Origin of the sequence: Sulfitobacter sp. UBA1132 (genome assembly GCF_002311545.1) — a bacterium.
In the GTDB taxonomy this organism is placed as follows: Bacteria; Pseudomonadota; Alphaproteobacteria; order Rhodobacterales; family Rhodobacteraceae; genus Sulfitobacter; species Sulfitobacter pontiacus.
In genome coordinates, this window is record NZ_DCAN01000020.1 from 57,042 (window position 1) to 112,874 (window position 55,833).

Sequence of the window (55,833 nt, forward strand, 5' to 3'; positions counted from 1 at the left end):
GGTCTTGCACCGCCACGCGGGCAGGCGGATGACGGCGCGGCTGTGATCCGCTTCTGCGTGGACCTCGAAATCGCCGCCGTGCATCTCGACCAGCTTGCGGGTCAGGGGCAGCCCCAGACCCAGCCCGCCCTTGGTCGCGCGGTGGTCCAGCGACCCGCCCACGACAAAGGGTTTGTAAAGTTCGGCCAGTTCGACATGTTCGTCGAAGCTGCCGTTGTCCCGCACCGAAATCTCGATATTCCCGTCCATGTCCTGAAACGTCTCTAGCGTGATGTCGGTCCCGCCGTGCATCACGGCATTCAACACCAAGGCTGTGACGGCAAGCTCGATCTGTTCGGCGTCCACATGCAGCGTATCCAGCATCACAGTATCACGAAGCGTGACCGTTTTGGCCGCCACATCCGTGGTGGGGAACTGCAACCCTGCAACCGCGCTCAGGATCGCGGCAAGGTCGCAGTTTTGTTCGTTCAACCGCAGCTCGCCGGTGCTGGCGTTACTATAGGACAGGATCGTTTCAATCAGTTTCGTCAGGTGATCCACCGACCGACGGGCCGAATGGATCAGCGTGGGGTTAGTACCGGTGCTTGCTGTCGCCTCCAACAGCTTGAGACTGCCGAAAAGCACGGTCAGCGGCGTGCGCAACTCGTGCCCGACCAAGGTCAGGAAGGCTGATTGCGCGGTTTTATCCTGCTGCACTTCGGGGGCTTCGGGTTGGCTCCGCTCTAGTGCGGCAACGACGATACGACCCAGATCGGTGAGCAGGGCAATCTGCTTTTCCGAAGGGTATTCATGGGGCTTCAGGTCCAGCGCGCACAGGCTTCCAAAGCGGTGACCGGAGGACAGGATAAGCGGCACACCGGCGTAATAGCGCGCCTCCGGCCCGCCCTTGGCGACCATCGGGTGCCGTTCAAAGCGGGCGTCCTTGCTGAGATCGGGCACGATCATCGGCGCGTCGGACATAATGGTGTGCGCACAAAAACCGGTGTCCTTGGGCATCGGGTCCAGATGCATGCCAACAACGGATTTATACCACTGGCTGTCCTCTTCGACCACGCTGATATGCGCAATCGGGCAGTCGAGCAGGGTGCGCGCCGCCTCGCATATCGTGTCAAACAACGCTTCGTTTTGTGCGGTCAGTCCCGGAATATCAAAAACGGCGCGCAGGCGGGCTTCTTCGTTAAAGGGAATCGGATAGGTTCTCATGCGGGGCTCCTTGGCTTTGGGGCAACTTGGTTAACAAATTGGGCATTCCTGCGGTCGCTTCGTGTCAGGACGGGGGGATAAGTAAGGTATGTTGACGTCACGGAAGGCGCGGCGGGTCGCCCACACATATGGTGGTTTCCAATCGCGGCGTTCCCTCCTATCGTTGCATCAATACGCAGGGCGAAGGGGGCGGAACGATGACATCCCACGGGCATGATCACAACGGCGATCATTCACATCTGACAGAAACCGAGGCGCGGGTGAGGGCGCTGGAAAGCCTGCTGAGCGCCAAGGGCTATATCGACAGCGCGGCGGTGGACCGGATCATCCAGACTTACGAGACCAAGATCGGCCCGCGCAACGGTGCGCATGTGGTGGCGAAATCATGGGTAGAGCCGGAGTTCGAGGCATGGCTGCGGCGCGATTCCTCTGCAGCGATCCATTCGCTCGGGTATCATTCCCGTCAGGGCGAGCATATCGAAGCGGTGTTCAACTCGGACGAGGTGCATCATCTGGTCGTCTGCACGCTGTGCTCTTGCTACCCGTGGTCGGTGCTAGGGCTGCCGCCGACGTGGTATAAATCGCCTCCCTTCCGGTCGCGGGCGGTGATTGATCCGCGTGGGGTACTGGCGGAGTTCGGCGTGACCCTTGATCCGGCAACGCGGGTCGAGGTGCATGATTCAACCGCCGAGATCCGCTATCTCGTGATCCCGCAGCGCCCGGCGGGAACCGAAGGCTATGCGATGGAACAGTTGGCCGATCTGGTGACCCGCAATGCGATGATCGGGACAGGGCTGGCGCGCGCGCCGCAGGTGGCATCATGAACGGCGGGGCGGACCTTGGCGGGATGATGGGCTTTGGCCCCGTGGTGCAAGAAGAGGACGAACCGCTGTTTCACGCCCCCTGGGAGGCCCGCGCGCTTGGGATCGTTGTGGCGCTTGGGGCCTGCGGGCAGTGGAATATCGATGCTGCGCGATCCGCGCGCGAGGATATGCATCCGGGCGATTATACCCGCACGCCCTATTACGCGATCTGGCTGAAAGCGGCCAAGCGGTTGATGGTGGAAAAGGGGATGCTCACCGAGGCAGAGATCGCGCAATCGGTGCCGCTGACCCCCGCCGCGCCGATCAAACGCAAGCTTGCTGCCGAAGATGTCGACGCCATGTTGGCGGCGGGTGGTCCGGCGGATCGGCCCGCGACTGGGACCCCGGCCTTTGCCGTCGGGGATCAGATCAGAACGATCAACAACCATCCCACAACCCACACCCGCATGGCACGCTATGCCCGCGACAAGATCGGGACAATCACCAAGGTGCACGGGTTTCACGTCTTTCCCGATAGCAATGCGCAAGGGCAGGGCGAGGATCCGCAATGGCTGTATCAGGTGGCCTTTTCGGCGCGCACGCTTTGGGGCGATCAGGCGCGCGCGGATGACAGCGTGACCCTTGATCTGTGGGAACCCTATCTGAGGACCGTATCATGACCCTGCCCGATCTTTCGCTTTTGCCCGATATTACGCTGTCGGATGATGAACCGGTGTTTGACGCGCCGTGGCAGGCGCAGGCGTTTGCGATGGCGGTGTCCCTGCATCAATCGGGGGCCTTCACATGGGCCGAATGGGCACAAGCGTTGACCGCAGAGGTGCATTCAGGGACAGAGCGTGACTACTACCAGCACTGGCTGACCGCGCTGGAAAAGATCGTGGCGCAGAAGCAGTTGACAACGGCGGGCGAGCTGGCGGCATGTAAAGACGCATGGCACGAAGCTGCGGCGCGGACGCCTCACGGGCAAGCTATCACGCTGTGAAGGGCTCCGGCGCAGGAAACCCCGCGCCGGAGGCGATGTCTTAGCGGCCGACCCAATCGGGCAGGAACATCACGATATCGGGCACGGCGATCAACGCCGCGACGATCAGCAGATCAACGATGACGAACCAGAACACGCCCTTGAAGATCGTGGACAGCGACGCGGTATTGCCGACCACACCTTTGATCACGAAGACATTCATCCCCATGGGCGGCGTAATCATCCCGATCTCGAGCAGTTTGACCAGCACCACACCGAACCACAGCAGGCTATAGCCCGTCTCTTCGACGATGGGCAGAACGATAGGCAAGGTCAGCAGCATCGCACCGACGGGCTCCAGCATCATGCCAAGCGCAAGATAGACGCAAACGATGCCGATCATGATCAACAGCGGCGCGGCACCAAAGCCCAGGATCGCATCGGACAGCGCGTCCCCGATCCCCGACAGCGCCAGAAAGCGTGTCAGCAGGCTGGCACCCACGGCGATGATCAGCAAAGCGGCGGTGGTGGTCAGTGTTTCGGTGATCGCCATGCGCAGCGCCTTGAACGTCAGCGTGCGGTACAGCAGGGCGACAATGGTCGACAGCATGGCCCCGATGGCACCCGCTTCGGTCGGGGTGAACGCCCCGCCAAACAGACCCGCGAACACACCGATTACGATCAGCAGCACCGGCCATGTCTGACCCAATGCCTTGATCTTCTCCGCGCGCGTCGCGCTGATCTGGACCGGAGGTGCAAGATCAGGGTTCATCTTCACCCGCACGAGGATCAGCACGATATAGGCGACCAGCGTGATCACCCCGACCACCAGCCCCCCCAGGAACAGGGCACTGACCGACTGGCGCGAGATGATGCCGTAAAGGATCATCAGGATCGATGGCGGGATCAGGGCCCCAATGGTCCCCGCCGCGGCAACGGTGCCCGTCGCCAGTTCGGGGCTGTACCGGTGACGCACCATTTCAGGCACCGCGATTTTACCCATCGCCGCAGAGCAGGCGACCGAGGATCCGGTCACAGCGGCAAAACCCGCGCAGCCAAAGACTGACGCAATCGCAAGTCCGCCCGGCAGGCTCGACAGCCAGATCTGCGCGGCGTTGAACAGCCCCTGCGTCAGCCTTGTGTGATAACAGATGAACCCCATGAACAGGAAGGCGGGGATAGAGCTCAGCACCCATGAATTGGCAAAGCTATAGGGCACGATCCCGAGGCTCCCCCAGGCGATGTTCCAGTTGAACATGGACCAAAGCCCGCCAAAGGACACGGCGATCAGCGAGATGCCAATCGGGATACGCATCAGGATCATCGCCAGCAGGATCGCGATAAAGATGCCTGCGATTTGTAACTCGGTCATTGTGCGTCTCCGCCGGCTAGATAGGGGTCTTCAACCTGCAAGGCGTTCAACCCGTGGGGGCGGCCGGTAAGGTGACAGATGAATTTCCACGCGGCGACGATCGACATCAGGCCAAAGCCCAAGGGCAGCGCCAGATAGGTGGGCCATGTGGTCACCTTGCCGCCTGCCTCGATCGAATAGGAGCCGCCGATAAATTTCGCCAAAGCCTCGTCTCCGGTGCGGATCGCGACGGTGGCGGTCACGATGCAGGTCAGCAACAAGGCCAGCCCCGCGAGAAAGCTTTGTACTTTGGTGGGAAACCTTTCGACCAGCAGTTCAACCGCGATGTGGCTGTCGTTTTGCTCAACAGCGGCGAGAGGCAGAAAGGCAATCGCGACCATATAAAAGGCCGAGACGTAAAGAATAGTAGAGTTCAGCGGCGTATCGAACGCAAAGCGCATGACCACGTCGATGGTGACATGGGCAACCAGCATCAGAACAATGATACCAGCCAGCGAAGCGGTCAACGTGATCACCGCAGAGATCACTGACGCGATAAGTTTCATCGGAGTATCCGTTTGCAAAAGGGGCCGTCGGGGGGCCACGCGCATCGGCGCGGCACCCCGTTGTGATCAGCGGATAGGCGGCTTACTGGGCGTAAGTCGCTGGGTCCACTTTGGAAATCACCTGATCCCAGATCACTTGGTTCAACGCGTCAGCGCTGTCCACGTCGACCACCAGATCGTTCCACTTGGCCAACAGGGGCTCGAAATCGGCGGCGATCTCATCGGCCCGCGCTACGTCATAAGTGTCTTTGAACAGGGCGGAAACGGTCTTGAGGTCCTGACGGCTGAATTCCTTGACCGCTGCCAGCAGCTCTGCGTCGGGTTCGTGGATGTTGATCCCGGCCCCACGCGCATGTTCGATCGCCGCGGCATCATCAGTGTAGAAGTTCCATGTGGTATGCGCCGTCATCTGGCTGCCACCCCACAGCAGGGCTTCGCGCGATGCGTCGTCCATGCCCTTCCAGCGGTCCGCATTCACGTTTGCCGAGGAAACGCCCGCAAAGACACCGCCCGGTACGGCCAGCGTGATGTCGGTGACGACCTCGTGCAGGTTGTAGTTTGTCAGCTCGGGCGCGGACAACATGGCGCAGTCGATGATGCCTTGATCCAGCGCTTCATAGGCTTCGGAAACGGGCAGACGCACGCCTTGGGCGCCGAAAGCTTCGGCGAAGCGCACGAAACCCGCACCACCGGCACGCAGACGCAGACCGTTCAGATCTTCGACGGAGGTGACTTTGACGTCCTTGCACAGCAGGTTGTACAGCGGGGTCACGCCGCCGCCGGTATAGACCTGATTTTGTGCGCTATATTCTTCCAGACACTCGGGGCATTTGGTGAAGGTGTATTCGACCATCGCGCCGGTGAAGGCCAGCGGCTCTTTACCTGTGGGTTTTTCAACAAGGTTCACCAGCAGGTTCATCTCGTGCAGGAAGAGGTTGGTGGAATATTCCGCCGGGTAGTAGGGCGGCAGCACAAAGCCGACATCCGCCAGACCGTCGCGCACACCGGGCGAGGTTTCAGGCAGGCTCAGCAAGGACATCGCGAAACCGGTTACGTCGACTTCACCGTCAGAGCGTTCGGCCACGGCTTCGGCGTAGGCGTCAACCGCCAGACCGATGGCAGAGTTATTCGGATAGCCGTAGGCAAAGTTCAGACGCTCTTTCGCGCTGGCCTGACCGGCGATGGCAACAGCAGCGACCAATGCGGTGACTGCGACGGATGATTTATAAGTCATGTATGTCCTCCCAAACATATATTTCGGGTCACGCAACCGCGCAAAACGCGTGGTTGCCCCTTGATTTTCGGTACTCGGCACACCGTCCATTCCCACGGTCTGATGTGTTGAGCCTGTGTTTTGACGGTCCAACATTCCGAGTAGTATGTTACTCTCGTAACAGGGCGCGCAGGTGTCAATAGCTGTCGGTGATGTAAGTGCGCTAACGGATAATTACGGGGGGTCCGCTGACGCAACGGCTTGTCACAACCGTTTTTTTCGGCTCAGTATTCACGCTACACGGGCAAAACCCCCGTTCTTTACTGCGCACCCGCTGTCAAAGGCTGAACCGAATGGACGAACACATCGATGACGACACGCTGACGGACGCCACCGAGGGGGCCGCGCCCAAGCATGACAGCCGCCGCGAGATCATCGAGGCGGCGGCGCAGTGCTTTATGCTCAAGGGGCTCGACAAGGCGACGATGGACGATATCGCCGATGTTCTGGGCGCGACCAAGGGGCGGGTGTACCACCATTTCCGGTCCAAGAACGCGATCTATTTCGCGGTGTACCGACAGGCGATGCAATATTGTTTTGACGCGGTTACCCCGCTGATATCATTGGATACTTCCAGCATAAGCAAGCTTGAATTGATGGCCCATGCCCATGCGCGGGTGATGATGGATACGCTGCCCTATCAGCGCAGTATCCGCTTGGGCGTAGAGGTCTATTTGCGCGGCTCCACCACCGAAGCCGAGCGCGCCGTGCTGCGCGAGCTGATTACCCTGCGCAACGACTATGAAAATCTCTACCGCGAGGTGCTGCGCGCGGGTGTGGCGCAGGGGGAGTTGGACGTGCCAAACATCGAAATCGCCAGCCGTGCGTTGATGGGTGCATTGAACGGGCTGGTTGACTGGTACCGTATCCGTCCCGATCAATCCGAGGGGGAGCGCGACGCGCTGGCCCGTGCTTTGGCGCATGCCGTGGTGCATGGCACCACGGCATAATCCATTTTCCTAGGCCGGTTTGGCCGCCGCATCCGCGCGGCGCTCTTTCGCGAGATAGGTGTGATATAGCGCCGGCACACCGATCAGCGTCAGAACAGAGGCAAAGCCCAAACCGCCCATAATCGTCACCGCCATCGCGGCAAAGAACGAATCGGCCAGCAGCGGCACCATCCCGAGGATCGTCGTGACCGCCGCCAGAACCACAGGGCGCAAACGGCTGACACTGGCGGTGACAATGGCGTCGTGCTGGTTCAGGCCGTTTTCTTTCTGCACGTCGATCTCTTCGACCAGAACAATGGCGTTCTTGATCAACATCCCCGACAGCGACAGCAGCCCCAGCAGCGCGGTAAAGCTGAACGCCAACCCCGAGAACAACAGCCCCAGTGCCGCCCCGTTGATCGCCATGGGCACGATGGTCCAGATCACCGCCGTCTGACGCAGTTTGCCAAACAGCAGAATGGTGATCAGCAACATGGTCCCGAAGCTCAGCGGCATCTGCTTGCCAAGCGAGGCCTGCGCGTCGCCCGCGTTCTCGAACTCTCCGCCCCATTCAAGGGTATAGCCGACCGGCAGCTCGATCTCTTCGATCAGCGGGCGGATCTGCGGGAAGACGGTGGGCGGGGTGACGCCTTCGATGACGTTGGCCTGTACCGTGATCGTCTGCACGCGGTTGCGCCGTTCGATCACCGCGTTTTCGGCGGTGACCTTGAACCCGTCGATCACTTGGCTCAGCGGCAGGTAGTCCCCAAGCGCGGCAGAATAGACGATCTGGTCGGGCAGCTGCCCGTTGCTCGCGGATTCCGCACGCGGCACCCGCACGATGATGTCGATCAGCCGGTCCCGTTCGCGGTAGGTGCCCGCGGTGATCCCATTGGTCGACAGGGCAATCGCATCCGCCACATCGCTGCGCCCGATGCCCACGGCCTGCGCACGATCCTCCGCATAGACAGGGCGGGTCACAAGCACTTTCTCGCGCCAATCGACATGTTCGGTATGCAGCAGCGGGGTTGCGTCACGCAGGATATCCTCTGCCTGATCGGCCAGATCGCGCAGCACTTCGGGGTCAGGCCCAGAAAAACGCGCCTCGATATCCGACCCGCCACCGGGGCCGAAAATGATCCGCTTGGTCTGCACTTCTGCCCAAGGCAGCGCGTTGATCGCGAACTGGTCAAGCTCGGCGCGCAGGGCGGGGATTGCGTCAGCCGAGGTGGCGCGCACCACCAGCTGCCCGATCGAAGGGTCGCTGTCTCCGGGTGTGTAGGTCAGAACATAGCGCGTCAGGCCGGCACCGATGGTCGTCGTCACCGTGTCCACGTCGTCGCGCGCGAGCAGCCAATCCTCGACCACCGCAAGATCGCGGGAGGTCGACTGGATAGAGCTGCCTTGCTCAGCCTTATATTCAAAGTAGAACAGCGGCGTGTTGGACGCAGGGAAGAACTGCTGTTTGACCTGACCAAAGATCATCACACAGGCCACCGTGGTGCCGATCAAGCCGGCAAACACCAGCCAGCGGAACCGCAGCACCAGCCTGACAAGGTTGCCATAGCTGCGGAAAATCGGGCCGTTATACCCGCTGTCGTCATCTGCCAGCCCGCCGATCTTCAGCATATAGTGCCCCAGCAAAGGCGTCACAGTCACCGCCACGACCCACGACATCAACAACGAGATCGCGATCACCGCAAAAAGCGAGAACATGAATTCGCCCGTGGCATCAGGCGACAGACCGATCCCGGCAAAAGCCATGATCCCAATGACCGTGGCCCCCAGCAGGGGGATCTGCGTATTCTGCGCCGCTGTATCCGCGGCGGCGACCGAGGGCCGCCCCTTGCGCATTTCCTGTTGCATACCCTCGGCGATGACGATGGCGTTATCCACCAGCATCCCCATCGCGATGATCAAGGCCCCAAGGCTGATCCGTTCAACTTTGACGCCGAACAGATACATGAAGAAGAACGTGGCCAGCACGGTCAGCAAAAGCGATACGCCGACAACAACAGAGGCGCGGACCCCCATGAACAGCGCAAGCACCCCGATCACCACGCCCACGGACATGGCAAGAGACAAAAGGAAGCTGTTGTTGGCTTCGTCCACGACGCGGTGTTGTTCGTAGATCGGCGTGATCTCTACCCCGACGGGAAGGAAGGTCTGCAAGGTCTCAAGCTGCGCTTCGACGCGTTTGCCGACCTCGACGATATTTTCCGATTCCAGTCCCGAAACGCCAAGGGTGAAGACCTCTTGCCCGTCTTGACGCAAAAGGTGGTCGGGGGCGTCCACACGGCCCCGCGACACGGTTGCCACGTCCAGTAGGTTCAGCACCTCGCCCTGAAAGCCGAAGGTCAAGGCGCTGATGTCATTGACACTATCATCGCCCGAGGGACCGTCGATCCGCAGGTTGGTATCGCCAGTTTCGACAAAGCCGGTGGGGTTGATCGCTGTGGATTCACTGATCGCGCCGATGATCACGCTGGGATCAATGCCAAGCTGTGACATCTTTTGCGACGCTGGTTCGACAAAAATCGCCTCTTCCGGCAGCCCGTCGATATCGACATTGGCAACACCGTCGACCGTCAGCAGGTCACGCCGGATAAAAGTCGCGATCTCCCAGATCTCGGAATCCGAAAAGCCGGGGGCGGAGACGGCATATAGGATACCGAAAACATCGCCAAAGTCGTCGTTCACCTGTGACGGATAGGCCCCCGAGGGCAGTGAGCTTGCCGCGTCAGACACACGATCCCGCAGATCGTCCCAGACCTGTGGCAGCTCGGTCCCGTCGTATTCATCCTGCATCTCGACTTCGATGACCGACAGCCCGTGGGTATTGCGCGAGGTGACGGTCTTGACCTCGTCCATCTGCTGGATTTCAGCCTCTAGCACCTCAGAGATTTCGGTCGCCACCTCTGCCGCGCTGGCACCGGGATAGGCGGTGGCGACGATGGCGGATTTCAAGGTAAAGCTCGGGTCTTCCAGCTTGCCGACCGACAGGTAGCCAAACACACCCCCAAACAGGGCGAAGAGGATGAAAATCCACGTATAAAGCGGATTTTCAATGGAGAAACGTGCGATTTTCATAGTTTACTCGATGCTCAACCCGTTGAAGGGGCGCACGGTGTCGCCCTCGCGCAGCAGCTGTGTGCCAGCGCCAACAACCAGGGTGCCCGGCTCAAGCCCCGTGGCGATGATATCTGTGCCGGTATTCGAGGACACGTCGACGTTGACCCAGCTGACCTGACCCTGTTCGCCGGTCTCGTCAGGGGTATAGACCATGACCCGCGCCTGATCCTCGGCCATAACCACGGCGGAAGGGGGCAGGGTCGTTGCAGTGTCGTCACCTGCCGCGATCCGCGCGGTGACGCTCATCGATGCGCCGGGGATCAGTTTCGGTGTGACCCGATCAGAGGGGAGCGCCAGCGTCACGCGGTAACTTTGCCCGATGCTTTGCGTTTCGGCGTTGAACTCGCGCAATTCAAGCGGCACACCACCGGCAAATAGCGGCGACGTGCCGGTAAATTCGACGTCAGCCGCATTTGAATACGTCTGGAACATCTGTTCGGGAACGTCGATCTCGACGCGTACTTCCGACATGTCATGCAGTCGCACAATGGCCTGACCCGGAGAGACATTGGCATAATTCGGCGTCAGACGCGAGGCGACCAAGGCGCGAAACGGGGCGATCAGCGTCGCGTGGTCCAGCGCCTCGCGGGCCTCGCTCAACGCGATCCGCGCCAGATCGCGGGCGGTTTCCGTGTCTTGCGCCTGTGCCGTGGACACGGCATTGCTTTTGGCCAGCGTTTGCGAGCGTTCGAAATCCCGTTCGGCTTGGGTCAGCTGTACCTCGGCACGCTGCACCGCGCGTTCAAACGGCACCGGATCCAGCGCTGCGATCTGCACGCCTTCTTGCAGGAACTGCCCTTCTTGCGCGTCGAACATCACCATGCGGCCGCCGACCTCGAACGACAGGTCCACTGTTTCCAGCGCTGCGATCTTGCCGAAAAAGACCCGCTGCACCTGCGACGCGGCACCGCCCGCCTCTATCAATTTGACCGACCTGATCGGCGCGGGCGTGCCCGAGGGGGTCAGGTCTTCTGCGTCTTGTGCAACGAGAGGCGTCGCAAGAGTGGCGCATAAAAGGACGGAAATCAGCTGCTTCATATCAAAGGCCTTTCGAGTACTGGGCGGTACTTACGCGCAGTGACGTACAGTTCAACCCCCCTTGGTACCGTTCAGCACTTTTATTTCACCCATACACGTCCTAGTTCTGCAATATGAATGAAAACGCATCAAAATCGCGAATACTGTCGACAGCGCGCGCCCTGTTCTTCGTCAAAGGCTTTGAAAAAGTCACGACGGACCTTTTGGCGCGCGAGGCTTCTGTGTCCAAGGCGACGATCTACCGCCATTTCGACAATATGTCGGAGATCCTGCAAAATGTGCTCGAGGCCGAGGCAGAGGTTTTTCGCGCCGAGGTGCTGGGAGATATCTCGGACCATCCCGATTTGCGCACCGCGCTGATGTCGTTCGGGCGGAAATTTCTGAGCTTTCTAGGGGAGCAGGATTCGGTCGAGTTTACCTGTCTGATCCACGAGGTCGCCCGCGACTACCCGCAGATCGGGCGCACCTTCTATACCGCCGCCTTCGAGGCGGTTTGCGCCGCCGTTTGCAGTCTGCTGGTGCAAGGGCAGGAAAACGGCGATCTGCGCGACGATTTCGACCCGCGTGATGTCGCCGAAGACCTTATTTCATTGCTCAAGGGCTTTGGCATGGTCCGTGCGCAACTGGGGCTGACGACGCGCCCGTACAAGGATATCGACCAGCATGTCACCCGTGCGGTCGATACCATTCTGGTCGCTTATCGGGCTTCAGACGGGGTCGGGTCGGCGTAATTCGCCACATGCATGATCGCGGCTTGCGTATTGTCGCCGCTGATGTTCAGCTTGGGGCCCAAGGGCAGCGCGCTCATCCCCAGACGGTTCATCCAGCGCTGGAACACGGCAGGCACGATCCCGATCACATGGGTCGCCCCTTGTTCGGTCGCGGCACGCGCCATGCCCCGGATCAGCTTGGTCTGGATCGCCAGCCGCCGGTGCGCGGGCTCGTTTTTTGACAAAAACAGCCGCGTGGCTTCCCAGACGTGGGGCATCACTGGCGCGTCTTCGTAAAGCACATATTCAGGGATATCCGGCAACATCCCGCGCTGTGCGTCTTTCAGCATATATGTATAACAGCCGCATTGCGCCGTGGTGGGCAGTAACCGCACGCCCGCCAGCACCCGGCCGTATTCGTGGATCACGACAGACCGGCTTTGGGGGGTGTCGTACTGGTCAAACTCCATCCCTTCGGTATGGGGCAGATCCCATTCCTTTTGATCGATAAAAACTGATTTGCGTGCTTTTAGAAAATCTGAATAGAGCTGGCCATACCTATACTGGTTGCCGATATGCACCACTGTCTCTTCCAGCCGTGTCGCGTATGAAGGGACATCACTTTCAACGGGTCGTGTCTGAAGAGCGGCCTGAACCGAAGGCTCCAGCTGGATCGTCTCTGCACGCTGGTGCGATTTTGCGTTCTGGATACCCATTGTTCTTTGCCCAAAGCTCCGCTCAAGTAACGAAAAAGTTAACAAAATGCATACAGCCACGGTTCTGCCATGATCGCAACAAATTTTCCACCAATAGTTGAGGTGTATCGTAGTGAAATATCAGCAGATTCGTTTGGCGCTCGATTCCGCGCCAGGCTGACGGAGGAAGCGCAACATGGAAGCAATTGACAATGTTAATTTGCCTCAGGCCCGCCCGGTTCTAAGCCGGCTGCGGGATTATGCGCTTGTGGGCAGCCGTGCGTTTGGCCAGCGGGCGATCATCTATACCGCAGCTATTGCTTTGGCAGGCTATTACTATGAACTGAGGGTCGCGCTGTTTTTCTTTTTCGCGATCGGCCTATGCGAAATCTATGACATCGTCGTGCTGCGCTACATCCTGCGCAACACCCGGTCCAAGACCCTGAAGATCCGCAAATCGCTGTTCCACATCTACATGACCACGGCGCTCAGTGCGACGACGATTGCGATGTTCTGCATCTCGATCGCGATCCAGCAGGGCGTGGGAAACAGCCACTTTCTGCCGCTTTTCCTGTTGATTTCCGCCTCTATCTTCGCGGCGATGAACAACCACCAGTTTTTGTATGTGCTGGGATTTCGGCTGGCGATCTACATCGGGGCGATCCTCTATATCCCGATCCGCGATGTCGTCGTGGCGCGCCCCTCGCTGGACTCTGAAATCTGGCTCGACCTCTTCACCGCGCTGTTTGTTCTGGGCTTCGTGTTCGAACTCGCCCGGACCTTCATCAAAGGGTATTCCGCGCTGATGAAGAACCGCCTCGCGCTTCAGACCGAGAACAAGAATGCCCTCGCCGCAAGCGAGGCCAAGACCCGTTTCCTGTCCACCGTCAGCCACGAATTGCGCACGCCGCTCACGTCGATCCGTGGTGCGCTTGACCTGATCAACGCAGGATCAGCGGGCGAGGTGCCGGACAAAATGTCGCGGCTGCTCGATATCGCGACGCGCAACTCGAACCGTCTGGGGGATCTGGTCGGGGATTTGCTGCTTTTGCAATCAGCGGATGTGGGGAAATTCTCGCTTGATCTGGGTAACGTGGATCTGGCCGAGGTCGTGAACACGGCCGCCCATTCGTTCCAGCCCTATGCCAGCCGCTTTGGCGTCGCGGTAGAGATCAACGTCGCCGCAGACCAGCCCATCGTGCGCGGCGACAAGAAACGGCTCGATCAGGTGATCGTGAACCTGCTGTCCAATGCCGCCAAATTCTCGGAAGCGGGGGGCACCATCCGTGTGGGGCTCAAACGCGAGGACGAGAACCTCGTGATTTCGGTCGCGGATCAGGGCATCGGGATTCCCGAAGGCAGCGAAAGCGTCATCTTCGAGGAATTTGGCCAGATCGATTCAAGCGATCAGCGCAAGTTCCAGGGCACGGGTCTTGGCTTGTCGATCTCGAAACGTATCGTGGATGCCCACGGCGGCAGCATCGCCTATAAAAGCAAGCTCGGCGTGGGCACCACCTTCTGTGTTGTGCTCAAGGCAGCGGATGCGGCCAAGGCGGTTAAGCCCGAAAGCTATTCGACCGCCGCCTGATCTACCGGCACGGCCCGCAACATCAGCGGGCCATCGGGCCGCATGGTAAAGGTCAGGTTCGGCGGCGCGACAGGGTGGTCCGTCAGTTCAAAAGACGCCCGCCGTAGCGCCGAGGCCAGCAGCACCATAATCTCTGTCTCGGCATATTGCGCCCCGATGCAGATGCGCGGCCCGTCCCCAAAAGGAATATACTGTCCGCGCGGGTATTTCCGGTCCAGAAACCGGTCATGCTGATAAAGTGCGGCGTTGTCCCACAGCAGCTCGTTCCGGTGCAGCGCATAGACCGGGAACATGATCACGTCGCCCTTTTTGAACGTCACATCCTTGATCGTCACCTCATCCGTCGCATCACGGGCGAACAGGGCGCCTGCGGGGTACATCCGCAGGGTTTCACGCACATGCGCGTGCAGCTTGGGCATCTTGGGCAGATCGTGAAAGCCGATGGGCCCGTCACCGCAGGCCTCCATCACCTCGGCGCGCAGATCGGTCTGTACCTCGGGGTGCATCGCCAGCAGATACAGCCCCCAAGCGATTGTATTGGCCGAGGTTTCATAGCCCGCCGCGACAAAGGTCAGCAGGTTATCGACCGTCGTTTCTACATCTTCCTTATCCGTCTCAAGCGCCTCGATCAGCAGGTCAAGAAAATCGACCGCCTCTGCATGGCGCTGCGCGCGGCGGTTGGCGATCACGTCATGGGTCAACTGCCGCAGATCACGGATCGCTTTCTTGCTGCGCAGCCATTTCAGACGGGGCACCCACTTCGGCAGCCCCATCAGATCGAACAGCGACATATAGCTGATATAGTCGGTGAACCGTCGCATCCCCTGACGGACATCCTGCTTGGACACGGCCTCGTTCCCCGAGAACATCACCCGCGAGATATTGGTGAGCGTCGCCTCTTGCGCCGCATCCGATACATCGACTTCGCCCGCCGTGCGCGCAAAGAAATCCGCCAGCTCGTCGCCGGTCTGGGCAAAATGTCGGGTCAGCACGGGCAGGTTGCGCGCGGCAAAAAGCGGGGCATAGCGATGCCGTTGCGCGCGCCATTTCTCGCCTTCCGACAGGATCATGCCGTTGCCGACAACGGGGCCGATGACGTTATGTGTAAACTCCGCCTTGGGAAAGCGACGCCCGACACCGGCCAGCAGTTCGGTCACCATATCGGGGTCACAGACATAATGGATCTTGGCCGGCCCTTTCAGATAGCTTTGCGTGCGCGTCGCATCGGGGATCACCGAAAAGATGTTCTTCCCCGCTTTTTTGGCAAAGTCGATCAACCCGACATCGGCCTTGGCCAGATCCGCCTCGACAGGGATCGGGTGCGCCGGTGTCGCCCCATCGGGCGCAGGCATATTCTGTGTATTCATTGTCGTCTCCTTGCCGGCCCACGGGTGGCGTTTATCACACCGGTGTTTCTAGCAGGGAAACAATGATTAATTCTATCTAAAGTTACGCGCCAACGCGAAACGTCAGGTCGCAGAGGTCCTGATGCTGTGGCTGCGTAAATGTGCGGCAGCGTCGGCGCGGGTCATTTTGCCTTGGGCCAGTTCCACCATCATATCGGCGTGTTCCTGATCCACAGCGGCCTGCAGCTCGTATCCGTTCTGGTCCAGAAAATCGCTGGCGACAAAGAAGGCCGTGCGCTTGTTACCATCGACAAAAGCGTGGTTGCGGGCGATGGCTTCGGCATAGCAGGCGGCCAGTTCAAAAACCGACGTTTCGCCAAAGGCATATAGGTTCATCGGGCGGGCCAGTGCGGATTCCAGTAGGTCACCATCGCGCAACCCGCGCGCGCCGCCCGCCAGTTCCAGAACGCAATCATGCATGTATTCAACGAGTTCTCGGGTAACCCAGCGGGGCTCCGTCATCGTTTGGCAAGTTCCAGTATCGTGCTGCGATGCCGTTCAAGCCCGCGCGCCACGCGGTCTTTATCCTGCGCGGTCACCCCTTCGGTCAGGGCGGTCAGGCGACGGTATTCATCTGCTGACAACAGCACCAGACGGTCACGTTGGTGGCTGGTGATGATGACAGGCTCGCTCATCGCCGCATCGCTGAATGCGCCGATGTTGTTCTTGAATTCGGTGGCGGTGACACGTGTCATGGGGCTCTCCTGTAGCGTCACCGCACAATATAGGCAAAATGGACAATTTGTCCATATGGGCCGTGGTCACAGCTTTGGCTAAATCGCTAAGGCAAGACCAGCTCTTCCCCGTTCTGCCAGCTTTGCGCCAGCGCCTTTGCCTCACCCTTTTGCTGGGGTGCCAACTGTTGGCCCATTTGCATCAATCGTTCTTCGGGCGCATCCAGCGCGCCGTCGCGGTCATAGGCCATGGCGGTATCCTGCAACGCCCATGCGGTCACGGGGTCCGGAGTGACGCTGATCCCTTCGGCATAGAAATGCGCGAGCTTGGCAAGGGATCGGGGCTCTCCGCGTTCGGCGGCGGCACGGTACCAGCGCGCGGCCTCTGCCGGATCGGCGGGGCGGCCCTGACCGTTTTCATACAGCAAACCTACGTTCAGATAGGCAACGGGTTCGCCGTATTCCGCAGCTTGCTGATACCAGACCATCGCCTCGTCAAAGTCCTGCTGCACACCGCGCCCAAGCGCGTAGTGCTTACCCATGTTGACCTGCGCAGCGGGGACGCCATTGCGCGCTGCCTCATAGTACCAGCCGACGGCTTTCTCGTCATCCTGCGAGGTGCCAAGCCCCTCGGCATAGAGGTTGCCCAGATTGATCTGCGCGGGGGCATAGCCCTGTTCTGCCGCGAGCCGATACCATTCAAGCGCTTGGCCGTGGTCCTGCTTTACCCCGACGCCGTGGTTGGCCATCCACCCCAGCGAATATTGCGCGTCAGCCAGACCCTGTTCCGCCGAGGCACGCAAAAGCTGCTGTGCTTCTTCGGGGGCCGCCTCGCCGCCGCGACCTTCCAGCAACAGGATGCCCAAGCGGTACTGGCCCATAGCATTGCCTTGCTCTGCCGCTTTGCGATACCAGGCGCGGGCCTCTGCATCGCTTTGCGCTGTGCCTTCGCCCAGTTCATGCATGTTGCCCAGACTGAACTGCGCCTTGTCGAACCCTTGGGCCGCAGCGCGGGTGAAATAGTCGAACGCGGTTTTCGCATCGGGGTCGACGCCCTGACCAAAGCGGTAGGACACGCCCAGAGAGTTCAACCCGCAGGGGTTGTTCTGTTCGGCAGACTTCTTGGCCCATGCGACTGAATCATCAAAGCTTTGCGGCACACCATCACCGCCGCGGTAGTACAGGCGGCCGACCTGACATTGCGCCTCGGCGTCGCCCTGTTCGGCCAGCGGCAGCAGCAGCTCCAGCGCGTGGGTATAATCGCCTTGCTCGAACGCGGCCATGCCGTCCTGCACGGTCTGGGCCTGCGCGGCCATGGGCATCACCGCGGCCAGTACGGTACGGCCAAACCAGCTTCGTTTTGTTTTATCTGCCATTGATAGGGTCCTTCTTGTCGGGTGGGCAGCCTGCTGCCTTTTCGCGTTTTCGTAACGCGTGTCCCCTATCGATGCACGCCGGCACCCCGCCAAATCTCGGCGGAAAATTGCGTGTTTCTGCTGTGGCTTAGGCCGGGATGCCCCGACCGGCAAAGACCCGCGCGCGGGCGCGGGGGTGATTGGCAAAAAGGATACCCATGGGTAACTTTAGGCAGGTGCCGCAGAGGCCCGACGTGACGCGCGCTGTGAGACGAAGGCGCAGACCAGAAGCTGCGAGATATGGTAGATCATCAGCGGCAAAACGATGGCACCGACCAGATCGGGCGCAAAAAGCGCCGTGGCAATGGGCAACCCGCTGGCAAGGCTTTTGGTGGACCCGCAGTAGAACAGCACCGCGCGATCCGCGTCGGGCATTCCCGTCGCCTTGCCAAGGGCGATCATCGACCACATGCCCACGGCCAGAAACAGCCAGACCACGGCGAAAAGCAGCATCAGCGTGGTGACGGGGATCGCGGACCAAAGGCCCGAGACGGTGCCCGCGCTGAAGGCAGAGTAGATGATCAGCATGATCGACCCGCGGTCCACGATCATGGTCAGCAGCTTGTGGCGTTGCACAAACCCGCCCACCAGCGGACGCATCACCTGCCCGACGATGAAAGGAAGCAAGATCTGCACGCCGATTTTGCCGATGGCATCCAGACTGACGCCGCCGTCGCCCTGATGCAGCAGCAAGGTCACCAGCACCGGCGTCAGAATGACCCCGATGAGGTTGGAGACGGAGGCCGCGCAGATCGCCGCAGGCACATTGCCGCCGGCAATCGAGGTGAAGGCGATAGAGGATTGCACGGTCGAGGGCAGCACCGACAAAAACAGCAGCCCCATGGTCACCGTCGCCCCGAGGATCGGGCTGCACAGCGTCGCCAGAACCAGCCCAATCAGCGGAAACAGCACATATGTCGCGCCAAAGGTCATCCCTTGCAGGCGCCAATTGGTGATGCCAGCCTTGACCGCGCTTGGGTCCAGCTTGGCCCCATAGAGAAAGAACAGCAACGAGACGGCCCAGAAGGTCACCCCGCGCAAGCCTTCGGCGGCGACACCTGTGGCAGGCAGCACAATGCCCGCGATCACGGTGGCCAGCAGCAAGATCATATAGGCGTCGATGCCGATGCGTTTGATATAGTTCATGGGAATGCCTGCGTTGTCGAAAGATCGATATAGGGGCGCTGCCGGCCCGTAAAGGGCGAGCGGGGGCGTGACCCTCCGCTCGCCCAAGTGGCGCGGGATCAGAAGCCTGCGGCTTGCCCGTCTTTGCGCGGATCAGAGCCCGCGGCGTAGCCGCCTGCCGCGTTGCGTTGCACCAGCTGCGCGCCGCCGAAACCAAAGGCGTTGTCCGGTGCCTCGATCTGGATCGCATGGCCAAGCGCCTTGAGCCCGTCCAGCAGATCGGCAGGCATCGACGGTTCGCAAGCGACGGCCAACCCCTCGATCGCGCGCCAGCGGGGGGCATCGGCGGCGGTCTGAGGGTCTTGGTCCCACAGCTGCGTGCGCAGCAAGAGCTGCATGTGGCCCTGTGCCTGAATAGGCCCGCCCATCATGCCGAAGGCCATCAGGGGCGCGCCGTTTTTCATAGCGAAGCCCGGAATGATCGTGTGAAAGGGGCGTTTGGCCGGCGCGACCTGATTGGGGTGGCCGTCCTGTGTCGTGAAGCCAAAGCCGCGGTTCTGCATCGACACACCCGTGCCCGGCACAACCACACCAGAGCCGAAGCCCGCGTAGTTCGACTGGATAAAGCTGACCATCATGCCCGAGGCATCACCGACGTTCAGCAACACGGTGCCGCCCTGTTTCGGGGCCCCCGCGCCAAAGTCCTGCGCCTTGTTGGCATCAATCAATGCGGCGCGGGATTCAAGGTAATCGGGGTCAAGCAGGGCCGCTTCGTCCACGTCGGTCATGTGATCGCGATCGGCGACATAGGCGTGCAGATCTGCATAGGCGAGCTTGATCGCCTCGATCTGCAAATGCACGGCGGCCAGATCGTCTGGGCCGTGGTCGCGGATGTCGGTGTGCTGCAACATGCCAAGCGCCATCAGCGCGGCGATGCCCTGACCGTTTGGCGGGATCTCGTGCAATTCCACGTCGTCAAAGCTTTGGCTGATGGTGCCGCACCAGTCGTTGTGATGCGCAGCCAGATCGTCGGCTGTCATCGCGCCGCCATTGGCCTTGGCGAAGGCCGCGATCTCTTGCGCGATCTCGCCCTCGTAGAAAGCGCGGCCCTTGGTCTCGGCAATAGCGCGCAGGGTGCGCGCGGCACCGGGGTTGCGGAAGCGTTCGCCGGGTTTGGGCGCGCGTCCCTCGGGCATGAAAGTCTCGGCAAAGCCGGGCTGGTCCTTGAGCACCGCAGCCCCTTTGGCCCATGCCGTGCCCACGACCGGCGACACGATAAAGCCGTCTTCGGCATAGCGGATCGCGGGCGCCAGCACGGTCGACAGGCCGAGGCTGCCGAATTTTTCAGACAGTTCGACCCAGGCGCTGACGGCACCGGGGACGGTCACGGCGTCCCAGCCGTGTTCGGGGATGCCGTCCTTGAAATACTCGGGCGTCCAGGCGGCGGGTGCGCGGCCCGAGGCGTTCAGCCCGTGCAGTTGCTTGCCGTCCCACAGGATGCAGAAGGCGTCAGAGCCAAGGCCGCAGCCCGTGGGCTCGACGATTGTTAGCACAGCCGCCGTGGCGATGGCCGCATCCACAGCGTTGCCGCCTTGTTGCAGGATGGACAGACCGGCTTGGGTCGCCAGCGGTTGCGAGGTGGCGACGACATTCTCGGCCAGAATGGGCGAGCGGCGCGAAGGGTAGACAGGATCATGACGTAGGCGCATGGGATGGCCTTTCTGTAGATGTACGGTTTTTGAGGTGACTGCGGATGGCCCAGACAATGGACACGAAAGCCGCAATCAGGAAAATCAGGCTGATGGGACGGGTGAAGAACAGCGTCGGGTCTTCGTCCGTCATCAGCGCGCGCCGCAGGTTGGTTTCTGCGATTGGGCCCAGAATGACCCCCAGCACCAAAGGTGCCAGCGCATAGCCAAGGGCGCGCAGCGTGTAGCCGGTGATGCCGATGAAGATCAGCAGATAAAGGTCGGTCACGCGGTTGTTCAGCGCAAAGGTGCCCACGACGCAGCAGGTCATCACCACCGGCACGATCAGCCATTTGGGCACTTCGGTCACCCGCAGGAACAGCCGCATGGAGCAGATCGACACGATCAGCATCATGAAGGACGCGACCACCATCGCGATGAACATGCCATAGACAAGGTCACCGTGATCCATGATCAGCCGTGGCCCGACCGAGATGCCATGCACCATCAGCGACGCCATGAGGATCGCATCGACAGCCGATCCGGGGATGCCTAGACCGATAAGCGGGATCAGCCCGCCGCCCGCGGTGGCGGAGTTGCCCGCCTCGGAGGCGACAATGCCGTCGGGTTCACCGGTGCCGAATTTGTCACTGTTCTTGGACCCGCGCTTGGCCTGATCATAGGCGACGAGGTTGGCGATGGACCCGCCCGCACCGGGCAGGGCGCCGATCAGCACCCCCACGATGGACGACCGCAGCAGGTTGACGGGACGCATCAACACTTCTTTCATCACGGTCCATGTCTGGAAATCGATGGCCCCGGTGACCAGCGCATTGCCCGACCGCACGCTGTCGGCATTCTCTACCTCTGACACAAGCTGGGAAATGGCGAAGATCCCGATCAGCACCACCAGAAACGGCAGGCCGGCCTGCAGCATCTCTATGCCGAAATCAAAGCGCGGGCGGCCCATGATCGGGTCTGTCCCCACGGTAGAGATTGCAAGCCCGATCAGCCCCGCCAGAATGCCGCGCATGGCAGAGGTGCCGACAAGACTGGCGACGATTGTCAGGGCAAAGACGATGAGCGAGAAATACTCCCACGGGCCAAGGCGCACGGCGAAAAGCGCGAGCGGCGGTGCGGCGAAGATCAGCACGATGGTCGAAATGACGGTGCCAAAGAAGGACGCCCAGACCCCGATGGACAGCGCGCGCCCCGGTTCGCCGTTGCGCGCCATGGGGAAGGCGTCAAAGGTGGTGGCGACCGACGATGGCGTGCCGGGGATGCCCAGCAATGCCGCCGAGATCAGCCCGCCAGTATAGCCGCCCACATAGACCGAGAGCATCACGGCGATGCCCTGCAAAGGCTCCATCGTGAAGGTCAGCGGCAGGGTCAGCACAATCGCCATCGTGACGGTGAAACCGGGGATCGCCGCCGCAACGATGCCCGCGACGGACCCCGCCAGCATATAGGCGAGCGTCGCCAGCGTGAAAATCTGCGCGGCCCCTGTCATGAAATCAGTCATTCAAAGCACTCCGCGCGGTAGGAAGACGGTGAACACTTCGGCAAAAAGCCAGTTCAGCCCGAAGGAGAAAACCACAGCCACCACAGCGGCGAGGGCAATAGACTTGGGCGTGCGCGGCATCAGGATCACCTGAAGCACGAAAAGGAAGATCAGGCTGGCGATGGAAAACCCCAGCACCGGAATGACCAGCAGATAGGCGGTGAGCGCGCCAAGGCAGACAAACACCAGATAGCAGCGTTTGGCCCATGCTACGGCCTGTGCTGCGAAATCACCGTAAGCGTGGCGGGGGATCTGGCGCAGCGCGTCGATGATCGCGATGGCTGATACGATCGCCATCGCGCCAAAGATGATCTTGGGGAAAGCCCCGGCACCAAGCTTTTCAAAACGCGAGGTCGCAATGCCGCTGGCCGAGATGAACAATGCGATCGAGGCCAGCAGGAGGAAGACATAGCTCAGAAGGCGGGCAACCAAGCCCGCCTCCTGTGCCTTCATGGGGTCGTGCCCGTTCATGGGGCCAGAACCGACGACAGCGATTTCACTGTCTCGTCCAGTTTGCTCAGATAGGCGCGGTAGTCTTCCTGACCGCGGAACCCGACATCGGCACCCGCGTTGTTGGTCTGCTCGATATAGGTGGGGTCTTGGGCCATCGCTTGCAGCGCGGCTTCAAGCGTGTCGCGGACCTCTTGCGGGGCCCCTTTGGGCATCACGATGCCGCGGGTCACGTTCAGCTCAAGATCCTGACCCAGCTCTTTGAAGGTCGGCACATCGGGGGCGGCGTCCACCCGGTCGGTCGCGCCGACGGCAAGGAAGGTCAGATCGCCGTTGTCGACGAATTGTTTGGAGGAGCTGATGTCGCCAATCGCCACATCAAGGTTGCCGCCGACCAGCGCGCGCACGCGTTCGCCCGTGCCCTCATAGCCGACGTATTTGAATTCAAGCCCGAAGGCCTGTTCGATCATCGCGGCGTGCAGATGCGGGACGCCGGCCAATGTGACGCCCATGGAGATCTCGCCGGGATGTGCCTTGGCGTAGGTCACGAATTCTTCGAAATTGCTGTAGTTGTCGGATTTGCCCGCGACCAGATACTGGGGCGATGCTGTCATCAGTGCGATCGGGTCAAAGTCATCCCATGCCAGATCGGTGATGCCGGTTTCTGTGGCGACCAGCAGACCTTCGTGCACCTGGCTGATGGTATAGCCATCCGCGGCGCGGCGCGAGGCCTCGCGCAGGCCCACAGTGCCGCCGACGCCGGGCATGTTGATCACGGGCATTTCAGCGCCAAGGAAGGGCTGCACGTTGTTGGCCACAAGACGCATCAGCGTGTCAGAGCCGCCACCGGGCGACCAGGGCACGATGAACTCTACCGCGCGCTCGGGGTAGGTGTCGGCTGTGGCGGGGGCTGCAATCAGGCTGGCAGCGGTGAAAAGGGCGGCAAGGCCCGAACGAAACGTCATAGGAGGACTCCCTGTGAGAGAAGCAGCGGTTTATCCGCCACGGGTTTGGTGTCAGTTTCGTGAATAACACAAGAATAACCATAGCAAAGCGCGTAATTCTTGCCATTACATTTAGCATATCTTATCTTGAGGTATGGATACACGTCAGCTTGAGACTTTATTGGCCATTAGCCAGCACGGCGGCTTTGCCGCGGCGGCGCAGGCCGTGAACCTGACCGCCTCTGCCGTCAGCCAGCAGATCGCGGCGCTAGAGGCAGAGATCGGCACGCAGTTGTTCGACCGCACCCGCCGTCCGCCCGCCTTGACCACCAAGGGCGCAGAGATGGTCCGCTCGGCCCAGTCGATCCTGCAGATCGTGTCGGACACAAAAGCCTCCGTCGCGGGGGAGCAGATGCGCGGCACCGTGGCGCTCGGGTCGTTGCGGACCGGGGCGAATTCACTGATGCCGCAGGCGCTTGCGACGTTGCGCGCCAGCTTTCCCTACCTGAACTTTCGGCTGCGGGTCGGTGTGTCCGAGGAGCTGATGAGCGAGGTCGTCTCGGGCCAGCTGGATGCGGCGGTTGTGGCGGACCACGTGGCGGTGCCCAGTAGTCTGCGCTGGACCCCTGTGCTGACCGAACCGCTGATCGTTCTCACCCCGCCCGGCACCGGAACGATCACGCTGGATGATCTGATCCGCGACGTGCCCTATATCCGCTATCGCACGCAGGTGCCGCTGGCGCGTCAGATCGACACCGAAATCGCCCGCCTTGGCGCCGCGCCGCGCCAGATCGTGTCGGTGAATACGATGCCAGCCGTGGTGGGCTGTGTGCGCGCGGGTCTGGGCTTTGCCATTATCCCCCAGATCGCGCTGCACGATGCCGAGACCGCCTCGCTTGACTGGTTCCCTTTCGGGGCGCCGCCGATCCATCGCCGTCTGGGGCTGGTGCAGCGGGTCACCTCGCGCCGCGCCGAGGTGCTGGCGGCTTTGGTCACCGCGCTGATCCAGCAGGGGCTCACGGCAGAGGTCTATGACTAGGCCCGCGCGCGCCAGCCCTTACGCCAGATCGCAAGGCCGATCACCGAGCCATAGACCACCATCGCGCCGCCGATGGCGATGAAGATGCCGCGCAGGCCCAAGCCGCCGGTTTGCATCAGGATCAACGCGCCGATCAGCGCCACCGCCATCCGACTGAGGCTGCTGATCACCGGCCAGACCATATGCCCCGCGCCCTGCGACGCGAAATAGAGCGCGAGGCCGAGGGCGAAGAAGGCGTAGAACGGTGCCACGAGGCGGAAATAGCTGCGCCCTGCGTCCAGCGCGCCGGTGTTGGACGGATCAAGGAACATGCCAAGCCAAAGGTCGGGAAACACGGCGAGCAGCAGCCCGATGCCGCCGACGATCACCGCCGCCGCGCAAGATCCGGTCCAGGCCACGCGCAGGGCGCGGTCCACCTGACCGGCGCCCATATTCGCCCCGACCATCGCCGTCATCGCGGCACCAATGCCAAAGATCACGGGGATCATCAGAAATTCGAGCCGCGCGCCAAGCCCGTAACCGGCCAGCGCCTCTTCGCCGAACCGGCCCACGAGCCCTGTCATCATGATGATGGTGATCGTGGTCAGCAGGGTATTCACCGCCGCCAGCGCCCCGACGCTGAGGATATCGCGGAACATGCCGATGTCGATCCGGCCCAAGGCACCGCCAAAGCTAAGCCCCGTGCGCCCGGTCAGAATATGCGCCATCGCCAGCACAGCCCCGATAGCAAAGGCGAGCACGACGCCGATGGGCAGCCCCGCCATGCCAAGCGCGGGCAGGGGGCCCCACCCCAGGGCGAAGCCGCCCGACAAGGGGATCGAGATGACAGACACCAGCAGCAAGAGCACGGCAGGGGTCTGCATGTCGCCCGTGCCACGAATAATGCTGAGCGACGCATTGCACAGCCAGATCGCCATGCAGCCGGGAAAGAAGACCAGCGCATAGGTCGCGGCGGCAGAGACGGCATCGGCACCGCCCCCCAGCAGGGTAAAAAACGCCACGCCAAACAGCCCGACCAGAACGGCCATGATCACGGCAAAGGCACCTGCGATCATCCACGCGACCACCGCCAATGAGGCCGCCCGCGCGCTGTCTTGCGCGCCGAGTGCGCGCGCCACCGCGGCCGAGATCGCCCCGCCGATGGCACCCGCCGACAGCATTTGCGTCAACATGACCAGTGGGAACACCAGCGCCAGACCGGCCAGCGCTGTCACCCCAAGAAGGCTCGCGAAATACGCCTCGGATATGCTTTGCACGGTTTGAACGAACATCGCCAAGACATTGGGCGTGGCAAGCTTGGCCAACGTCGGCGCGATTGGCGCCTCTAGCAGGGCACGGGTCCGGGTGGCGCGCGCCTGTGTCGCTTTGGCTGAAAGGGCAGGGGCGGCGTTCGGGGTGACGCGGGCCATCAGCTGGCCTTGCCGAGCCGAGATGTGGCGACCTGATGTGGCATGGTTTCCCCCGTCTAACTACCTTGAGCGGCGATCCTTCCCCACTCGGTTCCTTTTTGGAATGCACTACGGGTAAGTTCTCTTTCAGAACCTGTCAATGCCTGCTAGGATCAAGGCATGAAATGGAACGAGTTACAGAATGAATCCTGCCCCGTGGCGCGGGGGCTGTCCGTGGTGGGCGACCGCTGGACCATGCTGGTCTTGCGCGATTGCTTTCTGGGCATTCGCCGGTTCGAGCAGATGCAGGACCGGCTGGGGATCACGCGGCATGTGCTGGCGGACCGGTTGCGCAAGCTGGAGGGGGCCGGCGTGCTGCGCCGCGAGGCCTATCAGGACCGCCCCCTGCGCCACGAATACCGGCTGACCGAACGGGGCAAGGCGCTCTATCCGATGCTGGTGTCGCTGATCGACTGGGCCAACGCCCATGTCCCGATTGAAGGCAGCCCGTCGGTCACGCTGGTCTCGCGCAGTGCGGGCACGCCAATCGCGCCCATGCTGGTGGACCGTGTCACCGGAGAGGAAATTACCCACCGCAGTGTCAGCGCTATCTCGAACGCCAGTGCCAAAAAAGCATAGCGGCTTTCCGCCGCCCACTGGGTAAAAAACTTCGAAACCTTCCAGCGCAGGACTGATTGACAGTAAGGGGCGGGTGCATCAACTGTCTCCCATGGCTTTTAAACGCACCATATCTTTCTGGCAGAACGCAGTGGCATGTCTTGCCTTTGCTGCGGCGCTGGTGCTGTTTCCGCCGTCCGCGTCCCACGCGGCGTCGGGGATGCATGACGGGCATTATGCTGCGGTCATGGACGATGTGGTCGATGTAAACGCGCAAGACGCCCTGCATGATCATAGCACTATGGATCGTGCCGCTGTCGACAATCACAGTGACAAAGCCCCTTCGAACACACCTGACGACAGTGCAGGCAATTGCTGCAACGGGATGTGCCTGTCCATCGTGTTGATGGACCACGCGCATCCACAAGACGATGCCGTCACTGCGGGCACCTACAAGATCGGCCATGCGCAGGCGTGTTCGCTTGAGGCGCAAGGATTTCTGCGTCCTCCTCAATCCTGATCTGATTTAGACCCGCTTTGGGGTCTTTGCGTCGCGCCAGCGTTCCTGCGCGCGATCCCTAGAAGATCAATCAGGTACATCACATGAAAATCCATTTCGTTTTGGGGGCTTGCACCCTGACCCTTGGCGCCTGCACGCAGGATGTCAGACCCTTGCCCTATACGCCGACACCGCTGCCTGCCGTGGCCACGCAAGAAGCCACGCTCAGCACGACCGTCGTCTCCCCCATCAGCCACCCGAACCCGCTGGCCGGCTATACGTATCGTGGGCCCACAGGTCCGCGTGACTGGCGCACCGTTAACCAAGAACAATCGGAGGGGAACTGATGTACGTCCGTAAACTGCCGCTGATCATCGGCTTTCCCCTTGTGCTCGGGGCCTGCGCCACGGCGATCCCGAGCGCTTATACCGACCCCAAAGCCGGCTTTGCCAATGTCGCCAGCCAGATCACGCCCGCGCTTGGTAAACGCACCGTCTTTGCCGAGACCCAAGCCGAAAACGAAGCGGTGAAACGCGAAGTGCGCGCGATGGTGCAGGGCAAGACAATCTCGGCTGATACGGCGGTTCAGGTCGCCTTGCTCAACAACAAGGGGCTTCAGGCGTCCTATGCGAATGTTGGATTGTCCGCCGCCGAAGCATGGCAGCAATCGACGCCGGAAAACCCGATCGTGTCCATTGGCGTGCTCGGGATCGGGGCGCCCGAGCTGGGGGCCTACCGTGCGGTCGAAGGGTTGATCCGCGCCAATCTTCTGGATGCCACCACGCGTAAACAACGCCGCGCAATCGCTGACGCGAGCTTTCGTCAAGCGCAGCTGACAGCGGTGAACGATACGCTGACATTGGCCAACCAGACCCGTCAGGCCTGGGTCAATGCCGTTTCCGCATTTGAGGTGGTGGGGTATTTGAAACGCGCCAAGGCGACCTCGGACGCCGGATCGGAGCTGGCCCGCAAGCTGGGGGAAACCGGCGCGCTCAATAAAGCTGCCCAAGCCCGCGAGCAGGCGTTCAACGCGGAGCTGGCCGGACAGCTTGCCAAGGCACGGCTGGATGCGACCACAGCGAAGGAAGAGCTGACGCGCCTCATGGGGCTTTGGGGGGCTGACGTGAACTATTACGTGCCTGATGCCTTGCCGGGGCTGCCGCGGTCCGTGCGCGGCGTCGCCAATGTCGAAGCCAAGGCGCTGCGCAACCGTGTCGATCTGCGCGTCGCAAAGCTGGGGCTTGAAGCGCAGGCAAAAGCCTTTGGCCTGACGGATCAGACCCGCATCGTCAGCGATCTTGAGATCGTCGCAGGGGCCGAGCTTGAGCGTGAAGCCGAAGGCGGCGATATCGAGAAAGAGATCACGCCTCAGGTAGAGCTGGAATTCGCGATCCCGATCTATGACAGCGGCAAGGCGCGGATGCGCAAGGCAGAGCTGTCGTATCTGCAGGCGGCGAATGTGCTGGCGGAACGGGCGGTCAATGTACGCTCCGAAGCGCGGGGGGCCGAACGGGCCTACCATGCCTCTTACAAGATCGCGCGCCATTACCGCGATGTTCTTGTTCCGCTACGCAAGACCGTCGAGAACGAAGCCCTGCTGTCTTACAACGGCATGATCACCAACACCTTCGAACTGCTGACCGATGTGCGTGAAAAGCTTGGTGCCGAGCTGGAAGCCGCGGATGCGAAGCGGGCGTTCTTTATGGCGCAGGCGGATCTGACCGCGGCGATCTACGGCGGCGGTGCAGGCAGCGGTGGAGGGGGCTCCGAAGGCACCACGTTGGCCGCTGGTGGCGGCGCAGGACACTGAAAGGAAACGATATGATGAACAGACGTCAACTACTCGGTGCCGGTGCGGCGGGGGCGACACTTGTGTCCTCTCAGGCGTGGGGCAAAACTCTGAACATGGGGCTGCCGGAAGCGGCGCATATGGACAGCGCTGCGACTGCGGTTACGGCGCGCCCCTCGACGGGGGTGGATTACACACCCGTGGTCACGCTGAACGGCTGGACGCTGCCCTACCGCATGAACAACGGCGTCAAGGAATTCCACCTTGTCGCGGAACCCGTAGAACGCGAACTGGCCGATGGCATGATCGCGCATCTGTGGGGGTATAACGGCCAGTCCACCGGCCCCACGATCGAAGCGGTCGAAGGCGACCGTGTGCGGATTTATGTCACCAACAAGCTGCCTGAAAACACATCCGTCCACTGGCACGGGCTGATCCTGCCCTCGGGTATGGATGGCGTGGTCGGGCTGAGCCATCCGGGGATCAAACCGGGCAAGACCTTTGTCTACGAGTTCGACCTGACCAAATCCGGCACCTTCATGTACCACCCCCATGCGGATGAGATGGTCCAGATGGCGATGGGGATGATGGGCATGTTTGTCGTCCACCCCAAAGACCCGACGTTCATGCCGGTGGACCGTGACTTCCTGATCATGCTCAACGCGTTCGACATTGACCCCGGTACCTATGTACCGCGTGTCATGACGATGAACGACTTTAACCTATGGACATGGAACAGCCGGATTTTCCCCGATATTGATCCGCTGGTCGTGAACAAGGGCGACAGGGTACGGGTGCGCGTCGGCAACCTGACGATGACAAACCACCCGATCCACATGCACGGCTATGATTTCAAGGTCACCTGCACCGACGGCGGCTGGGTGCCGGAAAGCGCGCAATGGCCCGAGGTCAGCATCGACATTCCTGTCGGCGCGATGCGCGCCTATGAGTTCACGGCGGACCATCTGGGCGATTGGGCGATCCACTGCCACAAGTCGCACCACACGATGAACGCCATGGGCCACGACGTGCCGACCTTTATCGGTGTCGATAAATCCCAGCTTACCCCCAAGATGCGCAGCTTCAAGCCGGGCTACATGCCGATGGGCACGGCGGGCATGGGGGACATGGGCAAGATGTCGATGGAACTGCCCGAGAACACGATCCCCATGATGAACGGTTGGGGCAAACACGGGCCGATCGAAATGGGCGGCATGTTCTCTGTCGTGAAGGTGCGCGACGGGATTGCGCCGGACGATTATTCCGACCCCGGATGGTACGACAACCCCCCCGGCGAGGAAGCCTATGAGTGGACCGGAGAACTACCGGAATTCGCCACGAACAACAGCCCCAAAACGATCCTGACCCCGAAACCAACGCAAAAGGGATGATCCCTTTTGCATCCACATAAAACTTTGAAAACCATATAGGAAAACACAATGAAAAACCTTCTGATGACCACCGCCTTCGCCATTGCTTTGACCGGCCCTGCCTTTGCGGCGGGTTCCCACTCTGGCGGGCATGATGACGACCACGCCGACAAGCATGCCGAAATGATGGCAGTGGGCAAACCCGGTACGGCGGCTGACGTCACCCGCACCATCGCCGTCACCATGCGCGAGACCGAAGACGGGGATATGATCTTTGAACCCGACAACTTTGCGTTCGAGCAGGGGGAAACCATCCGCTTTGAGGTCACCAACAAGGGCGAGCTTGAGCATGAGTTCGTGATCGATAATGCCGAAGGCAACGCCAAGCACAAGGAAATGATGGCGAAGATGGATATGGAACATGACGACCCCAATTCGGTCCGTCTTGAGGGCGGCCAGTCGGGCGAGGTGATCTGGACCTTTGCCAATGCCGGCACGTTTGAATTCGCCTGCCTGATCCCCGGTCACTATGAATCCGGCATGTACGGCCCCATCGAAGTCAGCGCCAAAGCCGAGGCAGAAGCCGAAGCGGCAGAGGTCGTCTATACCAAGGGCACCGTCAAGAAAGTTGACACCAAAGGGGGGAAGGTCACCATCGATCACGGACCTTTGGTCAACCTTGATATGCCCGCGATGACCATGGTGTTTCGCGCCGATGAAACCATGATCGGCAAGCTCTCTGCAGGTCAAAGCATCGAATTCGTCGCAGAGCCCGTCAAAGGCAAGCTGACCGTCGTCGAGTTGAAGTAATCCACGCGCGGGCTCCGGTCATGCATCGGTGCCCGCCCCATATGAGGCGAAGACATGAAAACATCGCGTGTATTGCTGTGGGTTGTCCTCTTTGCGTTGCTGACCGCAGCGGCGGGCGGGTGGTATTTCTCGCATCATGATCAACCCGAGACCAGCCCGACCGAGCTTGCGGAGGGTGCCTTGGCACCCGTGAAGGTGCCGGACAGTTTCACCGATCAGGAGCAGCTGGGAAAGCGCGCCTATGATGCGGTTTGCGCGGCCTGCCACGGGGCCAATGGTCAGGGGCAGGACGGCGTCGCACCGCCCTTGGTGCATGTGATCTACGAGCCCAGCCACCACGGCGACCGGGCGTTCCTGCTGGCCGCGCAAAACGGGGTGCGGGGGCATCACTGGCCGTTCGGAAACATGCCCCCCGTCGAAGGGATCACGCAGGCCGATGTGATGGACATCGTGGCCTATATCCGCCGCCTTCAGCGCGAGAACGGGATCGACTAAGCCCAAGGGCAAGGCCCCGAGGTACGTCACACCCCGGGGGCCCGCGCCGTTTCAGAACATCCGCGAGATCGAGAATTTCACGTTCCGACCCGGTGCCGTGCGTGTCGACAGATGCGGCGTATAGGTTTTGTCGAAAGCGTTCTCTAGCCCGACGCGGAACTGTGTATCCTTGAGGATACCGTTTTGCGGGACATAGGTGGCGCGCAGATTATGGACCCCAAATCCTGCCGAGGTCTCGCCGTCGTCTGTTACGGATGTGTTGCCCACGACCTCCCAGCTCAGGTCAAGCTCTTTGCCGAATTTCTTGCCTACGGTGACCCGCAGACTGTCCGCAGGCAGCAACCGCCAGTCACCGGAAGAGCCGCCCGGTTCATACTCCGTCCCGCGCACCACATTGGCATTCACGTCAAAGTAAAGACCCGTGCCCAACGCGTAAGAGGCTTCAAGCTCCAGCCCCGAGGTTTCGACCCGGTCCAGCGCCGGTGCAGGCGGGCGTACCCCCGAGACCGAATAGCTGCTGACATCGGTCAAGGTGGTCTCGTAGTAGACACCCTTGATCGCGAATTGGTCCCCGCTGCGGAACAGATCATGACGGTCAAACGAGGCGCCGATCTCGTATGTCTCGGCCTTCTCGGATGATGTGATCGCGGCATCGGTGCCCAGATGGTCGATCATGGGCAGCCCTTCGGTATAGGCGGCACTGGTGAACAGGGCCAAACCATTCCCGAAGGCATAGCGCACCGACAGCCCGCCCATCAGCGCGTTGTTTTCATAAGTGCCATCATTCGGGGCCGCTGATCCGGTGATCTTCGACGTCTCGTAGCGCAGCGCCGGTGTCACGGTCCATGCATCAGTGATGCGCATATCGTCCACCGCATAGACAGCGACGCGACGGTCCTTGCCGCCGGGGGCGTTGCTGGCATCAAGGCGTTCTTTGTGGATCAGTTCAAGCCCGGTCCGCAGATCATGGGAGACAACGCCCGAGGTGAACAGGCTTTGGTTTTTAAACGCCAGTTTCGTTGTTTGATACCGATGATCCGCATTCGCCAAGGCAAGAACACCGGCCCCTTGTGGGGTGCCTTCAAGGGGTGAGCTGCCCGAGACATAGCTTTGGTCGATCTGTTGGTCGGCGTAGGATAGCACGACATCAAGGTTCACCAGATCATTATCGGCTGGGTTGAAGTTGTACTTGAGCACCGCGGTCGTAGACTCCGTATCGCGGTCAACGGTGCCAAAGGAATCCGCCGTGGTGGTGAAACTGTCAAAGGGCACGTCGCGGTCGCTTGCGGTGGTGTGCGACAGGCTGAAGGTCAGCGATTGATCGCGGTTCTGGCCAAAGCTGTATTTTGCCTTGATTAGACCTGACGGCAGGGTGAAGGCGCTGTTACCGATAGTCGCCCCGTCACCATCCACCTGATCGTTCTGGTCGCGCCACGTGTAGTTCAGCAGAAACTCCATATCTTCGGTCGGTTGCCACGCCAGCACGCTGGAAGACGTGATGCCGTCGCCGTTCGTGCTGAACTCCAGCGTTTGACCCAGCAAATAGCCAAGCTCACCGCCCGTCAGATCCGACGCGTCTTTCGTCTCAAGCCGGACGACACCGCCCACGATGCCGGACCCGTATTCAAAGCTGCCGACGGACCCGCGGATCACATCGACCGACTTGTAAAGGAACGGATCGGTGAACAGCTGGGTGCCGATCCGGTATAGCCGCTCTGCCCCGGTGGTGGCCCCGTCGATCTGCACGGCGACTTTGGAATCCGCACCGTAGATATCGTTCGCGCCGAAGCCGCGGATGTTGATGCCGGACCCTTGCGGGGTGGACCCGTTCACAAGGCTTACGCCGGGAACTGAATCGATCAGCTCTGCCACGGTGCCCGCCTGACGGTCGTCGATCTCCTCTTGGTCGACTGTGGTGATGGATACTGCCGTATCGGTCTGCACCTCGCGTTTGCTCTCGCCCAGAACGAGCGTGCCTAGAAAACCCTCCTGCGCGGCGAGGGGGAGCGGGGTTAGGGAAAGAAGTATCAGGCTTGTCGTGCCCCTCAATAGGGCACGGGTTCCAGCGGCTTTGGTCATCGAAGACATCCTTGCAAGCAATAGGTTTGACGGAATGCTTGCGAGGGGCTGGCGGTGAAAAAAGGGGCGTAGAGGGGGAGCGCTCTTGCGGGTTCTAAAAAGACCTACTAAAAGTGTCAACATTAAAGGGCAGCTTCTGATCTGCGCCTTTGCCAGCGGATGCCCGACGCGCGTCGCCAGCCCCCTCTCTTTTAATCTATATGGCGAAGGTGCTGCATGACCCATTCCGTTCCCCCGACCCCCGAGGATATCCGCGCCTTCCGCGCCGACCACGCAAAGCTGCGCGAACGTGATGTGGCCGACAAGCTCAGGATCAGTGAGGCGCAGTTGCTGGCGGCCTATACCGGCGATGGCGTGCGGCGTATCAATGCGCACCCCGACGAGATCATGCGCGCCGCCCAGACTCTGGGCGAGGTTATGGCGCTGACCCGCAACCCGTCCTGCGTGCACGAAAAGGTCGGCACCTATGATAACTATCACGCCGGTCCCCATGCATCGATGATCCTCACCGATGACATCGACCTGCGCCTCTTTCCCAGCCGGTGGCATTATGCCTTTGCCGTAGAGAAGGAGACGGACGCCGGTACGCGCCGCAGCCTGCAGGTGTTCGATGCGGCGGGGGATGCGGTACATAAGATTTTTCTGCGCGACGGGTCCGATGTGGCGGCCTTTGATCGCGCCAAAGCCGGGCTGACGCTGGAGGATCAATCCCCCACCTTAGACGTGGTGCCGCGCGAACCTGACGAGGTGCCGAAATCCGATCTGTCGAAGCTGGACATCCTGCGAAAGGAATGGGCGCGGCTGACCGACACGCATCAGTTTTTGCGCCTGACCTCCAAGCTCAAGATGAACCGGTTAGGGGCCTACCGCATCGCGGGCGAGCCCTTTGCACGCGCTTTGCAGCCTTCTGCTGTCGATGCCATGCTGCATCAGGTGGTCGCGCAAGAGCTTGAGATCATGGTCTTTGCCGGCAATCGCGGGTGTATCCAGATCCATTCGGGCCCCATCACCACGCTGAAATCCATGGGTCCGTGGCAGAATGTGCTGGACCCCCGCTTTAACCTGCATCTGCGGCTTGATCACATCGCCGAGGTCTGGGCCGTCGACAAGCCCACGCAACGCGGCCCCGCTGTTTCGGTCGAGGCCTTCAACAAGGACGGGGGGCTTATCCTTCAGGTCTTTGGCGTCGGCAAGGAAGGGCGCGATTGTCGTCCCGCATGGGGCAAGCTTGTCGCGGGGCTGGAGAGCCTGAATGTCGAGGTGCCCGCATGATCCGCGCTTTCACGACCGCTATCAGCGTCGCGGCGCTTGGCCTGATTACAGCACTGCCCGCCACGGCACAGGAACCCACAGGGGGCGTCGTCTCCATCGGCGGCGCGGTGACAGAGATCGTCTTTGCCCTCGGCGCGCAGGACCAGCTGGTTGCGCGGGATACGACCTCTAGCTATCCGCCTGAAGCCGCTGCCCTGCCGGACGTGGGCTATATGCGCGCGCTCTCGCCCGAAGGGGTGCTGGCCACAGGCCCCAAGCTGATCATCGCCGAGGAAGGTGCCGGACCGCCAGAAACAATCGAGGTGCTTGAGCAGGCGCATATCCCCTTTGTCACCGTCCCTGATGACTATACCGCCGAAGGGGTCAGCGCCAAGATACGCGCCGTCGGGCAGGCGCTTGGGAAAGGCCCGCAGGCCGAAGCGCTGGCTGCTGAATTGCAGCAAAAGCTGGCAGCTGTATCCCGCGCGACGCAAGACCGGCCCGCGGCAGAGCGCAAACGCGTGATGTTTATCCTCAGCACCCAAGGCGGGCGGATCATGGCGTCGGGCACGGATACCGCGGCCGCGTCGATGATAGAACTGGCTGGCGCGGTCAATGCGGTCACGGGGTTTGCGGGCTACAAACCCATCACGGACGAAGCCGTGCTGGCCGCAGCGCCCGATGTACTGGTGATGATGGCGCGTGAAGGCGATCACAACAGCACCGAGGCAGAGCTTTTCGCGATGCCTGCCATATCCGTCACCCCTGCAGCGGCCAGCCGGTCGGTGGTGCGGATGGACGGGCTTTATCTGCTGGGGTTCGGGCCGCGCACGGCAGATGCGGTCGCCGATCTGCACGCCGCGCTTTACACCGATTGATCCGATGACAGCGCTTGCAGATTTCGCCCCGCCCCGCGACCGCCGTCGTGCCGCGCGCAAGGCGCATCTGTGGCTGGCGGCTGTTCTGGCCATCGCCGCCATCAGCAGCCTTGCGATCGGGGCGTCGGGCACATCGCTGTGGCACGCCCTGTTCAAGATCGTGACCGGCGCGCCGCTGACGCAGCTTGAACGCGTGGTGCTTTGGGATATCCGTTTGCCGCGGCTGATCATGGGCATCTGTGTCGGGGCCGCGCTGGCTGTGTCAGGCGCGGTGATGCAGGGGCTGTTTCGCAACCCGCTCGCGGATCCGGGTCTGCTTGGGGTAAGTGCGGGTGCCGGATTGGGCGCGATCGTGGCAATCGTTCTGGGCGGGCTGTTGCCGGTGGCTGTTCTCACCGTGGCGGGCTTTTGGCTGATCCCGCTGGCTGCCTTTCTGGGCGGATGGGCGGCAACCTTGCTGCTATATCGCGTGTCGACGCGGCGGGGGCGCACCTCTGTCGCGACGATGCTGCTGGCGGGGATTGCCTTGGGCGCGCTGACAGGGGCCTTGGGCGGGCTGCTGATCTATTTCGCCGATGACACGCAGTTGCGCGATCTGACGTTCTGGGGGCTCGGCTCGCTTGCCGGTGCCACATGGACCAAAGTCGCCATCGCGGGGCCGCTGATCCTTCTGGCGACGGGTGTGGCCATGCGCTTGGGCGGCGGGCTGAATGCGCTCGCTTTCGGGGAGGCAACAGCCGCGCATATGGGGGTGCCGGTGCAGCGGGTAAAGCATACCGCCATCCTCACGGTCGCGGCCGCCACAGGTGCCGCGGTCGCCATGTCCGGCGGGATCGGTTTTGTCGGGATCGTCGTGCCCCATCTGTTGCGTCTTGCCACGGGGCCCGATCACGAACCCTTGCTCGTGAACGCTGCACTGCTGGGGGCCACGCTGTTGCTGACCGCCGACATCATCAGCCGCGTGATTATTGCGCCGGCGGAACTGCCCATCGGGTTGATCACCGCCATTCTGGGCGCACCAGTGTTTTTCTGGATTCTGCTGCGGCGCCGTGGGCTGGTGGACCTGTGATGCTGCGCGCCTGCGATATTGTTGCCCGTATCGGCAAGAAAGAGATTCTGCACGGGGTCGATTTCACCGCCAATGCCGGTGTGCTCACAGCGATTGTCGGCCCCAACGGCTCGGGCAAATCGACGCTGCTTAGGGCGATCACGGCCGAGGTCGACTTCACCGGGCGCATTCTGCTGAACGGCGAAAACGTCGCCGATCTGCACCCGTGGGAACTTGCCGCCATGCGCGCGGTGCTGCCGCAGTCAGCAACCCTTGCGTTCCCCTTTACCGTGGCCGAGGTCGTGCGCATGGGGCTACGACGCGGCATATCTGGACACCGCGACGATATCCCCGCCCGCGCCCTGGATGCCGTGGGGCTAGAGGGCTACGCAGACAAGCTTTATCAAGAGCTTTCGGGCGGAGAGCAGCAACGCACGCAGCTGGCGCGCGTGCTCTGTCAGGTTTGGCATCCGGTGCAGAACGGCGTGCCCCGTTGGTTGCTGCTAGATGAACCCGTTGCCAGTCTGGATATCGGCCATCAGCTTATGGTGATGCGGCTTCTCAAAGATTTCGCCAATCGCGGCGGCGGCGTGGTCGCGGTCATGCATGATCTGAACCTGTCGGCCATGTTCGCTGATCACATGGCGATGATCAAAGACGGCCAGATCCTGAAACACGGCGCGCCCGCCGACGTGATGCAAAACGCCATTCTGTCCCAAGCCTATGGTTGCACCCTGACCGTCAATACGCCCGCCGCAGCGGGTCAAAGCTATATCCTGCCACACGTCGCGCAGGAGCGTATGGGGTAGGTGCGGGCACCACGCCAGCGCGCTGACATATATATCGGTTGACGTATGAGCTTCGACAGAATGACGTAAATGTGACACTACACCTAGACACCAGCGTCTGACGGTCTATGTCAACCGACACACCTCACCAATCACCCAGGACAGACCATGCCGACACAGCCCACCGATAAGATGGCGACAGAGCTTTTGCATGTGCAAGAGGAGCTGGCGGCAAAGAATGTTGACGCGGATGCGCCGAAGAAACAGGCGCAGCGGGCGTCGCACCGGTTGAACTTCCTCGAAGCGATGATGGAGACGGTGCCCGTCGGGGTCGTCATGGCCGATGCCGAAGGCAAGATTATCTACGGCAACAGCCACGTCGAAAAGATGGTGCGCCATCCTGTGTTGCATTCGGACGACGTGAACGCCTATGGCGAATGGGTATCGTACCACGCTGATGGGTCCCGTGTACAAAGCCACGAGTACCCTTTGGCGCGGGTGATCCAGAACCGCGAGGACCATGTCGAGATCGACGTGGATTATCAGCGCGGTGACGGCACCCGTTTTTGGATGCGGATCATTGGCGAGCCAGTGCTCGACGGGGAGGGGGAGCGGATCGGCGCGACCGTCGCCCTGATCGATATCGACGAAGAACGCCGCTTGCGCGAGGCGCAGAACATCCTGATTGCCGAGTTGAACCACCGTGTGAAGAACGCATTTAGCGTGGTGAAATCCATCGTCAGCCAGTCGCTGCGCAAGATGAGCATTCAACGCGGTATCCGTGAAACGATTGACCAACGGCTTAACGCCTATGCCACGGCGCACTCCAAACTGGTGGGCACCACATGGGACCGTGCTGCGATTGGTGCCGTGGCTGCCGATGTGCTCGACCCTATTGGCGGCGGTCGGATCACGTTGACGGGGCCGGAGGTAGAGGTGCCATCGCGCCAGGCGCTGTCCTTGTCGATGGCATTTTATGAACTGGCGACAAACGCGATGAAATACGGTGCCCTGTCGGTTCCTGACGGTGTTGTGAATTTATCTTGGGAACAAGGAAGTGCCGCCGAGGGTTCTCCCCTTGAACTCCACTGGGTGGAACAAGGCGGCCCTGCCGCCGAGAAACCCAGCGAGACAGGTTTTGGTAGCTTCATCACAGGGCGTGCCCTCGAGGCGGAAACAGGCGGGAAAATCGATACGGTTTTCGGGCCAGATGGATATGAATGGCATTTGAAGATGCCGCAACAGACGGAAGAGCAGGCAGTAGAATGACAAACCAACCTCAGAATATTTTCATCGTCGAAGATGAGGTCGTGGTCGCATTCGAGATGTCCGACCTGCTGGAAGACATCGGCTTTAACGTCGTAGGCCCCAGTATCCATCTGGAAGACGCCAAGGAAAAAGCGCGCGACGGGGATATTGATATCGCCTTTCTTGACGTGAACCTTGGGCGCAACAAGACATCGAAACCCGTCGCGGATATTCTTCGCGAACGGGGTATCCCTTTTGTGTTCATCACCGCATATGACGCCGACCAGATCAGCTTTCTCGGGCCGGATGATCGTGTCGTGAAGAAGCCCGTGAGCAGCCAGAAGCTGATCGAGACGCTGCGCCGTGTCTACCCAAGCCTAGAGACTGAGTAAGCTCGGACAGGAAATCCCGCAGGCAAAATCCCGCGCGCCGCGACACTGCGGCGCAGGGCAGGGATGCTTTGACGTCGTGACATCGGTCATATGTGAACATATAGTGAACATATGGCTAAGCAATCTGTAGAGCAAAAACTGGCAATCCTGAGCGACGCGGCGAAATATGACGCGTCTTGCGCCTCTTCGGGGTCGACGAAACGCGACTCGCGCGATGGCAAGGGCGTGGGGTCGAACGAGGGGTCGGGCATCTGTCATGCCTATGCACCGGACGGGCGCTGTATCTCGCTTCTGAAAATCCTGATGACGAATTTCTGCATCTATGATTGCAGCTATTGCATCAACCGTGCCTCGTCTAACGTCACTAGGGCGCGGTTTAGTGTCGATGAAGTGGTGAAGCTGACCATCGAATTCTACCGCCGCAATTATATCGAAGGGCTGTTCCTGTCTTCGGGCGTGATCAAATCGCCCGATGCGACGATGTCGGACATGGTGCAGATCGCGCGCAAGCTACGGCACGAGGAGAATTTTCGCGGCTATATTCACCTGAAAACCATCCCCGACGCCGCGCCAGAGTTGATCGCCGAAGCGGGGCTGCTGGCAGACCGGCTGTCGATCAACGTCGAGCTGCCCACCGATGCCGCCGTTCAGCAATATGCGCCCGAAAAGAAGCCCGATCAGATCCGCAAAGCGATGGCCGATTTCCGGCTGCGTAAAGAGGTGTCGAAAGACACATCCCACACCGGCAAGCGCCCACCACGCTTTGCGCCTGCGGGGCAATCGACGCAGATGATCATCGGGGCGGATGGGTCGAATGATGCGGCCATTCTGGGCCAGTCCACACGACTCTATTCCAGCTACAAGCTCAAGCGCGTGTATTATTCTGCTTTCTCACCGATCCCTGACAGTTCGGCCAAGTTGCCGCTGATCCGGCCGCCCTTGCAACGCGAACACAGGCTCTATCAGGCGGATTGGCTGCTGCGGTTCTATGACTTCCAGCTGGACGAGATTACATCCGTCACCGCGGACGGGAACCTTGATCTTGAGGTCGACCCGAAACTGGCTTGGGCGCTGGTGCACCGCGCGGTGTTCCCGCTGGATGTGAACCGCGCCAGCCGCGAGATGCTGTTGCGGGTGCCAGGGTTCGGAGTGAAGACCGTGAACCGCATCCTGTCCGCCCGCCGCCACCGCACCCTGCGCTACGAGGATCTGATCCGCATGGGCGCATCTATGAAAAAGGCGCGCAGCTTTATCACTGCGGGGGGCTGGTCCCCCGGCGGGCTGACCGACAGTATTGATCTGCGCGCGCGGTTTGCGCCGCCGCCTGAACAGTTGACCCTGTTCTGATGCATCGCGCGGTCTTGCCCAAGATCGGCACGGCGCAGGCGTGGCGTGATGCGGCGCGGCAGTTCCTTGCCGCCGGCATCCCGCCCGAGGCGATCTTGTGGGGCGATACCAGCACGGTGCCCGATCTTTTTGGCGACACCGCCCCGATGCAGACGGGCGGGCAGGTGACCGTGCCACGTAGCTTCATCAGCATGGCGAGCAGTGTCGTCTGGCACAGTGACCCCGAACGGTTTGCGCGGCTTTATGCATTTCTTTGGCGGTTGAAGGACGCGCCGCATTTGATGACGGATCGCGGTGATGCCGACCTGTCGCGCCTGCGCCGGATGGAGAAGAACGTGCATCGCTGCCAGCACAAGATGAAAGCCTTCGTCCGTTTCCGCGAGATTGGCGCGCCCGATGCCCCCCGCCGGTCCTTTGCCGCGTGGTTCGAACCGACGTATCACACGGTAGAACCCACCGCTGATTTCTTCCTGCGTCGTTTCAGCGATATGGATTGGCGCATTCTCACGCCGGATGTCTGCGCGATTTTCGAGGGGGGCAAACTGACCTTCCACGAGGGGCGGGAAAAGCCCGCGCTGCCCGAAGACGCGAGCGAGCAGCTGTGGATCACCTATTTCCAGAACATCTTTAACCCCGCGCGGCTGATGGTCAAAGCCATGCAGTCCGAGATGCCCAAGAAATACTGGAAGAACATGCCCGAGGCGGCGCATATCCCCCAAATGATCGCCGACGCCCCCGCCCGTGCCCGCGCGATGGCCGAGGCAGCACCGTCCTTTCCGCCGCAGCGATTGGCGCAGGTACAGGCGCAGCTTGCCGCGCATCAATCCGCATGGGAGGGCCCGAAAGACGCGCTGGCCAAGGATATCGCCGCCTGCACCCGCTGCCCCCTGCATTGCAATGCGACACAGGCCGTACCGGGCGAGGGCCCCATGGATGCCGATCTGATGATCGTGGGTGAACAGCCCGGCGATCAGGAGGATTTAAGCGGGCGGCCCTTTGTCGGGCCTGCGGGGCAGCTCTTTGATCAGATCGCAGGGCGGGCGGGGCTGCAGCGGGACAAGGCGTTTGTGACCAATGCGGTGAAACACTTCAAATTCACCCCGCGCGGTAAACGCCGTCTGCACCAACGGCCCAATGCGTCCGAGATCCAGCATTGCCGCTGGTGGCTGGATGCCGAGATCGCACAGGTCAAACCCAAGCTGATTTTGGGCATGGGGGCGACGGCCGCCGAGGGGCTGACCGGACGGCGCGATGCCATCACCGCCCGCCGTGGCACGGTCGAACAATCGCCTTCAGGCACGCCGGTTCTGCTGACGCTGCACCCCTCGTATCTTTTGCGCCTCCCCGATCCTCAGGCCAAAGCCGACGCAACTGCCCAATTTCAAGACGATTTGACCGCCGCCGTAAGAATGTTGGCCTGAAAAAGCGTAATCTCGTAGGGGGCAGTTGCAATATGGCTATTGGATGCCATATACCATCCACATGGATGGAGAATAGAGATGAGCAACGTCAGGCAGCTACGGGAAAAGCAACCCGAGAACGAAAAGATCACGATCAACCTCGGCTTTGTCGATCTAGGGCGGATCGACCTGCTGGTGCAGGAGGGGTTTTATTCCAACCGCAGCGATTTCATCCGCACGGCGATCCGCAAGCAGTTGGATCACCAGTCGGAGACGGTGACACGGTCTATCGACCGTCACACAATGGAAATGGGTCTGCGCGATTACTCCGTCGCGGACCTCGAGGCGGTGCAGGCAGCAAATGAAGTGCTGCACATCAAGGTGGTGGGTCTGGCCCGTATCGCGCGCGATGTGACGCCAGAGCTGGCCCTTGCGACCATCGGTTCCATCAACGTGCTGGGGGCGCTTCAAGCCAGCACCGAAGTCAAGAAAGCACTCGGCGACCGGATCAGTTAGCTCCGGCATCATCCTTAAAAGGAATGCGACATGGCAGATGAATTTAACGCGGCCCTGCGCCGTGCCGGAAAACTTGTGCGCGCGGGTAACCCCAAAGCGGCGACCGAAGCCATCCAGAACGCGCTTGGCGCCGGTGGGCTGGGGAGCATGGCGAAAGGTCGCAAAAGCCCCTTCGGTAAAGCCAAGATCGGCCGCGGCCTGCGCGAGACGCTTTCGGGGCTGGCGCAATCAACCCTGAACGGCGGTGACAGCATCGAGCCGGACCTGCCCGAGGGTGCCACATTCGACAGCGGCAGCTTTTCCTGCAGCGCAGGCAGCCGCGACTATCGGCTTTATATTCCCAACCTCAAAGGCTCTGCGCCGACAGGTTTGGTGATGATGCTGCACGGGTGCAAACAATCCCCTGTGGATTTTGCCAAGGGCACGGGCATGAACCAACTGGCAGAGGCGCATGGGTTGATCGTGGTCTATCCGGCGCAATCCCGCATGGCGAATATGCAGAACTGCTGGAAATGGTTTGATCCCGCCGACCAGATGCGCGGCGCGGGTGAACCGGCGATCCTTGCGGGGCTGATGAAACAACTTCAGCGCGACCATGCCATTCCCAAAGGGCGCAGCTTTGTTGCGGGGCTGTCGGCCGGCGCGGCGATGGCGGTGGTGCTGGGACAAACCTATCGGGATGTCTTTGACGCGGTGGGTGCCCATTCCGGTTTGCCCTACCGCGCCGCCCATGATGTGCCATCGGCTTTTGCGGCGATGGGGCAGGGGGCAACAGGCTTTGACACAGGGGAATTCATTCCGACGATCATTTTTCAGGGCGATGCGGATAGCACTGTGAGTGCCGCGAATGCGGATGCGATCGCCAAACACGCCCCAAAAGGCCCCGAGGTTCTGGACGATGGCAACGCGGGCGGGCGCCGTTTTTCCCGCCGCAGCGTGATGGCACCGAAAGGCCATGTCGTGATGGAACAATGGACCGTCTCGGGCCTCGGTCACGCGTGGTCGGGCGGCAACAGCGCGGGATCATACACGGACCCCACAGGACCGGATGCGAGCCGCGAAATGCTGCGGTTTTTCCTCAATTTGCCTACGAAAGGCGCATAATATGACACACTCCCTTACCTTTGACGCCATCAGCGAAGCCACCCCGGGTCCGAAATGGGCAGCCCGATGGGCCCGTTCATGGCCCGCCTACGAGGCATGGTTCACCGCACGCGGCGGCGATAACGGCCCTGACCGCGCAGCCTGCGAGGCGGCCCTAAAGCAATATATGCCCGAATTAGTGCCTGTTCACGCCAAGCTCACAGCGCTCGCGTGCGGGTCGGACTGTGCAGCGCGCTTCCTGTCCACGTGGTGCCCGCCAAGCTATCTCGGCGGCTGCTCCCTCGCCGTGGCCACGTCGGACGACGACATTCGGCTGGTACGAAATTACGATCTGTCGCCTGACCTGAACGAAGGCCTGCTGCTGCACAGTGCATGGACTGGTCGGCGCGTGATGGGCATGGTCGAATTCCTTTGGGGCCTGTCCGATGGCATCAACGACGCGGGGCTCAGCATCGCGCTGGCCTATGGTGGGCGGCAGGAAACAGGGCGCGGGTTCGGCATCACCACAATCTTGCGCTATGTGCTGGAAACCTGTGAAACCGTGCCCCAAGCGCTGCGCGTGCTGCAACGCGTGCCGTCGCATATGCCGTATAATGTGGTGGTCGCCGATGCTTCGGGCGCGGGTGCCAGCGTCGAGATGTACGCCGGTGGCGGGGCAAAGGTGCAGCCGCGGCTTGTCGCCACAAACCACCAGACCGACGGCAGCACACCCGACAGAGGCAGTTTTACCCGCACGTTTGAACGGTCAAAACACCTTGTGAGTGTCTTGTCTGACGGGGTCACCCCCGCGACGCTATCAAGCCAGTTCACCCAAGCGCCGCTGAAGCAAGACCGCTACGCCGAGGGGTTTGGCACGCTTTTCACCGCCGAATACGAACCCAAACGCCGGAAGATGACCCTGCATTGGGACGATGAGGTCTGGTCGCAGTCAATAGACGCATTCGAGGAGGGCACCCGAGAGGTTGTCTATGGCAGGGCCCCGTCGTCGGTGGCCGCAGGGGGTGACATCGATTGGGTGCAAATCGGTCTGGACTACGCAGCGGGCCGCGGGGTCGACTGGCGCAGGTTTGTGCCAGCGGGTGTTGATGTGGCGTAGGGCGTCGAAGCGAAAGGCCTTGCTATATTACGCGGAACAGACCCTACAACACGCCAACGGCAGCCGCGCCTTCGTTGAAATCGAATTGCCCGAAAAGGCGCTATTCCGGTTTCAGTCCAAGCCCCAAGCGGTTCGCGTGCCAGGCGGCTTCCGCCCGTGAGGAGATGCCGAGCTTGCGATAGACGATCTTGATATATCCCGCGACCGTCGTTTCCGCGATGTTCAATGCGGAGGCGACCTCGGCGTTGCGCAGGCCTTTGGAGATGAGCGTGAGCACTTCGGTCTCCCTCTCCGTCAGGCGCCCGTCCAGGCTGGCGACCGGCCCGGTGAGGCGGAAGTGTTCCATGATGCGGCGGGCGACAGAGGGTGATATCGCCGGTAACCCCATCGAAAGCTGTGTCAGCTGGCGAGAGAGCACCGCCGCCTCTGTCTCTTTCAGCAGATACCCGTCCGCCCCGGCCGAGAGCGAGGAAACAATGCTCGCGTCGTCGCCCATTACCGTGGTTACGACCTTGATTGCAGAGGGGCTGGCCTTGTTCAGGCCGCGCAGGATTTCGAGACCCGACCCATCAGGCAGGCCCAGATCAATCAGGGCGAGATCTATCTGGCCATCCAGTTTTGACAGCGCCGTCCGTACCGAGTTGGCCGTGCAGATCGTCGCCGCCGGATATGCTGATCGTACGATATCGACCAGCCAACGCAGGGTTTCGACGATATCTTCGACAATCAGGATACGCTTCATTCTGCTGCGGCCTCTTTCTGAGTGCTGAAAAGAGGTAGAAACGCGGTCAAGGTGGTGCCCTTGGCACCGGTGCTGTAGCTGAAGGCACCTTGCAACTGGGTGAAGCGGTTTCTCAGGTTTCTGAAACCATTGCCAAGCGACGCGACGCTGCTGTCAAAGCCCGAGCCGTTATCCCTTAGCGTAAGCTGCAATCCATCGCTTTCCAGGGCAATCCGGACCTTCGCCTCTGTCGCGCCAGAGTGGCGTAGGATATTGCTGGTCCCCTCGCGCAGGAAGGCGCGCAGCGCATGCGCCAACCGATGGGATATACGGCCTTTGGTGATCTCGTCGGCCTGCCACGTGACGGTGATATGAGCGGCCTCGAAATGGGTGATGATTTCGGCGCGCAGATCGGCGAGCAGATCGCGGAGATCCCAATCAGTCTGATCCGGGTTTGAAATCAACTCTCGTAGATCGGCGAGGGTCTGGCGGATAAGAAGGTCTTTGCGTTCCCGAGGGCCGGTGTGCAGGGCGCTGAGCAGCAGCACCCCTATGTTGTCATGCATGTCGCGATTGATGCGCAGCCGCTCTGCGCTGACGGCTTGAAGATAGGTCTCGTGCTGGGACAGGCTGGCATCAAGCAACGACAGGATCGCATCGGCCCGCGCCAGATCGCGCGACGAGAAAAGACGCGATCCTTGCCCGGCCAGCTCAAGCGACAGTGCAGGCAGATTGCCGATGGACGCGAGCGTCAGGATACGGCCATCGTCTTGCAGTGCGGTGATCGTGGTAGACGCCGGTTGATCCTTGATGCGCAACGGATTGAAAATATCGGACCAGAACTTACGCAGCAGCCTCTGCTTGTCTTCGGGGTCTCTCGCATGGGCGATCTGGGTTACCCTGCGATACAGCTCTTCCGCCGGGATCTCGCGGTTGCGCTTGAGCAGCACCCAGACTTTGTCGCGCAAGGGCAGGTAAACCATGCAGATCGCCGCGAGTGCGATGCCAAAGGCAGGGGCGCGCCCCAGCGAAAGCCCGTAGATGAGCGCGGCATCAAGCCCCAGAAGCAAAGCCACCCCAAGGCCATAAAACAAGATGCCGTAGGACCAATTCGCTAGGTCGAACAGCCGGTAGCGCGTTACTGCCAAGGCAATACCGGCGTAGATGATCAGGAAAAACAAAAACGCAGTGCTTTGTTCGATCACCGGGGCCAACCCCATAAGCGTCGGCAGGATGGACGTCAGCACAAAGCCACCCGCACCAACTGCAACCGACACGCCAAGCCAGCCCAGCATCGCCCGCGCGGCCGGGTCGCGGCGATTGGCGGCGACTTGTGCGGCAATGACCAGCAACAGGGCCACCATGATGATCGCGATGAAATCTGGGGCATTGTTCAGGTTGTCCGGCCAGCCGGGGCCAAGCACCAAGAGGATACAGGCACCGATCAGAAGTGTCGGTAGCCAGAGCACAGGTTTCGGAACAATGCGCCGCGGGTACGAGAGGAACAACGTCACCATACCGATCCCGAACAGCAGCGATCCACCGGGATTTACCCGGCAGGCCACCGAATAGGCCGTCAGACTAAGCGCGAGCTCGCGCGAGCTGTAGATCGCGGCGCTCGACGATGCCAAAGCCAACCCGATCCCGGAAAGCAGAAACCACCATCCGGCCTGTTCATGAGGGCGTAGGCAGACGACCCAAGTCCCGATAAACATGCCCACGAACGCGACAAAAACTTGCGTCCAGAATTTCATCGGCAGATCCGAAACCGGACGGCTTTCCTGGACCCTTACCGCGACGCTTTCAGGGCCGTCGGCTTGGTCGAAGGTCAGGGTGACTGCGCCGCTGCGCAACGCGTCATGCAAGCGATCCTGACGGTCAAAGAAGCGACGCAGGGTCTCTTGATCACCGATCCCGTCGGGCTCTTCTATCAGGTCTAGGGGTGTCACCGGGATTGTGGGCTGGTTATCCGCTGAAAGGCCAAGAAGCGTCTTACCAATCATATCGCGATCCATGGCGCTGCCCTGCGCGATGTCAGTGACGACAACGCTTTGCCCCACCACGCCAAGCCTGATCCCGAGCCACGGCTGGGCCGTCGCCACCCACGTCAGGGCAGCGGCGGCGGCCAGATAGAGCACGACGCAAAGCGCGAAAATGGCTCCGGGGGCGACATGTGGACGTGTCATCTTATGGACCACACAGCGGAATTTATAATTGCAAATTTAATCATTCTATACGGCTCATCTTCTCAAAATACTCTTGTCCGAGGACACCCCCTGAACGGGGGGGAGACGATTTCATGAAGTAGGTATCTAAAAAGTGAAGAAGAATTTTTTAAATCAAGCAAGGGGAATTTCATGAAACACGCACGTCTTAGTATTGTTATTGCAAGCCTTGGGGTGGCGACGGTCTTGTCTGGTTGCAATGGAAGCAGCTCCACCGGCGGGCTTGCTGGCGGCGGCGCAGGCAGCGGGCAGGATTTTGAGACAGCCTTTAACGCTGTCAGTCAAAAGGCCCCCACTTCGGATATGCCCACGTCGCTGAAAGCCAGCTATGAGGGTCAGATGAAGGTCGGCGTGAACAGCGGATCGGCCCAGATTTTCGGGACCGATATCGATGCGAATAGCGCGGAAATCATTGGCGATCTGGCAGTCGATGTGGATTGGACCGACGGGCAGACCACCAATCCGTTCACCGGAACGGCCTCCAACATCGTAGCGACAGAGGCGGGCACATCGAACTCCGTCAAACTGGACGGGACGCTGACGGTCGATCAAGGCTTGCCAGCCTCACTCAGCCGCACAACCATTCCGGCGCAGGTCGTCGCGGGCGTCAATATCCCCGAGCAGAACACCGGCGCGATGCTGTTCCATATGTCCGGTCGGCTTAGCAGTGGCGAGAACGAAGGCGACGCCACCTTGCAGTTCGGCGGAAACTTCATGGGGCCGGGTGCAGAATCGATGCTTGGACCGGTATCTGGCGGTATCAACGATGTGAACAATCCCTCGCCGCAGATTTTCGACGCGGGCGTCGGTGGTACATTCTACGCCAACAAGAAATAGAAGCGACGGATAAGCGGGTCTCTTGGATGCGGTCAATTACCGGCCGCAAAAACCCGCTTTCCCCGCGGTAGCCGAGGTCTTTGATGCGGCGAATTTTATACAATCTATTTTTAATCTTACTGGCCTCGCCATTAGCGGCCTTTTCCCTTGATGATGCAGAACAAAGCATCCTCAAGGGGAAAGCCGCAGAGGTTATTCCATTGCTCGAGGGGTATTCACCCAAGACCGAGACAGAGACCCTGCGCCGGATGTGGATTCTAGGGGTCGCCTACAACCGTTCGGGAAAATCACACCAAGCCGTTGCCCCGCTGGCGCGGCTTGTGATCTTGCGGCCAGACGATCCCACGTTCCGGCTTGAGCTGGCGAACGCATTGGTGAAAAGCGACCAGATCGAACGGGCGCGATATCACCTTGAACTGGCCAAAGGTGCGGGTTTGTCGCCCTCTGTCCAGGCAAAAGTGCAGGCGGAGCTGGACCGTTTGGCCAAACCGAAAAAATGGCAGGGCTATTTCCGTTTTGCCATTGTGCCCGAAAGCAATGCCGCCCGCCGGACATCTGCAGAGACGGTGAACCTCAGCGGCTTTGTGCTGCGGCTGGACCCGAATTCCCGCGCCCAATCCGCCACGGCGTTCGAGATTGGCACGGGCGTTGCGACCGTGCCGCGCCTTACGGACGCCTTACGCGCCAGGTTCGCGCTGGATCTGGATGCCCGTCTTTTCGACGGGCGTGCGCCCGATGAAGTGACCCTTCGGACCAGTGCCTCCCTGCTGCATTTCGCCAATGAGGGGCGTCTTGCCTCGGCCGAGATCTATGGATCGCAGCGCTGGATTGATGACGCGGCCTATGCGCATACCTACGGCCTTGGCCTGTCCTATACGCGCAACCTCGGCACCCGCGCCCGCGCCACGGCGGTGCTTCAGCGAGAACGTATCACCTATGATGGCAGCGGTGTCGGCGTGAACCGAACAGCAGGTGCTGCGCAATTCGCTTATGCGGCATCGTCGCAGCTTGTGTTTCGCGTAGGCTTGCGCGCGGAAAGCCGTACCAGCTCTTACAGCCCCGTCGCGGGCCATGCGGCGGGCGTCACCATCGGCGGCGATTATTCCTTTGCCGGCGGTCTTCGGGTCGGGCTGGACCTGTCGTTTGACCGGAACGAATTTGACGGCGTGCATCCCATCTTTGGCGTTGCCCGCGTCGACAAGAAAACGAGCGTCATGCTGAACCTGTCCAACCAGAACTGGAGCTACAAGGGCTTTGCCCAAGTCCTGAGGCTCGGGTTTGAAGAGCAACGCTCTACCATTTCGATCAACAGGTTTCGCAACGCCACTGCCAGCATCGGCCTGACACGATCGTTTTGAAGAAATTCGGCCCCAAGTCGCTGGTCGCTTGCATAGGTTTCGGTCGTGCTTGGGCGGTGCTACGCAGCGCGTGCCGACGCCGGTTGCCCCCTGCGCACGCACCAACGATAGGGTGGGAACTGCGACAGCCCCATTTCATCTTCATGCCTTGGAAAATAGCAGTTCGATGATCGCTTCGGAATGATTTTCCAATGCATCGGATGATCGAATATCCCCACCCTCGATCGCGTTGGTGAGAATGGGCAGGGCCATTGGAAATGACCCACCATGGGTGATCATGAAAAAGATAGTCCGGTCCGAAACGTTCGGAAGGGTGCCTTCTGATTTTGCACCTGTGATCAGATCTTTCAGTGCCGTGTAAAAAGGCACAACGAGGTGCCTTTGCAAAAAATCACTGCGATCACTGTGTTTTGCCCCGTCATGAACGATAACACGGCTCACTTGTGGCCAGCGGGCGGATGCGGTGATGAAAGCGCGAATGAGCGCCTTCAGTGCTTCCGTTTGGGTCGCGGTCCTAACGACAAGAGCTTTGTTAAGGTCGCTTGCAAAACAGTCGGATAGATGTTCCATCGCTGCGATCCAAAGCGCCTCTTTTGATCCAAAGTAATACCGTGAAAGGCCTTTGTCGGCCCCGGCTTTTTCAGCAACGTGGCTCAGTGAAACGCCGTCGAAACCGCGCTCCGCAAACAGATCAATCGCAGAGCGAAGCAAGGCCAGCTTCAAATCTGTACCCTGTGCGGCCTGCGGACGGCCGCGTTTTCTTTCGGCTGTCTCAGAAACGTCGATGGCGGTTTTGACCTCGGTCCTCGTACGTTGCTTGGACATTTGAATGACATCTCCATGTTTGAGCCGCGAGAACTCCGTCTCGCTTAGCCCGGGTCAGCTTAGCTTTCCAGCGTGATCTCTTACAACACGCTATTCTACGAACGAAGAATAAGTTTGACATATTCCACGAACGTAGAATAGCTGGGCGCACAAGCACGATAGGATGTCAGTACATGATGAGATGGATTGTAGGGGGCGCAGTTGTCTTTGCGCTTGGTGTCGGGATATTCGGCCTCCCGCCCTTTAGCGGTCAGCCCACCGCTGGGTTTGCGGAAGGTGAACCTGGATTTGAGACCGGGGTGAAACGCCTACCCAACGGTATTTATGAGGTTTCTGTACGGACCCCGATGCCGGGCGTTTCACCTGAAATGGTTGGTTGGTGGTTTGGCGATTACATGGAAACGACCGAACACTACCGACGTTGGTTCCCGGACGCGCATCTTTGGATGGATTGGGAAAACAAGGTTGATGGCCAGTTCATCGGGGCGAGCCATCTGGTGCATGAATACATCGGTGAAGACTTGAATAAGCTGAGAATTCAGTTTGTTGAACCTGAGGAGGTTTTGGGGGAGGTAAACTTGGCTGACGGCGACGTCGCCGTATGCGCCCGCGTTGGCCTGCTAGAAGAGCCCATCTATGGCGGCGAAATGTGCCACATTGTTCGCAATGTCGAAGGCGGTGCCGAAATGCGTAGCCGTTTTTGGCTTGGGATGGTGGCCGCGCGTGAGGGAAACGAGGCGGTGCCCTCTGTCATCGGAACGCTTGGGAACGCCTATCTGGCACGTCTGCTGACCGTGAAAGAGGCGTCGGCAACTGCTTTGTTAAACCACTGTTTTGATGAGATGACCATTCTGGCAGGCTTTCTCCCAAAGCTCTACGCCGATGCGCAAGGGTAAGAAAAACGCTGCATTCACGCCATGACCACCAAGCGGACTTGCCGTCATCGCGCAGATCGCGGCTGTGCGCTATGCCGAAAAGGTCAGCGGGCCGATGCATCTGCTGGCGAGTTGACGCGCCGCGACGCAACCCGGCAAGCGAACCTGCGGCCGACCCGGAAAACCGGGTTGAACCGTCAGGTTTGCCCGCTGGGTGCCTTAGGGCAAAGCGGCGCGTTATTTGAAGACCGGCTGACGCTTTTGCATCTTGGCGGCGACGACCTCTGCGAATTCCGGAGATTTCAGCTGCTCGGCGAACAGCACCGATTCACGCTCCATTTGGGCGGTCATCTGGTCTTTGCCATGACGGATCAGCGCCTTTGTTTTGATAACCGAGCTTGGTGCCGCCTCCGCCAAACCAGCGGCAAGCGACGCGACTTCGGTGGCAAAACCGGACGAGGGAGCGACACGCGACACCAATCCAAAGCGCAGCGCCTCTGCCGCATCAAGAACGCGATTGGCCAGCAGCATGTCGTTCGCCACGGCCATGCCGACGGTGGCGGGCAGCAAAAGCGACGAGGCGGCCTCTGGTACCAGTCCCAGTTGGACAAAGGGCGTGCTGAATGTGGCCGTGTCGGCGGCGATAATCAGGTCGCAATGCAGTAGCATCGTCACCCCGACACCAATGGCCGGGCCGTTTACGGCCGCAATCAAGGGTTTGGGGCAGGTGGAGATCGCGGTCAGAAACCGGATAACGGGCGGCACACCGTCGCTGCGGGTTCCCTTGGCAAAATCCTGCAAGTCATTCCCGGACGTAAAGTAGTCTTCCGCACCTGTGATCACGAAGGCGCGTACCGCGTCGGACCGGGCATAGTCTTCCAGCGCGTCGGCCATGGCGGCATACATATCCTGCGTGATGGCATTGCGCTTTTCGGGGCGCGCGATGGTCATGGTCGTGACGCGTTGGTCGGTGTGTAGCTTGATGTTTTCGGTCATGTTTGATCCTGTTGATTTGAATGGCGGTGGAAATCGGTTGCGGTTGAAGGCGCGCCCATGAGCCAATTGCTGAATTCGGCCCATAAAGCGTCGCGGCCTTTGCGCAATGCGCCTTCGTGCCCGATCCGCGTTACACCGACCTGCGATGGTGTGCGGATGATCACCTCGTGCGGGGCGGCTGGATAACACTTTAAAAGGTCGGATGCGGTTGACGGCGTTGCAATCGGGTCATCGGGAAAGATCCAAGACCGGATAGGGGCTGTGACCTCGTCATAGTGATGCGGTGCCAGTTTCGTTGCGAGGTCCGGTTGAAAATAGCTGCGGCGCTGGCTCCACCGGCGCCATGTCTTGAACAGTTTCGGCGGCAGCGCTTCGCCCCGCCAGCCGCCCGCCGGTTTGATATAGCCGTAGCGTAGCAGTAAATAGGGGCCCAACACCCACCAGAAATAAAGCTCGGACGGGATATTGCGCAGGTGGTGGCCGCCGAAATAACCGGTCCCGACAGAAACAAACGCGTGTCTGGTGATCTTGGAGTGGTTCGGCATGAGGCCGACAAAATGCCCGCCTACACTGTGGCACAGATGGGTCAGCGGCAGGCCCGGTGCCGCCTCCTCCAGCGCATTTAGGGCGGCGGGCGCGTCAAGCCGTCCCCAGTCGGGGTAGTCGATCCCGGATCTAGCCAGATCCTTGCCCTTTGATCCCCCAATCCCCCGATAGTCATAGGTCAGGACAGCGGCACCTTGGCGGGCCAGATACATCGCGAGGCCGGTATAAAACTGACGCGGGAACCCCGTGCCGGCCGAGATCAATACCGCGATTTTGGGCGAAGGTGAGGTGTGGATGTCTGCCTCCAGCTCCCATCCATCGGTGGCGGCGAAGCGGATCGTCGTTTGGGTAATGTCTTCAGTCATCGGCTGGCCCTTTCTTCGGCGGGGTAGGGCCGTTCACAATGCCGTCCGCATTGTCTGCCAGATGCGTCAGAAACTGTTCAATAATGGCCTGTTCCTCAGCAGGAAAAGGCGCAAGCAGCGCCGCATTGAACTGGCTGATTTCGCCCGCGCCCTGTTCAAGCACCGCGCGGCCCGACTGTTCAAGGTAGACGTGTATGACGCGGCCATCCACCGGCGACGGTGACCGCCGCACCAGACCCTTTGCGCACATGCGATCCACAAGACCGGTCAAGCTCGACTTACCCATAGCAAGGGTCGAAGAGAGGTCACTGATGGGCTGCCCGTCCTTTCGCGACAGGATCAACAGCACCGCAAGCTGTGACGTGGTAAGCCCTATCTTGTTGCGCGTCCGACGATCGGCAGCGCGAAAGAGCGCTGAATGTGCGATCTGGAGCTTGTGGAAAACCTTGAATGTATTGGCCATAAATCAATTCGCATGTGAACTAGTTTGTTCGTATATGAATTAAATGCACCCGACAACATGTACCGCGTCACAGACAATGGTGACGTTACGACACGGCCGCACCCTGCGGCACCGCGACTGCGAACAGGGCTTTTTGCTGCCTACTTAGTCAACTTCTGTGCCTGAATGATCTGGTCGGCGAGCTTGACGAGATCATGTGAGGTAAAGTCAGGTTCCGGTACGCCGGGCACGTGCAGGATGCTGTTGTGTGGTCGCGCGATAAAGGCACCGCGGCACCCCACGGACTGCGCGCCGATGGTGTCCCAGATATGACATGCGACCATGCACAGGCTTGAGACATCGACGCCCAGACGGTCGGCAACCATCTGATATGTCGACGGATGAGGTTTGAAGTGACCAACCTCGGCTACGCTAAAGTGGTGGTCAAAAAGCGCTGCGATGCCGGCTTTTTCAAGGGGTGTCGGCGCGGGGGATGGGGCGGAGTTCGTCAGTGTCACAAGCGTGAACCCCGCGTCGCGCAACTTGGTCAAGGCCGGGGCCACATCGGCGTGGGCGGGCATCGATCCAATCAGTGACTTCAGTTCGGATACGTCGCTGTCCTGAATGGCGATGTTTTTATTGTCGCCAACCATCCGCAGAACACCGCCGGCCAGATCGCCGAAGGGCGCATAGAGCCCGGTCAAGGTCACTGTTTGCGAATACAAGATCAGCTCTGGAAACCACTCGCGCAGGACCGCGGCATTGCCGAACACGCGGTCAAAGAACGGCTCTAGCGTCGCGATATCCAAAAGGGTTTCGTTTACGTCGAAAACAATGGTCGGAAAATCTGTGCGGTCTGGCATGGGGGGGCTTTCTGAGCGTGCTACTTTTCGGCAGCATTCATCCAAGTATTTGAACACAATGGCGGGTACGTTTCACAATTGCACCCATGCCATTGCTTCGTCAAACTATGCGCGAGGTCAGCCGTCAGTCCCCATTTCGGGCAAGCGCTGCAATCGGGTAAGGCAATCGATATGAAAAAGGTCACTGCCAAAGATGTTGCCGCCCGCGCGGGCGTTTCAGTGTCCGCCGTGTCGCGCGCGTATCGGGGGAATGCCCCGATTGCCGAGGATAAGCGCAAAGCGATCTTTGCTGCTGCGACGGCGCTTGGCTATGTGAGCAAGGTCGATCAGGTGTTGGCCAAACAATCCAGCAACACGATCTCGATGGTGCTGAGCGAAATGCGTAACCCGTTCTACCCCATTGTGATGGACGAATTGACCCGAATGCTACCGGCGCGAGGGCTCAAGGCGATTATGCATGTGGTGCCAGCAGCCGAAGATGTGGACACGATGATCCGGCAAGTCATCGACTTCCGCACGCAGGGGGTCATTCTGGCAAGCTCCACAATCACCTCCGGGCTGGCGCGTGCCTGTCGTCAGAACGGAATTCCCGCCGTGTTGCTGAATCGGGTACAGACCGACAGTACCATGATGGCGGTGTGCTGCGACAATTACGGGGGCGCGCGAACGATAGCGCGGCGGTTTCTGGACGGTGGCCGACAGCGCATCGCCTTTATCGGTGGGCGGCGTGATACCTCGACGCATCTGGAACGCATGCGAGGATTTCGCGACCAGTTGGAAGAGGCCGGACGCGAGATCGCTGTGCAGTTCGACGGCGGGTTCAGCTACCGCCAAGCCTATGCCGCTGCGCAAGAAATGTTGGTCCAGCGTCCGATGCCGGACGCCGTGTTCTGCGCCAATGACATCATGGCGATTGCCATGCTCGACGCTGCACGAAACAAAGGCATCTCGGTACCCGGTGATCTGGCTGTGATCGGGTTCGACGACATTCCGATGGCGGCCTGGGAATCCTACCGGCTGACCACAATGCGCCAACCACTGCGCCGCATGCTGGATCAAGCGGTCGATATCATATTAAGCGCCGAGAGCTAT

General features: G+C 60.6%; 54 protein-coding genes (2 of these 54 running past the window's edge). 29 read left to right on the forward strand and 25 right to left on the reverse strand.

What is annotated here, in order from left to right:
* Positions 1–1,203 carry the 5' portion of a GAF domain-containing sensor histidine kinase gene (locus tag B4F27_RS16295; RefSeq protein ID WP_286760167.1) on the reverse strand. 66 nt of this gene lie to the left of the window's left edge, so 1,203 of the gene's 1,269 nt are visible here — the first part of the coding sequence; the start codon lies at positions 1,201–1,203; the stop codon falls past the left edge of the window.
* A gap of 197 nt (positions 1,204–1,400) precedes the next feature.
* Between B4F27_RS16295 and nthA the strand changes: the two genes are divergently transcribed.
* The 3 genes from nthA to B4F27_RS16310 are packed head-to-tail and all read left to right on the forward strand — an operon-like array spanning position 1,401 to position 3,009.
* Positions 1,401–2,027 carry a nitrile hydratase subunit alpha gene (nthA, locus tag B4F27_RS16300; protein ID WP_064215707.1) on the forward strand — a complete coding sequence of 209 codons (627 nt, stop codon included), beginning with the start codon at positions 1,401–1,403 and terminating at the stop codon, positions 2,025–2,027.
* Positions 2,024–2,686, forward strand: coding sequence for a nitrile hydratase subunit beta (nthB, locus tag B4F27_RS16305; protein ID WP_278376435.1), 663 nt, complete (start codon positions 2,024–2,026; stop codon positions 2,684–2,686). Before nthA ends, nthB begins: the two co-directional genes overlap by 4 nt.
* A complete protein-coding gene (locus B4F27_RS16310) occupies positions 2,683–3,009 on the forward strand; it encodes a nitrile hydratase accessory protein (protein WP_114865443.1) in 327 nt (108 codons plus the stop codon). The genes nthB and B4F27_RS16310 overlap by 4 nt, the downstream gene beginning before the upstream one ends.
* Before the next feature lie 40 nt (positions 3,010–3,049).
* On the opposite strand, the gene B4F27_RS16315 is transcribed toward B4F27_RS16310, so the two are convergent.
* The 3 genes from B4F27_RS16315 to B4F27_RS16325 all read right to left on the reverse strand — a co-directional run bounded on the left by B4F27_RS16315 (position 3,050) and on the right by B4F27_RS16325 (position 6,139).
* The gene (locus B4F27_RS16315) at positions 3,050–4,360 is read right to left on the reverse strand and encodes a TRAP transporter large permease (RefSeq protein ID WP_005848709.1); all 1,311 of its coding nucleotides are present in this window, start codon (positions 4,358–4,360) and stop codon (positions 3,050–3,052) included.
* Positions 4,357–4,905, reverse strand: coding sequence for a TRAP transporter small permease (locus B4F27_RS16320; RefSeq protein WP_009824216.1), 549 nt, complete (start codon positions 4,903–4,905; stop codon positions 4,357–4,359). Before B4F27_RS16320 ends, B4F27_RS16315 begins: the two co-directional genes overlap by 4 nt.
* Before the next feature lie 82 nt (positions 4,906–4,987).
* Positions 4,988–6,139, reverse strand: coding sequence for a C4-dicarboxylate TRAP transporter substrate-binding protein (locus B4F27_RS16325; RefSeq protein WP_005848706.1), 1,152 nt, complete (start codon positions 6,137–6,139; stop codon positions 4,988–4,990).
* 332 nt (positions 6,140–6,471) lie between these two features.
* On the opposite strand from B4F27_RS16325, the gene B4F27_RS16330 reads away from it, so the two are divergent.
* A complete protein-coding gene (locus B4F27_RS16330; protein ID WP_286760168.1) occupies positions 6,472–7,128 on the forward strand; it encodes a TetR/AcrR family transcriptional regulator in 657 nt (218 codons plus the stop codon).
* Between the two features lie 9 nt (positions 7,129–7,137).
* Here B4F27_RS16330 and B4F27_RS16335 read toward each other — a convergent pair whose 3' ends face one another.
* Together B4F27_RS16335 and B4F27_RS16340 are read right to left on the reverse strand one after the other, a co-directional pair.
* Entirely contained in the window at positions 7,138–10,197 is a 3,060-nt protein-coding gene (locus B4F27_RS16335; protein ID WP_286760169.1) for an efflux RND transporter permease subunit, read from the reverse strand.
* A gap of 3 nt (positions 10,198–10,200) precedes the next feature.
* The gene (locus B4F27_RS16340) at positions 10,201–11,277 is read right to left on the reverse strand and encodes an efflux RND transporter periplasmic adaptor subunit (RefSeq protein ID WP_286760170.1); all 1,077 of its coding nucleotides are present in this window, start codon (positions 11,275–11,277) and stop codon (positions 10,201–10,203) included.
* A 113-nt stretch (positions 11,278–11,390) separates the two neighbouring features.
* Between B4F27_RS16340 and B4F27_RS16345 the strand changes: the two genes are divergently transcribed.
* Entirely contained in the window at positions 11,391–12,008 is a 618-nt protein-coding gene (locus B4F27_RS16345; protein WP_074637093.1) for a TetR/AcrR family transcriptional regulator, read from the forward strand.
* On the opposite strand, the gene B4F27_RS16350 is transcribed toward B4F27_RS16345, so the two are convergent.
* On the reverse strand, positions 11,975–12,703 hold the full coding sequence (locus tag B4F27_RS16350) for an acyl-homoserine-lactone synthase (RefSeq protein ID WP_074637091.1): 729 nt from the start codon (positions 12,701–12,703) through the stop codon (positions 11,975–11,977). The genes B4F27_RS16345 and B4F27_RS16350 overlap by 34 nt on opposite strands.
* A gap of 175 nt (positions 12,704–12,878) precedes the next feature.
* Between B4F27_RS16350 and B4F27_RS16355 the strand changes: the two genes are divergently transcribed.
* Positions 12,879–14,270, forward strand: a complete 1,392-nt coding sequence (locus tag B4F27_RS16355) for a sensor histidine kinase (RefSeq protein WP_286760171.1) — start codon at positions 12,879–12,881, stop codon at positions 14,268–14,270.
* On the opposite strand, the gene B4F27_RS16360 is transcribed toward B4F27_RS16355, so the two are convergent.
* The 9 genes from B4F27_RS16360 to B4F27_RS16400 all read right to left on the reverse strand — a co-directional run bounded on the left by B4F27_RS16360 (position 14,252) and on the right by B4F27_RS16400 (position 23,554).
* Complete coding sequence (locus B4F27_RS16360) at positions 14,252–15,637, reverse strand: cytochrome P450 (protein WP_074637087.1); 1,386 nt, start codon at positions 15,635–15,637, stop codon at positions 14,252–14,254. The genes B4F27_RS16355 and B4F27_RS16360 overlap by 19 nt on opposite strands.
* Positions 15,638–15,739: 102 nt before the next feature.
* The gene (locus tag B4F27_RS16365; RefSeq protein ID WP_286760172.1) at positions 15,740–16,138 is read right to left on the reverse strand and encodes a type II toxin-antitoxin system death-on-curing family toxin; all 399 of its coding nucleotides are present in this window, start codon (positions 16,136–16,138) and stop codon (positions 15,740–15,742) included.
* Entirely contained in the window at positions 16,135–16,371 is a 237-nt protein-coding gene (locus tag B4F27_RS16370; RefSeq protein ID WP_005848692.1) for a type II toxin-antitoxin system Phd/YefM family antitoxin, read from the reverse strand. Before B4F27_RS16370 ends, B4F27_RS16365 begins: the two co-directional genes overlap by 4 nt.
* A gap of 86 nt (positions 16,372–16,457) precedes the next feature.
* The gene (locus tag B4F27_RS16375; protein ID WP_286760173.1) at positions 16,458–17,726 is read right to left on the reverse strand and encodes a tetratricopeptide repeat protein; all 1,269 of its coding nucleotides are present in this window, start codon (positions 17,724–17,726) and stop codon (positions 16,458–16,460) included.
* Between the two features lie 207 nt (positions 17,727–17,933).
* Positions 17,934–18,911: a bile acid:sodium symporter family protein gene (locus B4F27_RS16380; protein ID WP_286760174.1), complete on the reverse strand. Its 978-nt coding sequence runs from the start codon at positions 18,909–18,911 to the stop codon at positions 17,934–17,936.
* A 98-nt stretch (positions 18,912–19,009) separates the two neighbouring features.
* Complete coding sequence (locus tag B4F27_RS16385) at positions 19,010–20,599, reverse strand: gamma-glutamyltransferase family protein (RefSeq protein WP_286760175.1); 1,590 nt, start codon at positions 20,597–20,599, stop codon at positions 19,010–19,012.
* Complete coding sequence (locus B4F27_RS16390) at positions 20,583–22,100, reverse strand: tripartite tricarboxylate transporter permease (RefSeq protein ID WP_064215692.1); 1,518 nt, start codon at positions 22,098–22,100, stop codon at positions 20,583–20,585. The genes B4F27_RS16385 and B4F27_RS16390 overlap by 17 nt, the downstream gene beginning before the upstream one ends.
* Positions 22,101–22,571, reverse strand: coding sequence for a tripartite tricarboxylate transporter TctB family protein (locus B4F27_RS16395; RefSeq protein ID WP_240790874.1), 471 nt, complete (start codon positions 22,569–22,571; stop codon positions 22,101–22,103).
* 35 nt (positions 22,572–22,606) lie between these two features.
* A complete protein-coding gene (locus tag B4F27_RS16400; protein WP_286760176.1) occupies positions 22,607–23,554 on the reverse strand; it encodes a Bug family tripartite tricarboxylate transporter substrate binding protein in 948 nt (315 codons plus the stop codon).
* Positions 23,555–23,687: 133 nt separating this feature from the next.
* On the opposite strand from B4F27_RS16400, the gene B4F27_RS16405 reads away from it, so the two are divergent.
* Complete coding sequence (locus tag B4F27_RS16405) at positions 23,688–24,572, forward strand: LysR family transcriptional regulator (RefSeq protein WP_005848677.1); 885 nt, start codon at positions 23,688–23,690, stop codon at positions 24,570–24,572.
* On the opposite strand, the gene B4F27_RS16410 is transcribed toward B4F27_RS16405, so the two are convergent.
* A complete protein-coding gene (locus tag B4F27_RS16410) occupies positions 24,569–25,981 on the reverse strand; it encodes an MATE family efflux transporter (RefSeq protein ID WP_286760177.1) in 1,413 nt (470 codons plus the stop codon). The two genes, B4F27_RS16405 and B4F27_RS16410, sit on opposite strands and share 4 nt — an antisense overlap.
* A gap of 159 nt (positions 25,982–26,140) precedes the next feature.
* Here B4F27_RS16410 and B4F27_RS16415 point away from each other — a divergent pair, with 159 nt between their 5' ends.
* The 7 genes from B4F27_RS16415 to B4F27_RS16445 all read left to right on the forward strand — a co-directional run bounded on the left by B4F27_RS16415 (position 26,141) and on the right by B4F27_RS16445 (position 31,541).
* Complete coding sequence (locus B4F27_RS16415) at positions 26,141–26,599, forward strand: winged helix-turn-helix transcriptional regulator (protein ID WP_009824199.1); 459 nt, start codon at positions 26,141–26,143, stop codon at positions 26,597–26,599.
* Between the two features lie 91 nt (positions 26,600–26,690).
* Positions 26,691–27,098: a hypothetical protein gene (locus B4F27_RS16420; RefSeq protein WP_286760178.1), complete on the forward strand. Its 408-nt coding sequence runs from the start codon at positions 26,691–26,693 to the stop codon at positions 27,096–27,098.
* Between the two features lie 83 nt (positions 27,099–27,181).
* Complete coding sequence (locus B4F27_RS16425) at positions 27,182–27,424, forward strand: hypothetical protein (protein ID WP_009824197.1); 243 nt, start codon at positions 27,182–27,184, stop codon at positions 27,422–27,424.
* On the forward strand, positions 27,424–28,887 hold the full coding sequence (locus tag B4F27_RS16430; protein WP_286760179.1) for a TolC family protein: 1,464 nt from the start codon (positions 27,424–27,426) through the stop codon (positions 28,885–28,887). The genes B4F27_RS16425 and B4F27_RS16430 overlap by 1 nt, the downstream gene beginning before the upstream one ends.
* An 11-nt stretch (positions 28,888–28,898) precedes the next feature.
* A complete protein-coding gene (locus tag B4F27_RS16435) occupies positions 28,899–30,257 on the forward strand; it encodes a multicopper oxidase family protein (protein ID WP_107277643.1) in 1,359 nt (452 codons plus the stop codon).
* Positions 30,258–30,305: 48 nt separating this feature from the next.
* A complete protein-coding gene (locus B4F27_RS16440; protein WP_286760180.1) occupies positions 30,306–31,046 on the forward strand; it encodes a copper-binding protein in 741 nt (246 codons plus the stop codon).
* A 54-nt stretch (positions 31,047–31,100) separates the two neighbouring features.
* On the forward strand, positions 31,101–31,541 hold the full coding sequence (locus tag B4F27_RS16445) for a c-type cytochrome (protein WP_286760181.1): 441 nt from the start codon (positions 31,101–31,103) through the stop codon (positions 31,539–31,541).
* A 51-nt stretch (positions 31,542–31,592) separates the two neighbouring features.
* Here B4F27_RS16445 and B4F27_RS16450 read toward each other — a convergent pair whose 3' ends face one another.
* A complete protein-coding gene (locus B4F27_RS16450; RefSeq protein ID WP_286760182.1) occupies positions 31,593–33,620 on the reverse strand; it encodes a TonB-dependent receptor domain-containing protein in 2,028 nt (675 codons plus the stop codon).
* Between the two features lie 216 nt (positions 33,621–33,836).
* Here B4F27_RS16450 and B4F27_RS16455 point away from each other — a divergent pair, with 216 nt between their 5' ends.
* From B4F27_RS16455 to B4F27_RS16505, 11 genes are all read left to right on the forward strand, one after another.
* On the forward strand, positions 33,837–34,892 hold the full coding sequence (locus B4F27_RS16455; RefSeq protein WP_286760183.1) for a hemin-degrading factor: 1,056 nt from the start codon (positions 33,837–33,839) through the stop codon (positions 34,890–34,892).
* Positions 34,889–35,749: a heme/hemin ABC transporter substrate-binding protein gene (locus B4F27_RS16460; protein WP_286760184.1), complete on the forward strand. Its 861-nt coding sequence runs from the start codon at positions 34,889–34,891 to the stop codon at positions 35,747–35,749. The genes B4F27_RS16455 and B4F27_RS16460 overlap by 4 nt, the downstream gene beginning before the upstream one ends.
* A gap of 4 nt (positions 35,750–35,753) precedes the next feature.
* Complete coding sequence (locus B4F27_RS16465; protein WP_286760185.1) at positions 35,754–36,818, forward strand: FecCD family ABC transporter permease; 1,065 nt, start codon at positions 35,754–35,756, stop codon at positions 36,816–36,818.
* Complete coding sequence (locus tag B4F27_RS16470; protein WP_286760186.1) at positions 36,818–37,606, forward strand: heme ABC transporter ATP-binding protein; 789 nt, start codon at positions 36,818–36,820, stop codon at positions 37,604–37,606. The genes B4F27_RS16465 and B4F27_RS16470 overlap by 1 nt, the downstream gene beginning before the upstream one ends.
* 147 nt (positions 37,607–37,753) lie before the next feature.
* The gene (locus B4F27_RS16475; protein ID WP_286760187.1) at positions 37,754–38,854 is read left to right on the forward strand and encodes an HWE histidine kinase domain-containing protein; all 1,101 of its coding nucleotides are present in this window, start codon (positions 37,754–37,756) and stop codon (positions 38,852–38,854) included.
* Complete coding sequence (locus tag B4F27_RS16480) at positions 38,851–39,225, forward strand: response regulator (protein ID WP_005848648.1); 375 nt, start codon at positions 38,851–38,853, stop codon at positions 39,223–39,225. The genes B4F27_RS16475 and B4F27_RS16480 overlap by 4 nt, the downstream gene beginning before the upstream one ends.
* A 111-nt stretch (positions 39,226–39,336) precedes the next feature.
* A complete protein-coding gene (locus B4F27_RS16485) occupies positions 39,337–40,572 on the forward strand; it encodes a putative DNA modification/repair radical SAM protein (RefSeq protein WP_286760188.1) in 1,236 nt (411 codons plus the stop codon).
* A complete protein-coding gene (locus B4F27_RS16490; protein WP_286760189.1) occupies positions 40,572–41,993 on the forward strand; it encodes a UdgX family uracil-DNA binding protein in 1,422 nt (473 codons plus the stop codon). Before B4F27_RS16485 ends, B4F27_RS16490 begins: the two co-directional genes overlap by 1 nt.
* A 78-nt stretch (positions 41,994–42,071) precedes the next feature.
* The gene (locus B4F27_RS16495; protein ID WP_009824184.1) at positions 42,072–42,488 is read left to right on the forward strand and encodes a CopG family transcriptional regulator; all 417 of its coding nucleotides are present in this window, start codon (positions 42,072–42,074) and stop codon (positions 42,486–42,488) included.
* Positions 42,489–42,518: 30 nt separating this feature from the next.
* The gene (locus B4F27_RS16500) at positions 42,519–43,592 is read left to right on the forward strand and encodes an alpha/beta hydrolase family esterase (protein ID WP_286760190.1); all 1,074 of its coding nucleotides are present in this window, start codon (positions 42,519–42,521) and stop codon (positions 43,590–43,592) included.
* 1 nt (position 43,593) lies between these two features.
* On the forward strand, positions 43,594–44,688 hold the full coding sequence (locus B4F27_RS16505; protein WP_286760191.1) for a C45 family autoproteolytic acyltransferase/hydolase: 1,095 nt from the start codon (positions 43,594–43,596) through the stop codon (positions 44,686–44,688).
* Between the two features lie 100 nt (positions 44,689–44,788).
* On the opposite strand, the gene B4F27_RS16510 is transcribed toward B4F27_RS16505, so the two are convergent.
* Both B4F27_RS16510 and B4F27_RS16515 read right to left on the reverse strand, forming a co-directional pair.
* On the reverse strand, positions 44,789–45,430 hold the full coding sequence (locus B4F27_RS16510; RefSeq protein WP_286760192.1) for a response regulator transcription factor: 642 nt from the start codon (positions 45,428–45,430) through the stop codon (positions 44,789–44,791).
* On the reverse strand, positions 45,427–47,595 hold the full coding sequence (locus B4F27_RS16515; protein WP_286760193.1) for a sensor histidine kinase: 2,169 nt from the start codon (positions 47,593–47,595) through the stop codon (positions 45,427–45,429). Before B4F27_RS16515 ends, B4F27_RS16510 begins: the two co-directional genes overlap by 4 nt.
* A 171-nt stretch (positions 47,596–47,766) precedes the next feature.
* Here B4F27_RS16515 and B4F27_RS16520 point away from each other — a divergent pair, with 171 nt between their 5' ends.
* Positions 47,767–48,471, forward strand: a complete 705-nt coding sequence (locus B4F27_RS16520; protein WP_286760194.1) for a hypothetical protein — start codon at positions 47,767–47,769, stop codon at positions 48,469–48,471.
* 83 nt (positions 48,472–48,554) lie between these two features.
* Positions 48,555–49,829 (forward strand): surface lipoprotein assembly modifier, encoded by a 1,275-nt coding sequence (locus B4F27_RS16525; protein WP_286760195.1) that lies wholly within the window; start codon positions 48,555–48,557, stop codon positions 49,827–49,829.
* Positions 49,830–49,970: 141 nt separating this feature from the next.
* On the opposite strand, the gene B4F27_RS16530 is transcribed toward B4F27_RS16525, so the two are convergent.
* Entirely contained in the window at positions 49,971–50,654 is a 684-nt protein-coding gene (locus B4F27_RS16530) for a TetR/AcrR family transcriptional regulator (protein WP_286760196.1), read from the reverse strand.
* Positions 50,655–50,827: 173 nt separating this feature from the next.
* Here B4F27_RS16530 and B4F27_RS16535 point away from each other — a divergent pair, with 173 nt between their 5' ends.
* On the forward strand, positions 50,828–51,550 hold the full coding sequence (locus B4F27_RS16535; RefSeq protein WP_074637037.1) for a DAPG hydrolase family protein: 723 nt from the start codon (positions 50,828–50,830) through the stop codon (positions 51,548–51,550).
* Between the two features lie 216 nt (positions 51,551–51,766).
* Here the strand turns inward: B4F27_RS16535 and B4F27_RS16540 are convergent, their stop codons facing one another.
* The 4 genes from B4F27_RS16540 to B4F27_RS16555 all read right to left on the reverse strand — a co-directional run bounded on the left by B4F27_RS16540 (position 51,767) and on the right by B4F27_RS16555 (position 54,741).
* Positions 51,767–52,525, reverse strand: a complete 759-nt coding sequence (locus B4F27_RS16540; RefSeq protein ID WP_286760197.1) for an enoyl-CoA hydratase — start codon at positions 52,523–52,525, stop codon at positions 51,767–51,769.
* Positions 52,522–53,436, reverse strand: coding sequence for an alpha/beta fold hydrolase (locus B4F27_RS16545; RefSeq protein WP_286760198.1), 915 nt, complete (start codon positions 53,434–53,436; stop codon positions 52,522–52,524). Before B4F27_RS16545 ends, B4F27_RS16540 begins: the two co-directional genes overlap by 4 nt.
* Positions 53,429–53,899 (reverse strand): MarR family winged helix-turn-helix transcriptional regulator, encoded by a 471-nt coding sequence (locus B4F27_RS16550; RefSeq protein WP_286760199.1) that lies wholly within the window; start codon positions 53,897–53,899, stop codon positions 53,429–53,431. Before B4F27_RS16550 ends, B4F27_RS16545 begins: the two co-directional genes overlap by 8 nt.
* 140 nt (positions 53,900–54,039) lie before the next feature.
* Entirely contained in the window at positions 54,040–54,741 is a 702-nt protein-coding gene (locus tag B4F27_RS16555; protein WP_286760200.1) for a haloacid dehalogenase type II, read from the reverse strand.
* 171 nt (positions 54,742–54,912) lie between these two features.
* Between B4F27_RS16555 and B4F27_RS16560 the strand changes: the two genes are divergently transcribed.
* On the forward strand, positions 54,913–55,833 hold the 5' portion of the coding sequence (locus B4F27_RS16560; protein WP_286760201.1) for a LacI family DNA-binding transcriptional regulator. It continues 60 nt past the right edge of the window; 921 of the gene's 981 nt are visible here — the first part of the coding sequence; it begins with the start codon at positions 54,913–54,915; its stop codon lies off the right edge, out of view.

Excerpts from the sequence above, each read along its gene's own strand:
- nthA (WP_064215707.1), top strand. The coding sequence starts at position 1,401 with ATGACATCCCACGGGCATGATCACAACGGCGATCATTCACATCTGACA.
- nthB (WP_278376435.1), top strand. The coding sequence starts at position 2,024 with ATGAACGGCGGGGCGGACCTTGGCGGGATGATGGGCTTTGGCCCCGTG.
- B4F27_RS16310 (WP_114865443.1), top strand. The coding sequence starts at position 2,683 with ATGACCCTGCCCGATCTTTCGCTTTTGCCCGATATTACGCTGTCGGAT.
- B4F27_RS16315 (WP_005848709.1), bottom strand. The coding sequence starts at position 4,360 with ATGACCGAGTTACAAATCGCAGGCATCTTTATCGCGATCCTGCTGGCG.
- B4F27_RS16320 (WP_009824216.1), bottom strand. The coding sequence starts at position 4,905 with ATGAAACTTATCGCGTCAGTGATCTCTGCGGTGATCACGTTGACCGCT.
- B4F27_RS16325 (WP_005848706.1), bottom strand. The coding sequence starts at position 6,139 with ATGACTTATAAATCATCCGTCGCAGTCACCGCATTGGTCGCTGCTGTT.
- B4F27_RS16330 (WP_286760168.1), top strand. The coding sequence starts at position 6,472 with ATGGACGAACACATCGATGACGACACGCTGACGGACGCCACCGAGGGG.
- B4F27_RS16335 (WP_286760169.1), bottom strand. The coding sequence starts at position 10,197 with ATGAAAATCGCACGTTTCTCCATTGAAAATCCGCTTTATACGTGGATT.
- B4F27_RS16340 (WP_286760170.1), bottom strand. The coding sequence starts at position 11,277 with ATGAAGCAGCTGATTTCCGTCCTTTTATGCGCCACTCTTGCGACGCCT.
- B4F27_RS16345 (WP_074637093.1), top strand. The coding sequence starts at position 11,391 with ATGAATGAAAACGCATCAAAATCGCGAATACTGTCGACAGCGCGCGCC.
- B4F27_RS16350 (WP_074637091.1), bottom strand. The coding sequence starts at position 12,703 with ATGGGTATCCAGAACGCAAAATCGCACCAGCGTGCAGAGACGATCCAG.
- B4F27_RS16355 (WP_286760171.1), top strand. The coding sequence starts at position 12,879 with ATGGAAGCAATTGACAATGTTAATTTGCCTCAGGCCCGCCCGGTTCTA.
- B4F27_RS16360 (WP_074637087.1), bottom strand. The coding sequence starts at position 15,637 with ATGAATACACAGAATATGCCTGCGCCCGATGGGGCGACACCGGCGCAC.
- B4F27_RS16365 (WP_286760172.1), bottom strand. The coding sequence starts at position 16,138 with ATGACGGAGCCCCGCTGGGTTACCCGAGAACTCGTTGAATACATGCAT.
- B4F27_RS16370 (WP_005848692.1), bottom strand. The coding sequence starts at position 16,371 with ATGACACGTGTCACCGCCACCGAATTCAAGAACAACATCGGCGCATTC.
- B4F27_RS16375 (WP_286760173.1), bottom strand. The coding sequence starts at position 17,726 with ATGGCAGATAAAACAAAACGAAGCTGGTTTGGCCGTACCGTACTGGCC.
- B4F27_RS16380 (WP_286760174.1), bottom strand. The coding sequence starts at position 18,911 with ATGAACTATATCAAACGCATCGGCATCGACGCCTATATGATCTTGCTG.
- B4F27_RS16385 (WP_286760175.1), bottom strand. The coding sequence starts at position 20,599 with ATGCGCCTACGTCATGATCCTGTCTACCCTTCGCGCCGCTCGCCCATT.
- B4F27_RS16390 (WP_064215692.1), bottom strand. The coding sequence starts at position 22,100 with ATGACTGATTTCATGACAGGGGCCGCGCAGATTTTCACGCTGGCGACG.
- B4F27_RS16400 (WP_286760176.1), bottom strand. The coding sequence starts at position 23,554 with ATGACGTTTCGTTCGGGCCTTGCCGCCCTTTTCACCGCTGCCAGCCTG.
- B4F27_RS16405 (WP_005848677.1), top strand. The coding sequence starts at position 23,688 with ATGGATACACGTCAGCTTGAGACTTTATTGGCCATTAGCCAGCACGGC.
- B4F27_RS16410 (WP_286760177.1), bottom strand. The coding sequence starts at position 25,981 with ATGGCCCGCGTCACCCCGAACGCCGCCCCTGCCCTTTCAGCCAAAGCG.
- B4F27_RS16415 (WP_009824199.1), top strand. The coding sequence starts at position 26,141 with ATGAAATGGAACGAGTTACAGAATGAATCCTGCCCCGTGGCGCGGGGG.
- B4F27_RS16420 (WP_286760178.1), top strand. The coding sequence starts at position 26,691 with ATGGCTTTTAAACGCACCATATCTTTCTGGCAGAACGCAGTGGCATGT.
- B4F27_RS16425 (WP_009824197.1), top strand. The coding sequence starts at position 27,182 with ATGAAAATCCATTTCGTTTTGGGGGCTTGCACCCTGACCCTTGGCGCC.
- B4F27_RS16430 (WP_286760179.1), top strand. The coding sequence starts at position 27,424 with ATGTACGTCCGTAAACTGCCGCTGATCATCGGCTTTCCCCTTGTGCTC.
- B4F27_RS16435 (WP_107277643.1), top strand. The coding sequence starts at position 28,899 with ATGATGAACAGACGTCAACTACTCGGTGCCGGTGCGGCGGGGGCGACA.
- B4F27_RS16440 (WP_286760180.1), top strand. The coding sequence starts at position 30,306 with ATGAAAAACCTTCTGATGACCACCGCCTTCGCCATTGCTTTGACCGGC.
- B4F27_RS16445 (WP_286760181.1), top strand. The coding sequence starts at position 31,101 with ATGAAAACATCGCGTGTATTGCTGTGGGTTGTCCTCTTTGCGTTGCTG.
- B4F27_RS16450 (WP_286760182.1), bottom strand. The coding sequence starts at position 33,620 with ATGACCAAAGCCGCTGGAACCCGTGCCCTATTGAGGGGCACGACAAGC.
- B4F27_RS16455 (WP_286760183.1), top strand. The coding sequence starts at position 33,837 with ATGACCCATTCCGTTCCCCCGACCCCCGAGGATATCCGCGCCTTCCGC.
- B4F27_RS16460 (WP_286760184.1), top strand. The coding sequence starts at position 34,889 with ATGATCCGCGCTTTCACGACCGCTATCAGCGTCGCGGCGCTTGGCCTG.
- B4F27_RS16465 (WP_286760185.1), top strand. The coding sequence starts at position 35,754 with ATGACAGCGCTTGCAGATTTCGCCCCGCCCCGCGACCGCCGTCGTGCC.
- B4F27_RS16470 (WP_286760186.1), top strand. The coding sequence starts at position 36,818 with ATGCTGCGCGCCTGCGATATTGTTGCCCGTATCGGCAAGAAAGAGATT.
- B4F27_RS16475 (WP_286760187.1), top strand. The coding sequence starts at position 37,754 with ATGCCGACACAGCCCACCGATAAGATGGCGACAGAGCTTTTGCATGTG.
- B4F27_RS16480 (WP_005848648.1), top strand. The coding sequence starts at position 38,851 with ATGACAAACCAACCTCAGAATATTTTCATCGTCGAAGATGAGGTCGTG.
- B4F27_RS16485 (WP_286760188.1), top strand. The coding sequence starts at position 39,337 with ATGGCTAAGCAATCTGTAGAGCAAAAACTGGCAATCCTGAGCGACGCG.
- B4F27_RS16490 (WP_286760189.1), top strand. The coding sequence starts at position 40,572 with ATGCATCGCGCGGTCTTGCCCAAGATCGGCACGGCGCAGGCGTGGCGT.
- B4F27_RS16495 (WP_009824184.1), top strand. The coding sequence starts at position 42,072 with ATGAGCAACGTCAGGCAGCTACGGGAAAAGCAACCCGAGAACGAAAAG.
- B4F27_RS16500 (WP_286760190.1), top strand. The coding sequence starts at position 42,519 with ATGGCAGATGAATTTAACGCGGCCCTGCGCCGTGCCGGAAAACTTGTG.
- B4F27_RS16505 (WP_286760191.1), top strand. The coding sequence starts at position 43,594 with ATGACACACTCCCTTACCTTTGACGCCATCAGCGAAGCCACCCCGGGT.
- B4F27_RS16510 (WP_286760192.1), bottom strand. The coding sequence starts at position 45,430 with ATGAAGCGTATCCTGATTGTCGAAGATATCGTCGAAACCCTGCGTTGG.
- B4F27_RS16515 (WP_286760193.1), bottom strand. The coding sequence starts at position 47,595 with ATGACACGTCCACATGTCGCCCCCGGAGCCATTTTCGCGCTTTGCGTC.
- B4F27_RS16520 (WP_286760194.1), top strand. The coding sequence starts at position 47,767 with ATGAAACACGCACGTCTTAGTATTGTTATTGCAAGCCTTGGGGTGGCG.
- B4F27_RS16525 (WP_286760195.1), top strand. The coding sequence starts at position 48,555 with ATGCGGCGAATTTTATACAATCTATTTTTAATCTTACTGGCCTCGCCA.
- B4F27_RS16530 (WP_286760196.1), bottom strand. The coding sequence starts at position 50,654 with ATGTCCAAGCAACGTACGAGGACCGAGGTCAAAACCGCCATCGACGTT.
- B4F27_RS16535 (WP_074637037.1), top strand. The coding sequence starts at position 50,828 with ATGATGAGATGGATTGTAGGGGGCGCAGTTGTCTTTGCGCTTGGTGTC.
- B4F27_RS16540 (WP_286760197.1), bottom strand. The coding sequence starts at position 52,525 with ATGACCGAAAACATCAAGCTACACACCGACCAACGCGTCACGACCATG.
- B4F27_RS16545 (WP_286760198.1), bottom strand. The coding sequence starts at position 53,436 with ATGACTGAAGACATTACCCAAACGACGATCCGCTTCGCCGCCACCGAT.
- B4F27_RS16550 (WP_286760199.1), bottom strand. The coding sequence starts at position 53,899 with ATGGCCAATACATTCAAGGTTTTCCACAAGCTCCAGATCGCACATTCA.
- B4F27_RS16555 (WP_286760200.1), bottom strand. The coding sequence starts at position 54,741 with ATGCCAGACCGCACAGATTTTCCGACCATTGTTTTCGACGTAAACGAA.